We start from the raw sequence: 56,840 nt of genomic DNA, 5'->3' as shown, positions 1-56,840 counted from the left end.
TCGAGCCGATCGGCTGTGCGGCGGGTGACGCCGAGACGCTCGAGGAACAGGTGGCGGCGGCGGTGCCGTTCACGGAGCGGGGGGCGCCTGTGGTGCTCGCCGGCTGGGGTCCGCCGGAACGGTGCCGCACCGCCTCCGTGCTGCGCGTCGCCGCGAAACTGGCCGATCCCGAGCGCGGCGGGGGCGCTTGGCGGCCGGCCCGGCGCGACGACCTGGAGGAGGCCGCGCAGCGCTGCGGGCTCCGGCCGGACGGGTCGGGCCGGGTCGCCTGCCCCTTCGGGTACGCCGACCTGGACAGCGCGCTGCGGGGGATGCTGTCGACGGGCCTGTTCGACGCGGCGATCGACGCGACGGACCAGGAGCAGGTCGGCAAGGAGCTGACGGAGGCGCTGCATCCGCACCGGCGTGCGGACGGCACGGTGTGGATGCCGAACGTCTTCCGCTACCTGATCGCACGCGTCCCCTAGGGCGGGTCGCGAAGGTCCCCGGACGACGCGCCGGGGGCGCCCTTCCTCACAAGGGCGCCCCCGGCGTCGTACGCGTGGGATCCGCGTCAGCCCATGAACTTCTTGAACTCGTCCGGCAGCTCGAACTCCTGACCGCTCTGCTGCGGCAGCCCGAACGCGTTGCCCTGCTGGGCCGCGGCGGCGCGGCGTGCGGCCTCCTCCTGCTCCTGCTGCTTGCGCTTCATCGGGTTGCCGGAGCGCTGCTTGCCCTTGGCCTTCTTCTGCTGCTTCCTGGCACGGCCGGGGCCGCCGCCCATGCCCGGGATCCCCGGCATGCCGGGCATGCCGCCGCCCTGGGCCATGCGGGACATCATCTTGCGCGCCTCGAAGAACCGCTCGACGAGGTTCTTCACCGCGCTGACCTCGACACCGGAACCCTTGGCGATACGGGCGCGGCGCGAGCCGTTGATGATCGTCGGGTCCTGGCGCTCGCCCGGGGTCATCGACTTGATGATCGCGGCGGTGCGGTCGACGTCGCGCTCGTCGATGTTGTTGATCTGGTCCTTGATCTGGCCCATGCCCGGCAGCATCCCGAGCAGCTTGGAGATGGAGCCCATCTTCCTGACCTGCTCCATCTGGGCCAGGAAGTCGTCCAGGGTGAAGTCCTGGCCCTTCTTGGACGCCAGCTTGGAGGCCATCTTCTCGGCCTCTTCCTGGCTGAACGTCTTCTCCGCCTGCTCGATCAGGGTGAGCAGGTCACCCATGTCGAGGATGCGGGAGGCCATCCGGTCCGGGTGGAAGGCGTCGAAGTCGTCGAGCTTCTCGCCGTTCGACGCGAACATGATCGGCTTGCCGGTGATCTGCCGGATCGACAGGGCGGCACCACCGCGGGCGTCACCGTCGAGCTTGGACAGGACGACACCGTCGAAGCCGACACCGTCGCGGAAGGCCTCCGCGGTGTTGACGGCGTCCTGACCGATCATGGCGTCGACGACGAACAGGATCTCGTCCGGCGAGACCGCGTCCCGGATGTCCGCGGCCTGCTGCATCATCTCCTGGTCGATGCCGAGGCGGCCGGCGGTGTCCACGATCACGATGTCGTGGACCTTCTGCCGGGCGAAGTCGATGGAGTCCTTGGCGACCTTGACCGGGTCGCCGACGCCGTTGCCGGGTTCCGGCGCGTAGACGGCGACGCCGGCGCGTTCGGCGACGACGCTGAGCTGGTTGACCGCGTTCGGGCGCTGGAGGTCGGCGGCGACCAGGAGCGGGGAGTGGCCCTGCTCCTTGAGCCACTTGCCGAGCTTGCCCGCGAGGGTGGTCTTACCGGCACCCTGCAGACCCGCGAGCATGATCACGGTCGGGGGCTGCTTGGCGAAGCGCAGACGGCGGGTCTCGCCACCGAGGATGGTGACCAGCTCGTCGTTGACGATCTTGAGGACCTGCTGGGCCGGGTTCAGGGCCCGGGAGACCTCGGCGCCGAGGGCGCGCTCCTTGACGTTCTTGATGAAGGAGCGGACCACGGGCAGGGCCACGTCGGCTTCGAGGAGCGCGATGCGGATTTCGCGCGCCGTGGCGTCGATGTCCGCCTCGGAGAGCCTGCCTTTTCCGCGGAGGCTTTTGAAAGTCGCGCTAAGGCGGTCGGAGAGGGTGTCGAACACGGCGGCGTCGGTCCTCGGGGTCGGGGTCGTCTTGGGCTGCCCTCCAGGGTATCGGGCCCGGCGGGGAAAACATCCCCGCCGGGGTCAGCCCCGCAGCGTCTCCTCCAGTGCCCGTGCCACCGACACCGCCTCCTCCCCCGGCAGCGGCTCGCCCGTGCCCGTCGTCACGTAGAACGCGTCGACGGCGTTCGCGCCCAGCGTGGAGACGTGTGCGCTGCGCACCCGAACCCCCGCCTTCTCCAGGGCCCGCCCGATCCGGAACAGCAGCCCCGGCGCGTCCTGGGCCCGCACCTCGATCACCGTCGCGTGCCGGGATGCGGTGGAGGCGACCGTCACACGCGGCGGGGGCGGCACCACGCCCCGGCGGCGCGGGTAGGCCGCGTCGCGTTCGGCGAGGCGGGCGGCGATGTCCAGGGAGCCGTCCAGGGCCCGGACGAGGTCGGCGCGCAGCCGGGCCGCCTGGGGCAGGGAGCCGTACTCCGCCGCGACCCGCCAGTCGAGCAGCAGGATCGAGCTGTCGTGCATGCCGTCCGGCAGGTCCAGGGCGCGCAGCTCGGCGGTGCGGACGGTGAGGCGGTGCACGGCGAGCACGCCGGACACGGCGGGCAGTACCCCGGGCTGGTCCGGTACGGCGATGAGGAGCTCCACACCGAGGGGTTCCGGTTCGCCGGACGGTTCCTCGGCGGGCGGCTCGGTCTGTGCGCGCAGGGACAGGACCGGGCCGCCGGTGCGGTACGCCTCGACGGCGAGCCGTTCCTGCTCGGCGGTGGGCGTGGCGGCCACGGGGTCGGCGGGGTCGTCGCCCGCCAGCACCGCGGAGACCCGTTTCACCAGGTCGGTCACAAGGGCGCTGCGCCAGGTCGACCAGGCCGCGGGTCCGGTGGCGAGTGCGTCGGCCTCGGTGAGGGCGTGCAGCAGCTCCAGGGTGCTCTGCGAGCCGACGGCCTCGGCGACCGAGCGGACGGTGGCCGGGTCCTCCAGGTCGCGCCGGGTCGCGGTCTCGACGAGGAGCAGGTGATGGCGGACGAGGGTGGCGAGGACGGCGACGTCGTCGCGGTCGAAGCCGATGCGTGCCGCCACGTCGCGCGCGATGATCTCGCCGGCGAGGGAGTGGTCGCCGGGCCAGCCCTTGCCGATGTCGTGCAGGAGCGCCGCGACCAGCAGGAGGTCGGGGCGGCCCACGCGGCGGGTCAGTTCGGAGGCGCGCACGGCCGTCTCGATCAGGTGCCGGTCGACGGTCCACAGGTGCACGGCGTTGCGCTGCGGGCGGCAGCGCACCCGCTCCCAGTCGGGCAGCAGCCGGGTGATCAGTCCCTCGGCCTCCAGAGCCTCCCAGACCTCGACGGTGGGGCGGCCGGAGCCCAGCAGGGTGACGAGCTGCTCGCGGGCCTCGGCGGGCCACGGCGCGGGCAGGGGGCGTACGGAGCCGGCCATGCGCCGTACGGCGTGCAGGGAGAGCGGCAGGCCCGCCTGCGCGGCGGCCGCGGCGGCGCGCAAGGGGAGCACCGGGTCGCGTTCGGGGCGCGCGGCGCGCGCGAGGACGACTTCGCCGTCCTGTTCCACCACGCCCTCGGCCAGGGGGGACCGCTCGGCGAGCGGTTTCCCGCCACCCAGCATGGCGCGCAGCCTCGGCCGCACGGCGCGCGACCGCAGCACGCGGCCCACTTCACGCCAGGTGACGTCGCTGGCGTACGAGATCACGCGCGCCGCCTCGTAGACCTGCCGCAGCAGCGTGTCGGCGTCCAGCAGGCCGAGTTCGGTGGCGACCTGGTCCTGCTCCTGGAGGGCCAGCCGGTCGGTGGCGCGCCCGGTGGTCAGGTGCAGCGCGTCGCGTACGTCCAGGAGCCTGCGCCGGGCGTCGGCGAGTCCTTCGCGCGGGGCGTCCGCGAGCCAGGAGGCGGCGACCGCCCGCAGGGCCGTGGCGTCGCGCAGCCCGCCCCGGGCCTCCTTGAGGTCGGGTTCCAGCAGGTACTGCAGCTCGCCCTGCCGCTCGGCGCGCTCGGCGCACAGTTCCTGCAGTTCGGGGAGACGTTTCGGCGCCTGGTTGCGCCAGTCGGCCAGCACGGCCGTCCTCAGGCCCTGGGTGAGTCCGAGGTCGCCCGCCAGGTGCCGGGCGTCCAGCAGGCCGAGCTGCACCTTGAGGTCCTCGCCCGCGGTCTTGCGGGCCTCCGCCGGGGTGCGCACGGAGTGGTCGAGGGCGAGACCGAGGTCCCACACGGGGTACCAGATGCGGTCGGCGAGGGCGGCGACCGCCTTGCTGTCGCCGCCGTCGTGCAGCAGGAGCAGGTCGAGGTCGCTGCGCGGGGACAGTTCGCCCCTGCCGTACCCGCCGACGGCGACCAGGGACACGCCGCGCAGTCCTTCGGCGCCCGCGGCGAACAGCTCCGCGAGCCAGCCGTCCGTCAGGTCGGACAGGGCGGCACGGCGCGGCGGCCCGGACTGCTCCCCCTCCGTGAGGAGGTGCAGCCGGGCCGCCGCGTAGCCGCTGGGTCCCGATCCCTCTGCTTGCGTACGTGCGTCCGTACTCGTCACCCAGCGACTCCTGTTCCGTGCGTGTCTACAGCGCGTCGGGTCCGCGTTCACCGGTCCGGACCCGGACGGCCGTCTCGACCGGGATGGACCAGACCTTGCCGTCACCGATCTTGCCCGTGCGGGCCGCCTTGACGATGACCTCGATGAGCTGTTCGGCGTCGTCGTCCTCGGCCAGCACCTCGATACGGATCTTGGGTACCAGGTCGACCGTGTACTCGGCGCCGCGGTAGACCTCGGTGTGTCCCCGCTGCCGACCGTAGCCGCTCGCTTCCGTGACCGTCAGTCCGTGGACCCCGAAGGCCTGGAGGGCCTCCTTGATCTCGTCGAGCCGGTGCGGCTTGACGACGGCGGTGATGAGCCTCATGCGTCCACCTTCCTGGTCTCCGTGGCGGCCAGGGCCGAGGCGACGGTCCCGATGACACCGCCGCCCGCGCCGCTGAAGTCGTATGCGGTCTCCGCGTGCTCGGCCTGGTCGATGCCCGAGACCTCCTCGTCCTCGGTGACCCGCATGCCGATGGTCTTGTCGAGGATGAAGGCGAGGATCGCGGCGCAGATGAGGGAGTAGAACAGGACTCCGAAGACACCGGCGCACTGGATCCAGAACTGGTGCAGGCCGCCGCCGTAGAAGAGGCCCTTGACGTCGGACTGGCCCTTGCCGCTGGCGAAGAGGCCGATCAGCAGGGAGCCGAGGATTCCGCCGACCATGTGGACGCCTACGACGTCGAGCGAGTCGTCGTAGCCGAACTTGAACTTCAGGCCCACGGCCGCGGCGCATCCGACACCGGCGATGACGCCGACCGCGATGGCGCCCATCGGGGAGACCGCGCCACCCGACGGGGTGATGGCGACCAGACCGGCGACGGCACCGGAGGCGGCGCCCAGCGTGGTGAACGCGCCGTGGCGGATCTTCTCGTAGGCGAGCCAGCCCAGCATGGCGGCGGCCGTGGCGATCTGCGTGTTGACGAACATCAGCGGGCCGACGCCGTCGTCGTTGCCGAGCCAGGAGCCGGCGTTGAAGCCGAACCAGCCGAACCACAGCAGGCCGGCACCGAGCATGACCAGCGGGAGGCTGTGCGGGCGCATCGGGTCCTTCTTGAAGCCGACGCGCTTGCCGATGACGAGGATCACGCCGAGCGCCGCGGCACCGGCGTTGATGTGCACCGCGGTACCACCGGCGAAGTCGATGACACCGAGCTTGAAGGCCCAGCCGCCGGTGCCCCAGACCCAGTGCGCCACCGGGAAGTACACGACCGTGACCCACAGCGTGAGGAACAGGGCCCAGGCGGAGAACTTGACGCGGTCCGCGACGGCGCCGCTTATCAGGGCGGGTGTGATGATGGCGAACATCATCTGGAAGACGGCGAAGACGAAGACCGGGATGGTGTATCCGGGCCAGAGGTCCATCTTGCCGATGCCGCTGAAGCCGAGGTAGTCCGACGTCCAGCCGATGAGCGAGCCCTTGTCCGTCCCGAAGCTCAGGGAGAAGCCGTAGAGCACCCACAGGACGGTGACGATGCCCATGCTGATGAAGTTCATCATCAGCATGTTGAGGGTGCTCTTGACGCGGACCATGCCTCCGTAGAAGAAGGCCAGGCCCGGGGTCATGATCAGCACCAGGGCGGAAGCGATGAGCATGAAACCTGTGTTGGCGGACGACAGCTTGGGTGCGTCCGCCGCAAGCGTGATGGCGGCTGGTGCCATCGGCGTCTCCTCGTCGGTTGGTACGGCCCCGTGCGGGCGAAGCCGGAGAGCGGTCCGGTCATGAGGGCGTGGGGGTTATGGGCCACGAGATTGACGCAGCGCCGTTTCGGTCGAAGCCCCTCGATGTTTCACCGCAGTGACGAAGGCGCCCGGCGTGTTACGCGTTGATGAACTGCCGGATGCCGGCCGCGCCGATCGTTATCGTGGCGCAACCTTCGATGGTGGGCAGCACGAGGATCGGCCGCATCGCACGGCGACCATCGATTGACCAGCCCCCACGGCGGGCGGCCACGCCCCCGAGAGCGGCGCCGGCCTGGGCGCGAAAAGGGGCCCGGCCGCGGCGGCCATCCGATGACCTGGCATGGGGGGAGCCGAGTCGGGCTGTTCGGGATGGCGGCCGCGGCCGGGGATTCCGGGACCCCTGGGCCCTGGGGCCCGGGAGGGGTCAGCCCGCTTCGGCGGTCTCGGGCAGATGGGTGGCGAGGTGGTCGGTCAGGTCGACGATCTCGGAGAGATCACCGAAATCGCGTACAGCCGTGTCGACCGTTTTTCGAATACGAGTGTTGACGCGCTCCGAGCGCACCTTTTTGGCGACCTCCAGGGCGCGTTTGGTGAGCACCGCGCTCTGCTCGGGTTCACGCTGGAGGAGGTGCACGGTGGCCATGCCGATCAGGTTGAGCGCGTACGACCGCTGGTGCTCGGGGTCATCGGCGAACTGGGTGACGGCCTTCCGCATCAGCGGCTCGGCGAGGGAGGCGTAGGTGGGGCTGCGGCCTGCGACATAGGCGAGGTCGCGGAAGGAGTGGGAGTTCTCCGCGTGCAGCTCGGCCTCGGAGAAGAAGCGGATCCAGTCGGGCTCGGGCTCGTCGAACTCGACGGCGTCGGCGAAGGTGTCCTCGGCCATCCGGACGGCGCGCTTGCACCTGCCGGGCTGCCCCATGTTGGCGTAGGCGCGGGCCTCCATCGCATACAGCATCGCCTGGGTGCGCGGGGTCGCGCAGTCGCGGCTGCCGTACTGGGCGAGGTGGATGAGCTCCAGGGCGTCCTCGGGTCGGCCCAGGTGGATCATCTGGCGGCTCATGCTGGAGAGGATGTACGAGCCGAGCGGCTTGTCGCCCGCCTCCTTGGCGGCGTGCAGGGCGAGGACGAAGTACTTCTGCGCGGTGGGCTGCAGTCCCACGTCGTAGCTCATCCAGCCGGCCAGTTCGGCGAGCTCGGCGGCGACCTTGAAGAGGCGTTTGGCGGTGGCCTCGGGCTGTGGTTCCTGCAGGAGGTCGGTCACCTCGTGGAGCTGGCCGACGACCGCCTTGCGGCGCAGTCCGCCGCCGCACTGGGCGTCCCACTTGCGGAACATCACCGTGGTGGTCTCGAGGAGGTCCAGCTCGGGCTGGGAGAGCCGGCCGCGGGTGCGTGCGGACGCCGCGGCGGGCTGGGCCTCCCCGCGCGGGGACGCGGGGCTCGGCACCAGCCAGCGCTGCACGGGCTCGATGAGGGACGGGCCCGCGGACAGGGCCAGCGAGGTCCCGAGGAAGCCGCGCCGCGCCAGCATCAGGTCGCTGCGCGAGAACTCGCTGATCATGGCCACGGTCTGCGGACCCGTCCACGGCAGGTCGATCCCGGACACCGAGGGTGACTGGTGGGCGGGGCGCAGTCCGAGGTCCTCCACGGCGACGACACAGCCGAAACGCTCGGAGAACAGCTCCGACAGGATCCGCGGGATCGGCTCGCGCGGGTTCTCCCCGTCGAGCCAGCGGCGCACCCGCGAGGTGTCGGTGGAGATGTGGTTCGCCCCCAACTGGCGTGCCCTGCGGTTCACTTGACGCGCCAGCTCGCCCTTCGACCAGCCGCTGCGCACGAACCACGAGGTGAGCAGCTCATTGGGGCGCTTGTCAGCGTTCGTCGCGCTTCCGTCGTTGCCGCCCACTGGAACGCCCCCATCCCTCAGACCACTTGTCGCTGTGCGCGCCAAGCACTACCAGAATGCCGGTGGATACGGTCCCGCGTCCGGCGGTTCTCACCCGCCGGGCGGTAACCGACTTGCCTCCGGCATACCCACGAGCGCATGCGTCCCCAGGAACCGTGCACTCACAGTAGTCCTACGATCACCCGCCCAGCCATGGCGTACACAGAAACGCCACCATTCGCCACCCCTTCGAATGAACTGAGGAGAGGCCCCGCACGATTCACTTGACACATGACAGCCGGAACCGGATGGAGGAGTGCACTCAGCGGCGCGTACCGACCGCGCACCACCCCTGGATGCAACCGGGCGCTGCCCGGAGCCGCGGGGAGACGGGCGACGGACGGGAACGCACAGTCACAGTGCGCTTCCATTGCGTAACCATCGGCGCGCTGGACCCGTTGGAGGGGGCATGGGCTTCACGATCGGCGGCACGCGAGGCATCCGCGACATCCGCCACGGTGCGCGGCGCCGCGGCCGCTCGTCGGAGTGCACGGCCGTGGCCGAGTACACCGGGCTGTGGGGCTGGGACGTGGTGCCCGGCGCGCGGGCGGTCGCCGGGCAGTGCTCCTGCGGGAAGGCGGACTGCGGCGCGCCGGGCGCGCACCCGCTGGGCTTCGCGCCCGTCGTGCACGCCGGCGCGACCCTCGACGAGGTGACCGGGGCCTGGGCCGAGGTGCCGGGGGCCGCGGTGATGCTGCCGGTCGGCCGCGCGTTCGACGTGATCGAGGTCGCCGAGGGCGCGGGGCGGCGCGCGCTGATGCGGCTGGAACGCCTGGGCGTCCCGCTCGGTCCGGTGACGGCGACCCCGGAGGGCCGTGCACACTTCTTCGTCGCCCCCGGGTCCGCCGCCGAGCTGCCCGCGCTGCTGTACCGCATGGCGTGGGACGACACCGCCCTCGACCTGCACGCCCTGGGCCCCGGCGCGTACATCACGGCCCCGCCCTCGGACCGCGGCGGTCTGGGCCCGGTGCGCTGGCTCCGCTCCCCCGCCCTGGACTCGGCGACGAGACCGCCGGCGGCGCGCCTGCTGATCGGCACGCTGGCGTACGTGGCGCATCGCTCAGGCGTGTAGGTCGACGGCGTCCAGGTCGACGGCGTCGAGGACAGACCACGCGTCCGGATGCACTGACCGTGCCTCCCGATCAACAGACCACCCGTCCGTAGTCACGGCTGTCGCGGCCAGGTCCGCAGATCAGTCCAAGTCCGCAGATCAACCGTCCAGATCCACGGCTGGCGTGGCCACGTCCGCAGAGCAAGCGTCCAGATCCACGGCTGACGCCTCCGATCCACCGACGCGGAAGGGCCCCGTTCCAGCCTCACCATGGAACGGGGCCCTTCCTCCGTACGGTGACGCACGCACCGCGTGCATCGGCGCGCTCAGTCCCCGATAAGCGCATCCACGAACGCTTCCGGCTCGAACGGCGCCAGGTCGTCGGCACCCTCGCCGAGGCCGACCAGCTTCACCGGTACGCCCAGCTCCCGCTGGACCGCCACCACGATGCCGCCCTTGGCCGTGCCGTCGAGCTTGGTGAGCACGATGCCGGTGATGTCCACGACCTCCGCGAAGACACGGGCCTGGACGAGGCCGTTCTGCCCGGTCGTGGCGTCCAGGACGAGCAGCACCTCGTCGAGCGGGGCGTGCTTCTCGACGACGCGCTTGACCTTGCCGAGCTCGTCCATGAGGCCGGTCTTGGTGTGCAGGCGGCCGGCGGTGTCGATGAGCACGACGTCGTAGCCCATCTCCTTGCCTTCCTTCACCGCGTCGAAGGCGACGGAGGCAGGGTCGCCGCCCTCGGGGCCGCGCACGGTGTAGGCGCCGACCCGCTCGCCCCAGGTCTGAAGCTGGTCGGCGGCGGCGGCGCGGAAGGTGTCGGCGGCGCCGAGGACGACGGTGCGGCCGTCGGCCACCAGGACCCGGGCCAGCTTGCCGGTGGTGGTGGTCTTGCCGGTGCCGTTGACGCCGACGACCATCACGATGCCGGGCTTGCTGGCCTCGGGCTCGGTGCGGACGGTGCGGTCCATGTCGGTGCCGACGAGCGTGAGCAGCTCCTCGCGCAGCAGGCCGCGCAGCTCCTGCGGCGTGCGGGTGCCGAGCACCTTCACGCGCTCACGCAGCCGCTCGACCAGCTCCTGGGTGGGCTGTACGCCGACGTCGGCGGTGAGCAGCGTGTCCTCGATCTCCTCCCAGGTCTCGTCGTCGAGGTGCTCGCGGGACAGGAGGGTGAGGAGCCCCTTGCCGAGCGCGTTCTGCGAGCGGGACAGGCGGGCGCGCAGGCGGACCAGGCGGCCGGCGGTGGGCTCGGGGATCTCGATCGGGGGCGCTTCGACGACGGGCGGCTCCTCGACGGCGACGGGAGCACCGCCCGGGAGATCCACCTCCTCTATCGTCCGGCGCTCCTCGTCGCGCGGCGTCTCGGCCTCGTCGCCGACGTGCGGCTCGGCCGGAGGGGCGGTGATGTCGGGCGCGGCGGGCGGCGGCGGGGGCAGCGGCTTCCGGCGCCGGCTGCCGACGATGAGCCCGCCGAGCGCGACGAGCGCGACCACGGCGATGACTACAGCAAGGATGACGGTTTCCATAACGCGTCCAGTATGCGCGACCGGGCACCGCCCCGTTCGGCGGCGGCTCCGGGGCCGCACACCCCTGGTTGTCTGACGTCATGTCAGCTAACGTCGCCGCGCACACGCGTCCGGCGAAGGTGAAGGGGGCCTTGTCATGGCCGTCACGGTCGTACGGTTCAACCTCGTCGAGCCCGGTGCGACCCCGGCCTCGCTGGGCGCCCGCTACCGGGCCGCGCTGGAGATGGCCGCGTACGCGGACGACCGGGGGATCACCACCGTGCAGACGGAGGAGCACCATGGCGCGGCGAACAACTGGCTGCCCTCGCCGTTCGTCTTCGCCGGTGCCGTGCTCGGCGCGACCCGGCGGCTGACGGTCACCGTCTCGGCGATCATCGGGCCGTTGCACGATCCGCTGCGGCTGGCCGAGGACATCGCCGTCCTGGACCTCGTCGGCGGGGGCCGGCTGGTGACCGTCGCCGGGATCGGGTACCGGCCCGAGGAGTACGCCTGCTTCGGCGTGGATTACGAGCGGCGCGGGAGGCTCCAGGACGAACTGCTGGAGACGGTGCTGAGGGCGTGGACCGGCGAGGAGTTCCGGTTCCGGGGCCGTACCGTACGGGTCACCCCGCGCCCGTACACCCAGCCGCACCCCCTGCTGCTGGTCGGCGGCTCCTCGAAGGCGGCCGCCCGCCGCGCCGCCCGGCTGGGCCTGCCGTTCTTCCCGAGCGCGCACCTGCCGGAGCTGGAGGCCTACTACAAGGAGCGGCTGGCGGAGTACGGCCGGGAGGGCTGGACGGTGATGCCCGCGGAGAGGACGCCGCTGCTGCACCTCGTGCAGGACCCGGACCGGGCGTGGGCCGAGTACGGGAAGCACTTTCTGCACGAGGCACGGACGTACGCGTCCTGGCAGTCCGGCGGCGTCCGCTCGGCGGTCGCTTCGGCGGCCACGACGGTGGGGGAGCTGCGGGCCGAGGGCGTGTACCGGATGGTGACGCCCGAGGAGTGCCTGGCCCTGGGCCTGGACAGTCACGTTCTGCACCCGCTGGCCGGCGGGATGCCGGTGGACGAGGGATGGCGCAGTCTGCAGCTCTTCTGCGAGAGGGTGCTCCCCCGGCTGGGGAGCTGAGCCTCACCGCGGGGCTCGCCCGCGGCACGGAGCCGCCCGGCTCGGGCAGTGGCCGAGCCGGGCGGCGACGGGGTCCGAGGAGAGGGGCAGCGGGGACTTGGCCCTTCTCCTCGAGTTCGAGGAGCCTTTGGCAGGCTCAGCCCATCTCCTCCAGCGCCTTGCCCTTCGTCTCCTTCACGAACTTCAGGACGAACGGGATGGAGAGCGCGGCGAAGACCGTGTAGATCACGTAGGTGCCGGACAGGTTCCAGTCGGCCAGCGACGGGAAGCTCGCGGTGATGGCCCAGTTGGCGATCCACTGCGCGGCGGCGGCCACGCCCAGGGCGGCCGCGCGGATCCGGTTCGGGAACATCTCGCCGAGCATGACCCAGACGACCACGCCCCAGGACAGGGCGAAGAAGAGGACGAACACATGGGCGGCGATCAGGGCGACCCAGCCCTGGGTGCTCGGCAGCTTGCCGTCGACCAGGTGGTACGAGAACGCCCAGGCCTCCAGTGCGAGACCGACGGCCATGCCGACCGAACCGATCAGGGCGAGCGGCTTGCGGCCGATGCGGTCCACGAAGATCATCGCGATCACGGTGCCGACGATGTTGATGATCGAGGTGGTGAAGGAGTAGAAGAACGAGTCGGCCGGGTCGATGCCGACCGACTGCCACAGCGTCGAGGAGTAGTAGAAGGCGACGTTGATGCCGACGAACTGCTGGAAGACGGACAGGCCGATGCCGATCCAGACGATCGGCTTGAAGAAGAAGCCGCCGCCGAGCAGGTCGCGGAAGCTGGACTTCTCCTCGCGCCGCATCGCGTGCTCGATCTCGGCGATGCGGCCGTCCAGGTCGGCGTTCCCGCCCTCGACCTCGGCGAGGATCTCCCGGGCGCGCTCACGCTTGCCGACGGAGAGCAGGAAGCGGGGGGACTCGGGGATGGCGAAGGAGAGCAGGCCGTACAGGACGGCCGGGATGACCATGACGCCGAGCATGACCTGCCAGGCCTCCAGGCCCATCAGCTTGCCGCGCTGGTTGCCGTCGGCGGCGTTGAGCAGCCCCCAGTTGACGAGCTGCGAGATGGCGATGCCGACGACGATCGCGGCCTGCTGGAAGGAGCCGAGCCGGCCGCGGTAGGCGGGCGGGGCGACCTCGGCGATGTAGGCGGGGCCGATCACGGAGGCCATGCCGATGGCGAAGCCGCCGATGATGCGCCACAGGGCGAGGTCCCACAGGGCGAAGGGGAGCGCGGAGCCGACCGCGCTGACGGTGAAGAGGACCGCCGCGATCTGCATGCAGCGGATGCGGCCGATGCGGTCCGCTATGCGGCCGGCGGTGGCGGCGCCGACGGCGCAGCCGATCAGGGCGACGGCGATGACCTGGGCCAGCGCTGCGGAGCCGATGTCGTAGCGGTCCCGGATGGCCTCGACGGCGCCGTTGATCACGGAGCTGTCGTAGCCGAAGAGGAAGCCGCCCATCGCGGCGGCCGCCGCGATGAAGATGACGTGCCCGAGATGATCGGGGTGAGCCGTCCCGGCTCCTGTCCTGGATGCCTGCGCTGTGCTGGTCACGTGTACTCCTCGGGCCACCGGCAACGCTGCCGGGGGTGTGGTGAGCCCTTGCGGGTATGGCTGGCGTCCCAAGTACCCGGGAAGCACTCGTTGACGACGCCACTCATATCTGAAGGTAAAAGCAACGTTGCAGAGACTATGCCTTCAAGTTTCGAAGTCAATAGGGCGTCTCTGTGAGCTTCCAGGCATGTGACCGAAGCGTTGTATTCAAGTGTTGAAGACGTGAAAAGGTGCAGGTGGCAACTGGTGTACGCGGCCGTCGTCTAGCGGAGCCGCTGCGAGATGACTTTCGACACACCGTCGCCCTGCATGGACACGCCGTACAGCGCGTCGGCGACCTCCATCGTCCGCTTCTGGTGCGTGATCACGATGAGCTGCGAGGTCTCCTGCAGCTCCTGCATGATGCGGATCAGCCGCTGCAGGTTGGTGTCGTCCAGCGCCGCCTCGACCTCGTCCATCACGTAGAACGGGCTGGGCCGGGCCTTGAAGATCGACACCAGCATCGCGACGGCGGTCAGCGACCGCTCGCCGCCGGAGAGCAGGGAGAGCCGCTTGACCTTCTTGCCCGGGGGCCGCGCCTCGACGTCCACGCCGGTGGTCAGCATGTTGTCCGGGTCGGTGAGGACCAGCCGGCCCTCGCCGCCGGGGAACAGCCGGCTGAAGACGCCCTCGAACTCGCGGGCGGTGTCGCGGTAGGCCTCCGTGAACACCTGCTCGACGCGCTCGTCGACCTCCTTCACCACCTGAAGAAGGTCGGCGCGGGTCTTCTTCAGGTCGTCGAGCTGCTCGCTGAGGAACTTGTGGCGCTCCTCCAGCGCGGCGAACTCCTCCAGGGCGAGCGGATTGACCTTGCCGAGCTGCTGGTAGGCACGTTCGGCGGCCTTGAGCCGCTTCTCCTGCTCGGCGCGCACGAACGGGCGGGGCTGGTTGCGCGGGTGCTCCGGATCTTCGGGCAGCTCCTCGCCCTCGGCCGGCGGGGAAGGCGGCACGAGCTGGTCGGGGCCGTACTCGGCGACCAGGACCGCCGGATCCACACCCAGCTCCTCCAGCGCCCTGGTCTCGAGCTGCTCTATGCGCAGTCGCTTCTCAGCGCCGAGCACCTCGCCACGGTGGACGGAGTCGGTGAGCTTGTCGAGCTCGGCCTTGAGGTCGCGGCCGTGCGTGCGGGCCGCCGCCAGCTCCTCCTCGCGCCGTGCCTTGACCGCCTCGGCGGCGGCGCGCTCGGCCTCCGCCCGGCGCAGGGAGACCTCGACATGGGCGAGGAGCTGCCGGGCGCCACCGGCGACGGCCTCGGCGACGGCCGCCTCGTGGCGCAGCCGGGCCCGCCGCTGCTCGGCACGCGCGCGTGCCTCCCGTTCGGCGCGGGCGGCACGGTCCAGCGAGTCGGCGCGTCCGGCCAGGCCCTTGACGCGTTCCTCGTGGGTGCGTACCTGGAGACGGGCCTCCATCTCGGTCTGCCGCGCGTTGGCGCCGTCGGCGGCGAGCCGGTCGCGCACGGAGGTGTCGGGCTCCTCCTCGACCGGCATCTCCTCGGCGACGGCGAGCCGCTCGGCGAGTTCCTCGACCTCCTGCAGCGCCTTGTCGAGCGCCTCCTGTGCCCGCGCCGCGGCCGCGACACTGCGCTCGGCCTCGCCGGCGGCCCCCCGCGCCTGCCCGGCCAGCCGGCCGAGCTGCTGGGCGACCTGGGACTTCTCGCGCTCGGCCGCCCGCCGCCGCTCCCCCAGCTCCTCGACGAGCGCCGCGCATTCCTTGCGCCGCTCCCCCGCGAGCCGCTGCGCCTCGGCCAGCTCCTCGCACCGCACGGCGAGTTCCTCCAGCTCGGCGGCGGCTTCGTCGACGGAAGCCTGCACCTCGAGCAGGCTCGGCGCCCCGGCGGACCCTCCGTGGGCGAAGTGCGCCCCGAGGAGATCGCCCTCGGCGGTCACGGCGGTCAGCTCGGGCCGCGCCGCGACCAGCTCCTCCGCGTCCTCGAGGGTGCCCACGACGACGATGCCGCGCAGCAGCCGGCGTACGGCGGGCATGAGGTCGGCGGGGCCGCTGACCAGCTCGGCGGCGAAGGGGTGCCGCTCGGCGCCACCGCTGCCCTGTTCGCCCTCCGATTCCTCGGGAGCCCCCGCCACCAGCAGCGCCGCCCGTCCCCCGTCCTGCTTGCGCAGCAGGCGAAGGGCGTCGGCCGCCGACGCCGGGTCGGTGACCGCGAGGGCGTCGGCCGCCGCGCCGAAGGCCGCCGCGAGGGCGGCCTCGTGGCCCGGGGTCACCGTCAGCAGTTCCGCGGCCGGGCCGAGCAGGCCCGCCAGGCTGTCCTTCGCGTTCAGCAGGGCGCCGGTGCCGTCCTTGCGGCGCAGGCCCATGGCCAGGGCCTCGTGCCGGGCCTGGGTGGCGGCGCGCCCTCGTTCGGCCGCCGTGGCCGCCTCGCGTGCGGCGGTCAGGGCGGCCTCCGCCTCGGCCAGCGCGGCCTTGGCCCTCTCGTGCCGCTCCGCGAGGTCGGCGTCGCCCGCGTCCAGGCCGTCGACCTCGGCCTTCAGGGACTCGTACTCCTCCTGGGCGGCGACGGCGCGCTGCTGTGCCTCGTCGCGCGCGGCGGCCAGCCGGTCGATCTCGGCCTGGGCTGCGGCCGCGCGGGAACGTGCGGCGCCCACCTGCCCGTTCAGTCGGGCCAGCCCTTCACGCCGGTCCGCGATGGCGCGCGCCACGTCCTTCAGGCGCCGTTCCTCGAGCGCCAGTTCGCGCTCCAGCTCGGCCCGGTGCGCGACCGTGTCCTCCAGCGCGCGCTCGGCGGCCTCCAGGGCCGCCTCCAGCTCGGCCTCCTGCTCGCGGATGCGGGCGGCCTCGCGCTCCATGTCCTCGGGGTCGCGTCCGCGCCGCTCCTCCGGGGGCTGGGAGGTGGCGCTCTTGACCCGGGCGTCGGCCAGCGAGACGGTGCCGCGCACCCGCTCCGCGAGCTGCGACAGCTCGTACCAGGTCTGCTGGGCCCGCTGCAGACGCGGCGTCAGCTGCCGTACCTCGTCCTCCAGGAGCGCCTCACGCTGCAGTGCCCGCTTCAGTTCGGCCTCGGCGGCCTCCTTGCGTTCCTTCAGCGCCGCCTCGTCGGCGATCTCGGCCTTGAGGGCCTCCCGGAACCGTACGAGGTCGTCGGCCAGCAGGCGCAGGCGGGCGTCGCGCAGGTCCGCCTGGATCACGGCCGCCCGGCGGGCCACCGCCGCCTGCCGGCCCAGCGGTTTGAGCTGGCGGCGCAGCTCGTCGGTGAGGTCCTGGACACGGGCGAGGTTCGCCTGCATGGCGTCCAGCTTCCTGAGCGCCTTCTCCTTGCGCTTGCGGTGCTTGAGGACGCCCGCGGCCTCCTCGATGAAGGCGCGGCGGCCCATGGGGTCGGCGTGCAGCACGGAGTCGAGCTGGCCCTGCCCGACGATCACGTGCATCTCACGGCCGATGCCGGAGTCGGACAGGAGTTCCTGGATGTCCAGCAGGCGGCAGGTGTCGCCGTTGATCTGGTACTCGCTGCCGCCGTTGCGGAACATGATCCGCGTGATGGTGACCTCGGAGTACTCGATCGGGAGGGCACCGTCGGAGTTGTCGATGGTGAGCGACACCTCGGCGCGGCCGAGCGGCGGGCGGCCGGTGGTGCCGGCGAAGATGACGTCCTCCATCTTGCCGCCGCGCAGCGACTTGGCGCCCTGCTCGCCCATCACCCAGCTCAGCGCGTCCACGACGTTGGACTTGCCCGAGCCGTTCGGGCCGACGACGCACGTGATGCCGGGTTCGAACCGGAGCGTGGTCGCCGAGGCGAACGACTTGAAGCCGCGGAGGGTCAGGGCCTTGAGGTGCACGCCGGTGGACTCTACCGCCCGGCCCTGTCTCACTCCATGAACCCGCGGTTTCACCGCTGAACGCGCAGGGCACACCATCCGTTAAAGACAGCGAAGGGGTGCGCGGGGGCGACAAGGTCGCGGGGGCAAGAAAGAAGGGACGCCGAGGCGTCCCTTGCAACTCTGACAACTTCAGCGGTGGGTACGGGCAGCCCGACCACTGCTGGTGCCGTGGCGTGATGCAGTGATCAGGTGAGCGCAGGCTCCGCCTGGTGTGCGTCGACGCTCTCCATGAGCCTTTCGTGTGCGGCAGCCGTCGACAGCGCGTCGTTCTCCGCCTGGATCCGTACGAGCTCGGCTTCGAGTTCCTGGACGCGCTGCTGAAGCCGTCGCATCTCGGCGAGGAGTCGCGGGTCGGAGCCGCCGACGTAACCGAGAAGCGCCTTTGCCATGATGGATGGTCCTCCACACTGAGTGACCGACCGATGCGGTGTGGGTCGTGAGGGATTCGCACCCGCGGTGCTTGGCATGGTGAGTTCTACGCCGTTCTTCCATGCCAAACAGCTAAGGTGCGCGGGGCTTTCAGCGTCTCACCAAAAAGTTTGACGGTCAACACGATCACGCCCTGCGGTGGCGGGCAACCCCGGGGCGCGCGGCCCGGAACGGGCGGCGCTGCGGCTCCTGCGGGGCCCTGCGGGCGTGGCGATCATCCTTCCCCGCGGAGCCTGCCACGGCAAGCGGTTCTTGGCAACCACCAGCACCTTTCCACCCGGGGCAGATGCCGTCGGCACATCCCGCCGCTTCCGGCGGGGGTGCTTCGGTCCCCGGCTCAGCGGATCGCGAAGCCGTCGTAGCCTCCGCGGGGCGTGTCCCAAATCTCAGTGACTCCGTCCACACGCCCGGGTGTGTCGTCACCCCGGAGCCACTCCAGCAGGCGCTCGCAGCCCTTACGGGGTCCCTCGGCGACCACCTGGACCCGTCCGTCGTCCAGATTGAGAGCAAAGCCACTCAGGTCGCCGATCTCCAGCGCCTTGGCCCGGGTGAACCAGCGGAAACCCACCCCCTGGACCCGCCCGCGCACCCACGCGACCAGCCGTGCGTCGTCGTTCATGGGTGCACGCTAACCGGCCAATGTCTCTCCCGGCACATCCTCCTCCGGCGCCATGCGGTACCGTCCCCACCCATAACTCTCACGTTAAACTCACACGATCGTGTGAGTTGCGCCGACCGCAAGACCAGGAAGGCCAGCAATGGGACGCCACCGACGCTCCGCCGCCGGACGCGCCGCCACGGGGGAACGCGACACGAGGGTCACACAGAAGTACGAGACGACCCCGGAGCGCTACGGTCCGGAGAACCTCTACGGCTTCGCCGCGGTTCTGGAGGCCGAGCGGCGCGCGACCCGCTCGCACCGCAGGAAGAAGGCCCCGACGCCGGTGCGCACGGGCCTGCTGGGCGTCTCCGCCGCCGTCGCGCTGGGCACCGTGGCGGTCGCCGCCGGGGTGCTGCCGGGCGGCAACCACTTCTCGGTGAGCGGTGACTCCGGCGATGTGCAGGCCGGCGGCACCACCCCGTCGGGCTTCGCCACCCAGCAGGGCGGCACGAGCGGCACCGCGGACGACCGGGGGTCCACCTCCACCAGCCGTGACGCCGACCGCTCGCCCACGCCGGCCGCGCCCGCGGCCCACTCCACTCCCCCGGCGTCCTCCTCGGCGCCGACGACCCAGCCTCCGCGGTCGCCGTCCCCCACGGCGACGGCGACGACGCCGCCCGCCGCGCCGCCGTCGCAGCAGCCCGCGACGCCGCCCGTGACGATCCCGTCACAGAAGGTGACCTCGGAGGGCGCCGCCGAGGCCGAGGTGATCAAGCTGGTCAACCAGGAGCGGGCCAAGGTGGGCTGCTCCCCGGTGACCCCGAACGGCCCCCTGCGCAAGCTGGCGGAGGCGTTCAGCGAGGACATGGCCGCGCGGAACTTCTTCGACCACACCGACCCGGACGGCAAGGACCCGTGGCAGCGGGCGGCCGTGCTCGGCATAACGGACCTGGGCGGCGAGAACATAGCCCGCGGCCAGGCGACCCCGCAGGACGTGATGGACGCCTGGATGAACAGCCCCGGCCACCGGGCGAACATACTGAACTGCGACTTCACGACGCTGGGCGTCGGAGTGCACTTCGGGTCCGGCGGCCCCTGGTGGACTCAGGACTTCGGCTATTGAGATAGCCGCAGGTCAGAGACCTAAGCACCCTCCTGGGCCGTGTCCGGGCCGTCAGCGGTTGGTTCCTCGTCCGCGAACACGCGATCCACGGCGGGCCTGGGTCCGGGTCCCGCTCGACGGCATCAGGTGCGTGTACGTGCGCAGCGTGAAGCCGGGGTCGTGATAGCCCAGGTACTCACTCAGAGCTTTGATGCTCTCGCCCGCATCCAGCAGCACCGAGGCGTAGAAGTGCCGCAGCGCGTGCATGCCGTTGTCCCGCTCGGTCTCGACGTGCGCGGCCCGAAGTGCCGGCCGCCATACACGGTCGTTGAAGCGGGTCCGATCCAGCGGTCGGCAGCCCACGGCTTGACCTTGCGAGGCTCCAGGCGCGGCGCCCGCACGGACCGAGCGCTGCACGGGTTGGAACGGATGATCCGGTCCTCGACAGCAGCGGTGAAGACCGTGGAGACGTGGGCGAAGATGCCACGCCGGTACCCGGCGGAAAGCCCACGATCCTCCAGCGTCCGCAGCCAGAGCCGAAGGCGCGACGGGGTGAACGACGCCAACGGCCGCGTGCCCAGATACGGGATCGCGTGCAGCCGCAGACGGACTCGCGACCCTCTTGCTGTAGCGAAGCTGACCGACCAACCACCGCGCCCCCTGCGTGCCCGATACCGAGGGACGCAGGGGGGATCACGGGGAGTCGCAGCAAGCACCCCGAGAACGAGCAGGTCGGCGTTTCACCAGGTCAGGCAGCGTCCGCATACGCGATCTTCCAAACTAGGGCTGAGTGCGATACTGCCCAGGCCAGAGGAACCTTCAGCTGAGCCTAGCCCTCTCCATCAGATCGATCACGTAGTGAACTACCTCGTCTGGAACCTCGGTGACTGCAAAGGCTCGGCGCGGGGTGCCGGTTGTGTCGTCGAACCAAGCCGTGTAGAGCACTGCCGGGGTATCGATGCCAAGTTGATCCAACTCGTCCAGGAGGGTGATCCCGGCCTGGGGATCTCCGGCGCGCCCGATGTCACTCAAGATGATGTCGTACGAGTGCCGGCGTAGATCCATGAGGGCCTCGTCCGTCGACAGGGCGGTATCTACTTCCATGCCGGTGGTGCGGAAAAGTTCGATCAGCGCAGTGTTCTGCTCCGGGTGATCATCGACCCAAAGGATCTTCCCGCCCTCCAGAACCTCAGCTGCATGCTCCAAGCGCCGCAGCGCGCCACGCCGTGTACTAGCCCGGACGGTCACGTTGGCTGCGGCTGTAGCTTGATCCAACAAGGCTCGGGCCTCGGTGAACTCGACACTTCCCGCAGGCGTCGAGAGGCTCTTTATACGTGGGATCAAGGCACCGATGTGACTCTGATACCGCCACACGACAAACAGCGCGACAGCCGGCCAGACTAAGGCCTTGATGTAGTTCAAGATTAGATTGGCGGTCTCCACGCTGACATCATTGCCTCCGGAGACATTGCAGTACAGCACAGAGGTACAGCAACCATGGCCGTCAAAGCTAACCGCCTGGAGCCGCCAACATCCCGTAAACCAGGGGGGAAAGCCTCAGGGGCCTACCTGCCCGTAGTGCGCATCGAGGTCACGCGCAACACCCCCCGCTCGGGCCGTCCCTGGGCGGTGCGGGGGCGCTCAACGACGACCAACGCTGACAACCACCGACGCTAAGTCGCAGGTCGCAGCGTTGATCGTTCGCACGGCCGCAGGTCAGAGACCCGGCCCTTCACTTCTTCGGCTACTGACGCACTCCTGCGCCGAAGCCGTCGTACGTGCGTGCCCCCGCCCGGGATGCCCGGGGCGGGGGCACGGTCGTGTGCGGCGGGTGGCTCAGGCGGCAGCGCGGCCGAGCGTGAAGACGCGGGCCGTCTCCGCGACGCGGCGGCCGAGGTGCCGGGCCGTGGCGATGTCGGCCTTGTGGACGGCCTCGGGGCCCTCGTCGTTGTTGGTCTGGGCGGCGGCGCCGGCGAAGACGCCGAGGCGGTTGAGGTCGTTCTCGGAGCCGGTGCTGACGTTCCAGCCGGGGTGCAGGCCGAGGTTGACCCAGTTCATGCCGTGCTGCGCGGCCAGGATCTGGAAGAACTGCAGGGTGTGCAGCTTGTCGCCGCTCTTGGACCCGGAGTTGGTGAACCCGGCGGCCAGCTTGTCCTTCCAGTCCTGCCCGAACCAGCGCTTGGAGGAGGCCTCGGCGAAGACGTGGAAGGCGCCGGACGCGGTGCCCATGTAGGTGGGCGAGCCGAAGACGATCGCGTCCGAGGCGTCGAGGGTCGCCCACTGCTCGTCGGTGATCCCGTCGACGTTGATCAGATGCACCTGGGCGCCGCCGTCCACGGCGCCGTCCCGGACGGCCTCGGCGAGGACGGCGGTGTGGCCGTAGCCGGAGTGGTAGGCGATGGAGACAACAGGGGTGGTCACGGTTCGCTCTCCTCAGAGGTCAATGAAACGGCAGCTACGGAAGGAGACGCAGCTCACCGACGGCGACAAAAGGAAAGCACTAACTTCTGGAAAGTGCAACCTGGTGGTTAGCGCTGCACTCGCGTACGCTTGGACCATGAACGGCATTCAGGAGCGCGCGGAGGACCAGGACCTCGCGTACAACGTGTTCGCCAAGGCATGCCCCTCGCGCGGGACGCTGGAGCACGTCACGGGCCGCTGGGGCGGGCTCACGCTCGGCGCGCTGTACGAGGGCTCGATGCGCTTCAACGAGCTGCGCCGCCGGGTCGACGGCGTGAGCGAGAAGATGCTGTCCCAGACCCTGCACGCGCTGGAGCGCGACGGCCTGGTGCACCGTGAGGCCCAGCCGACCAATCCGCCCCGGGTGGACTACGAGCTGACCCCTCTCGGCCGCGAGGTCGCCGAGCGCCTGCTGGCCCTCATCCACTGCGTGGAGGGCCGCATGGACGACGTACTGGCGGCCCGCGAGCGTTACGACGAGACGCGCGGCGCGCGCTGACACCTCGGGCAGAAGTAGCTGGAGCGGTTCATCCAGGCGCGGCGGTGCAGGGGTGTCGTGCAGCGCCGGCAGGGCTCGCCCTCGCGGCCGTACGCGTCCAGCGACCGGTCGAAGTAGCCCGACTCGCCGTTGACGTTGACGTAGAGGCTGTCGAAGCTGGTGCCTCCGACGGCGAGCGCCGCGTTCATCACGTCCCTGATGTGACCGAGGAGTTCCGCGGTACGGGGGCGCGTGAAACCGGCCGTCGGGCGCTCGTAGTGGATGCGGGAGCGCCACAGCGCCTCGTCCGCGTAGATGTTGCCGACTCCGCTGATCAGCGACTGGTCGAGCAGGGCCCGTTTGATGGTGGTGCGCTTGCGCCGCAGGGCCTGGTGGAAGGCCTCGTCGTCGAAGAGCGGGTCGAGCGGGTCGCGGGCGATGTGGGCGATGACGTCGGGCAGTCCGTCGGGGCCTGTGTCGTGCAGCGAGAGGCCGCCGAAGGTGCGCTGGTCGACGAAGCGCAGCTCGGTGCCGAGGGCGTCGTCGAAGCGGACCCGGATCCTGAGGTGCTTCTCGTCCGGCTCCTGGCGCGGCTGGACGAGGAGCTGACCGCTCATGCCCAGGTGGGCGAGGATCGCGGTGCCGGTCGTCTCCACGGGGATCCAGAGGTATTTCCCGCGACGGCTGGGGGTGCCGATGCGCTGCCCCTTCAGGCGGTGCGCGAAGTCGTCCCCGCCCGCCGGGTGGCGGCGGACGGCCCGCGGGTGCAGCACCTCGGCGTCGGCGACCGTCCGGTGGGCCACCCAACGCTCCAGCCCGCGCCGCACGACTTCGACCTCGGGCAACTCGGGCACGGACTCCTCCGGAGGGGTGAACAGGGGGCGACGTCCGCAGCGTACCTCTTGGCCGGGAACGGGTGAGGCCCCGTCCGGAGCGGCGGAACGACGTGCGTCGGCGGCCGGTGCCGACCGGGAACGCGGGGGCCTGCGCTGCACGGCGCGCGATGCGGGCGACGCGGTCCGCACCGCCCGCCCGGCGGAGCATCGCCGCGGCGCGGGGGATCGGACGTCTCGGGGCGTCTTCCGGCGTTCCAGGACCCTCCCGCACGGTCGTGCCATGAAACGGACCCGCCCCGGCACAGGTGCCGGGGCGGGTCCGTGGTGAAGGAATCAGGCCGTGGCCGTGTCGCTGGCCGGGGCCGTGGCTGCGGTTTCCGTGCTCCCGTCGGGAGCACCCGCCTCGGCCGCCGCCTTCGCACGTTCGTCCGCGGCGGCGCGGATGGAGCGCCAGGCCGACTCCGCGGCCTGCTGCTCCGCCTCCTTCTTGCTGCGGCCGGTGCCGGTGCCGTACGAGACGCCTCCGACGCGGGCGGCAGCAGTAAAGGTCTTCTCGTGGTCCGGGCCGGTCTCCGTGACCAGGTACTCGGGCACACCGAGCCCCTCGGTCGCGGTCAGCTCCTGGAGGCTGGTCTTCCAGTCCAGGCCGGCACCGAGATTCGAGGACTTCTCGATCAGCGGGTCGAACAGGCGGTGCACCAGCTCCGCCGCCGATTCCAGCCCCTGGTCGAGATAGACCGCGCCGATCACCGCTTCGAGGGTGTCGGCGAGGATGGACGCCTTGTCCCGGCCACCCGTGCCCTCCTCGCCCCGGCCGAGCCGGATGAAGGAGCCGAGGTCGAGCCCGCGGCCCACCTCCGCCAGCGCACGCGAGTTGACCACCGCGGCCCGCAGCTTGGCCAGCTGGCCTTCGGGCAGGTCGGGGTGGGTGCGGTACAGCGTGTCGGTGACGACGAGGCCGAGCACGGAGTCCCCGAGGAACTCCAGGCGCTCGTTCGTCGGCAGACCGCCGTTCTCGTACGCGTAGGAGCGGTGGGTCAGCGCACGCACCAGAAGGGCGGACTCGACCTTGTAGCCGAGCCGCCCTTCCAGAAGCGTGTGGGACGAGGCCGTGTTGTCCGCCTTCTTCCTGGCGTGTGGGTCCGCCTTGGCGTCAGACATCAATCAGACCTCTCACCAGCCGCTCAGACCTCGAGGACCTGGCGCTTGTTGTAGGTGCCGCACGACGGGCACGCGATGTGCTGCTGCTTGGGCTCGTGGCAGCGCTCGCACGCGACCAGGGTGGGGACCGCAGCCTTCCACTGCGACCGGCGGTGGCGCGTGTTGCTGCGCGACATCTTCCGCTTCGGAACAGCCACGGCTACTTCTCCTGCTTCTCGTCGACGCCCGCTTCGGCGCCGCTCGTCTCGTCCTTGTCGCCGCTCGTGAGTGAGTCGGCGAGTCCCTGCAGTGCCGCCCAACGGATGTCGACGGCGTCGTGGTGGTGGTCCGGGTCGTCCGCGAGCCGCGCACCGCACTCGGCGCACAGGCCCGGACAGTCTTCCTGGCACACCGGCTGCATCGGCAGTGCGAGCACCACCGCATCGCGCAGCAGAGGTTCGAGGTCGAACAGGCCGTCCTCGAGGAAGAACCGGTCCTCGTCGTCCTCGGCGTCGTCGCCCGGTTCCGCGATCACACGGCCCCGGTCGTCGGCGTCAGGGTACGAGAACAGTTCCTGGAAGTCCGCTTCGAGCTCCAGCTCGACCGGCTCCAGACACCTTACGCACTCCCCCTCGGCCCGGGCACGGGCGGTGCCCGTGACGAGCACCCCTTCCATGACCGACTCCAGGCGGAGTTCGAGCTCCACCGGGGCGCCTTCCGGCACTCCGATGACCCCGCGGATACCGAAGTCCTTGGGGGCGTCGACCGTGCGGGTCAGGCGCTGCAGCGCACCAGGCCGCCGACCCAGCTCGTGCGTGTCGAACACGAGGGGGTTGCGGTGGTCGAGGCGGGCGTTCAGGGCCATTCCTGCTTTCGGTCTTCGAAGCTCGGGGGACGCTGCCCTCCGGTGTTCCCGGGCAGCGCTGATCGCGGACGTCTACGAAACAGCGGGAGCGTACGCGCGACCGAACAGCCAGGATACTGGACCTTCCGCTCTCGGCCCAATCCGGTCCGCCCGAGGGCGCCCCGGGGCGCGTGCGCCCTGCGCTCAGTGACCGCCGCGTCCCTGTTCGTAGGCGCGGAGCTGCTCCGCGCTGATCATGCTGGTGTCGAAGAGGCTGGTCTCGTCCAGGGCGCCCGGCTGCGCGTATCCCTGCCCGCTCTGCCCTTGGTCGTAGGCGGCCTGCTGGTCGTAGCCCTGCGCCTGCGGGTAGGCGGCGTACGGGTCGGCCTGCTGGTAGCCGTACGCGTCCTGCTGGGCGTACGTCTGCTGGTAGCCGTACTGGTCGGGCTGCTGGTAGCCGTACGGGTCCTGCGCTTGCGCGTAGGCCGGCTCGGACTGCTGCTGGGCCGGGATCGCGGGCGCCGGGGCCGGGGTGTCGGCGAGGGCTGCGAGGTCGGCCAGGTAGTCCGCGTCGCTGGTGTGCTGGACGGTGGTGGTGTCGTCGGCGAGGGCGCCGAGGTCGTCGGTGGCGATCCGGCCGTGCAGTTTCTGGCGGCCCTTGCCGACGGCCTCCAGGGTCTTGGCGAGCACGGCCTCGAAGGCGCCCAGCTTGGCGTCCACGTACGCGTCGGCGTCGCGGCGCAGGGTCTGCGGGTCGTGGCTGCGCTCGGGGGCGTCCTCGTCCTCGTAGCCGTTCTCGTCGAGGCCGGGGCCGGTGCCGAGCAGCTTCTCGCGGCCGCGGCCGACCGAGCCGAGCGTCTTGGTGAGGACGACCTCGAAGTTGGCGAGCTTGGAGTCGACGTAGTCGTCGGCCTCGGCGCGGATCTCCTCGGCCTCCTGGCGGGCCTCGGCGAGGATCCGGTCGGCCTCGGCCTGGGAGCGGCGGGCGACCTCGGTGTCGGAGATCAGCGAGCCGCGCTGGGCGTGCGCGCTCTCGATGATCCGCTCGGCCTCCTGGCGGGCCCGCTCGACCATCTGCTCCCGGTCGCCGATCAGCTCCTGGGCCTCGGCCAGGGAGTCGGGCAGCGCCCGGCGCACCCCTTCGAGCATCGAGAGCAGTTCGGCGCGGTTGACCACGCACGACGCCGACATGGGCATGGACCGGGCGCTGGAGACCACCGCGACGATCTCGTCGAGCTTCTTCTGCACGTCCACCGTGTGCTCGCCACTCTCTACGGATGTGTTGGAGACGGACGGATCGACTGTACGGCCCCTGCCGCCCCGGCCGACACCGGGTGACGGGCTGTCAACCCCTGGGAGGCCCGCCGGGGACCGCTCAGTCCCTCTTCAGGCGCCGGCCGAGGGCCTCCAGGACGACCGGGGGCACCAGGTGGGAGACGTCCCCGCCCCAGGCCGCGACCTCCTTGACGAGGGAGGAGGACAGGAAGCTGTAGGTGGGGTTGGTGGGAACGAAGAGGGTCTCGACGCCGGAGAGGCCGTTGTTCATCTGGGCCATCTGCAGCTCGTAGTCGAAGTCGCTGACGGCGCGCAGGCCCTTGACGATGGCGGGGATGTCGCGCTGCTTGCAGAAGTCGACGAGGAGGCCGTGGAAGGACTCCACCGTGACGTTCCCGAACTCGCCGGTGACCTGGCGGATCAGGTCGATCCGCTCGTCGATCTCGAACAGGCCCTTCTTGGACTGGTTGATCATCACGGCGACGTACACCTCGTCGTACAGCCTGGAGGCGCGGGCGATGATGTCGAGGTGTCCGTTGGTGATCGGGTCGAACGACCCGGGACAGACGGCGCGGCGCACTTGTGATCCCTCGCTCTCCGGTCCGGTCATCGTGCGTCTTCGCACGTAGAGGCGGCGCGACCGTACCAAAAGGTGCCCTCGCCGTAGCGACGGGCCCGGATCGCGTCGAAGCCGTCCGGCCACCTGAATTCCCCGCCTCTGGTGCTGCGCTCCACGGTGACGAGGGCGTCGGGCGCGAGCCAGCCCTCCGAGCGGAGTGTGAGCAGAATCTCGCGAAGATCGTCGTCGGACACGGCGTACGGGGGGTCGAGGAAGACGATGTCGTACGGGTCCGCCGGCGGCGGTGTCCGGATGATCTGTTCCGCTTTGCCCGCCCTGACTTCGGCGCCGGGCAGGCCGAGCGCCCTGACGTTCTCGCGGACCGTGCGGGCGGCTCGGGCGTCGGCCTCCACCAGGAGGGTGTGGCCGGCGCCGCGGGAGAGGGCCTCCAGGCCGACGGCGCCGGAGCCGGCGTACAGGTCGAGGACTCGTTCGCCGTCCAGGGGGCCGCCGAGGAGGGCCTGCCAGGTGGAGAAGAGGCCCTCGCGCGCGCGGTCGGAGGTGGGGCGGGTCCGGTGCCCGGGCGGTACGGCGAGCCGGCGCCCGCCGGCGCGACCGGCGATCACGCGGGTCATCTCTTCGGTCCTTGTCGGTCTGCGTGTGGTGGGTCTTCAGTCTCTCAGCCGCGCCCGGCCCCGGGCACGTCCGCCTTCACGTCCGCCTTCACGGCCGCCGGGGCCCGGCGGTGGTCAGCCCTTCTCCAGGTACTGCTCCCTCTCCTCGTCCAGCAGGGCCTCCAAGGCGGTGCGCAGGCCCGGCAGACGGTCCAGCTCCGGGTCGGCCGCGACCACCGCGGCGGCCTCCTCGCGGGCCTCGGCGATGATCTCCTCGTCGTCGATCACGGCGAGCATGCGCAGCGAGGTGCGGGCGCCGGACTGGGCCTGGCCGAGGACGTCGCCCTCGCGGCGCTGTTCGAGGTCGAGCCGGGAGAGTTGGAAGCCGTCCAGCGTGGAGGCGACCGCGTTCAGCCGCTGGCGGGCCGCGCTCGCCTCCGGCATCTCGGTGACCAGGAGGCACAGCCCGGGCGCCGCGCCCCGGCCGACCCGGCCGCGTAGCTGGTGGAGCTGCGAGACGCCGAAGCGGTCGGCGTCCATGATCACCATCACGGTGGCGTTCGGGACGTTGACGCCGACCTCGATGACCGTCGTCGCGACCAGGACGTCGGCCTCGCCGGCGGCGAACCTGCGCATCACTGCGTCCTTGTCGTCGGGCTGCATCCTGCCGTGCAGCACCTCGACCCGCAGGCCGCTCAGCGGGCCCTTGGCGAGCTGGTCGGCCACGTCCAGCACCGCGAGCGGCGGGCGCCGCTCGGCCTCGTCCTCGGGCGACTTCCGCGCCTTCTTCGGGTCTTCCTCCTCGTCGCCGATCCGCGGGCAGACCACGTACGCCTGATGGCCGCCCGCGACCTCCTCCCTCACCCGCTCCCAGGCACGCGCCAGGAAGTGCGGCTTGTCGGCGGCCGGCACGACATGGCTGGCGATCGGCGACCGCCCGGCCGGGAGCTGGTCGAGGACGGAGGTCTCCAGGTCGCCGAAGACGGTCATGGCGACGGTGCGGGGAATCGGCGTGGCGGTCATCACCAGCAGGTGCGGCGGCTGCTTGCCCTTGCCGCGCAGCGCGTCGCGCTGCTCCACCCCGAACCGGTGCTGCTCGTCCACCACCACCAGCCCGAGGTCGTGGAACTGCACCTTGTCCTCGATCAGGGCATGGGTGCCGATCACGATCCCGGCCTCGCCGGTGGCGAGATCGAGCAGCGCCTGCCGTCGCGCGGCGGCTCCCATGGACCCGGTGAGCAGCACCACCTTGGTGGCCTGCTCGGCCCCGCCGAGCATCCCTCCCTCGGCCAGCTCGCCCATCATCTCGACGACGGACCGGTGGTGCTGCTGGGCGAGCACCTCCGTGGGCGCGAGCATGGCGGCCTGACCGCCGGCGTCGACCACGGCGAGCATGGCCCGCAGGGCGACCAGGGTCTTGCCGCTGCCGACCTCGCCCTGGAGCAGCCGGTGCATCGGGTGTTCCGTCGCCAGGTCGGCGAAGATTTCTTTCGAGACCTTCTGCTGGCCCTCGGTGAGGGTGAAGGGCAGGCGGTCGTCGAAGGCCGCCAGGAGGCCGTCCGGCTTCGGTTTCCTGGCCACCGCCGGGAGTTGGGTGTCCGCGTGGCGGCGGCGGGCCAGGGCGACCTGGAGGACGAAGGCCTCGTCCCACTTCAGGCGGGAGCGGGCGTCGGCGATGTCCGCCTTGGTGTGCGGGCGGTGGATCTTGAGGAGGGCTTCGGGCAGGGGGATCAGGCCCCGGCCGGCGCGGAGCGGGTCCGGCAGCGGGTCGATCGCCTCCTGGGCACTGGGCAGGACCGTCTGCACCGCCTTGGCGATCTTCCAGGACTCCAGTTTGGCCGTGGCCGGGTAGAGCGGGATGAGGGCGCCCGCCCAGCTGTCCACCGCCTCGGCCACGTCCTCGCCGCGCAGCAGTTCGTAGGCGGGATGGGCGAGTTGGAGTCTGCGGTTGAAGACCGAGACCTTGCCCGCGAACAGTGCGCGGGTGCCCGGCAGGAGTTCCTTGTGGGGCTTGTGCACGCCGTTGCCGAAGAAGACCAGTTGGAGGCGGCCGCTGCCGTCGGTGATGGTCACCTCGAGGCGCTGGCCCTTGCCGCGGGGTGCCTTCGCCGAGGCGAACGTGTGCAGGCGGGCGTCGGCGACCTGGGCGACCACCGTGACGTGCTCGTCCATGGGGAGGTCGGCGAGGTGGGTGAGCTGTCCGCGCTCCTCGTATCTGCGCGGGTAGTGGTGGAGCAGGTCGCCGACGGTGTGCAGGCCGAGGTGCTCGGCCATCACCTTCGCGGTGGCGGGGCCGAGCACCTTCTTCAGTGGTTCTTCCAGTGCGGGCACGAGATCCATTGCACACCACGGCACCGACAACCCCGTACACGTCTTGTAAAGGCGCTGGTCAGCGGGGTGGGTCCGGGCCTACGATGACCCACCCCCGGCTCGCCCCGCGGTCACCGCCCCACCGGGACCGCCCGACCCAGCGCCGTCGAACGTCCCCCACCCGCGGCGCAGTGACGATGGATTCCCAGACCTCACAGTCCTCACAGGCCCCACAGTCACCTACCTCAGCCCATACCTTCCAGGTCGACCTGCGCGGTCTGGTGGACCTCCTCTCCCATCACCTCTACTCGAGCCCCAAGGTCTATCTGCGCGAGCTGCTGCAGAACGCGGTGGACGCGATCACCGCCCGCCGCGCCGAGCAGCCCGACGCGCCCGCCACGGTCCGGCTGTACGCGGACGGCGGCGCGCTGCGCGTGGAGGACTCGGGCATCGGGCTCACCGAGTCCGATGTGCACGACCTCCTCGCCACCATCGGGCGCAGCTCCAAGCGGGCCGACTCGGCCGCCGGGCTCCAGGAGGCGCGCTCCGACTTCCTCGGGCAGTTCGGCATCGGTCTGCTGGCGTGTTTCGTGGTGGCCGAGCGCATCCGGGTCGTCAGCCGCAGCTCCCGTACTCCGGACGCGCCGCCCGTGGAGTGGACGGCCACCGACGACGGTTCGTACGTCGTGCGCACCCTGCCGCCGGACGCCCGGCCCGAACCCGGCACCACCGTGCACCTGGTGGCGCGTCCGGGCGCCGGTGACTGGCTCTCCGCGGACCGGGTGCGGTCCCTGGCACGGGACTTCGGATCGCTGCTGCCCTATGACGTCCGGGTCGGCGACGAACCGGTCACGGACCTGCCGGCGCCCTGGGACCGCGCCCACCCCTCCCCCGCGGCCCGCCGGGTGGCTTTGGCGCGCCACTGCCACGACCTGTTCGGTTTCACCCCGCTGGACTCCATCGACCTGGACGTGCCGCTCGCGGGCATCCGGGGTGTGGCGTACGTGCTGCCGACCGCGGTGAGCCCGGCGCAGCGGGCCGGTCACCGGGTGCATCTGAAGGGCATGCTGCTGACGGAGCGGGCCGAAGGGCTGCTGCCGGACTGGGCGTTCTTCGTCCGCTGTGTGCTGGACACGGACAGTCTGCGGCCCACGGCGTCCCGCGAGTCGCTGTACGAGGACGAGACCCTCGCGGCCGTACGGGACGCCCTCGGGGAGCGCATCCGGTCCTGGCTGACCTCTCTGGCCGCCGGTGACCCCGAGCGGCTCGCCGCCTTCCTGTCGGTGCACCACCTGGGGGTCAAGTCGCTGGCGCGGCACGACAAGGAGATGCTGCGCACGATGCTGCCGTGGCTGCCCTTCGAGACCACGGACGGGCGGCTGTCCCTGGAGGAGTTCGCGCAGCGGCACCCGGTCGTGCACTTCACCCGGACGGTGGAGGAGTACCGCCAGGTGGCGCCGATCGCGTCCGCGCAGGGCGTCGGGGTGGTCAACGGCGGCTACACGTACGACAGCGAGCTGGTCGAGGCGCTGCCGTCGGTGCGCCCGGGCACGGTGGTCGCCGAACTGGACGCGGACACCGTGACCGCGCACCTGGACGCGGTCGACCCGGCCGTGGAGCTGGCGCTGTCCGCCTTCCTGGCGGCGGCGCGCGCCAGGCTCGACGCGCTGGGCTGCGACGTGGTGCTGCGCGCGTTCCATCCGCTGTCCGTGCCGGCGCTGCACCTGGACGACCGCCAGGCGCGCCACGAGCAGGCGCGCGCGGAGGCCGAGGAGCAGGCCGACGAGCTGTGGGCGGGCATCCTGGGCTCGCTGCGGGGCAGTGCGCCACGCGCGCGTCTGGTGCTCAACCACCTCAACCCGCTGGTCCGCAGGATCAGTTCCCTCAAGGACCCGGAGCTGATCGGCACGGCCACCGAGTCGCTGTACGGGCAGGCCCTGCTGATGGCCCAGCGGCCGCTCAGGCCCGCGGACTCCGCGCTGCTGAACCGTGCCTTCATCGGCCTTCTCGAATGGGCCACCCACAGCGACTCCCCGGAGGACGGCCGCCGATGAGCCACGTCATGGACTTCGACTCGCTGCGCCGGGCGATGGCGGACAACTACGAGCAGCCGGAGGGCCCGGCGCGCAACGCGCGCGCGGAGCAGCTTCTGGCGGAGACGGAGAAGCTGGGCGTCCCGCTCGCCGTGATCGAGGCGCTCGGACACCAGCTGCAGGTCTACAACTACAGCTCCGAGAAGGACAAGATGTTCGTCCCGTTCGCGCGGCTGCTGCGCATGTGGGACGAGCGCCCGGAGGACTTCGACGAGTACGAGGCCCATTCGCTGCACTGGGTCTTCAAGTGGATGTCGGCGGGCATGCTGGGCCAGCCGCACATCCCGCTCGCCTCCATCGAGAAGTGGCTCGGCGAGATGGAGCACCGCTACCGGCTGGCCGGGTACTCGGAACGGGCCGTGCGCAGCGCCGAGTTCAACATCGCCGCGCACGTCGGGGACCTGGAGCGGGCCGAGCGGGCGTACACGGCGTGGCTGGCCGCCGACCGGGACGCGATGGCCGACTGCCACGCGTGCGAGCTGCACGACCAGGGCTGGTGGCAGGTCCGCAGGGGCGAGGACGAGCGGGCGCTTCAGTTGTGGCGGCCGGTCCTGGAGGGCGAGCACGTCTGCGCGCACGAGCCGCACGCCGCGCTGGCCTCCTCCCTGCTGCCGCTGCTGCGGCTGGGCCGCCTGGACGAGGCCCGGGCGCACCACCTGCGCGGGCTGCGGCTGGTGCGGGCCATGGAGAGCATGCGGTCCTCGTACGCGGACCACGTGGAGTTCTGCGCGCTGACCGGCAACGAGGCGCGCGGCCTTGAACTGCTGGCGGAGCGGCCGGCGTACTTCACGGACTCCGGGGAGCCGCGCAGCAAGCTGAACTTCCTCGCCGTGGTGGCGCTGCTGATGGACCGGCTGGTCGAGCGCGGGCTCGGCGACCAGGTGGTGCCCGGCCCGGCGGGCCGGGAGTGGACCGCCCGGGAACTCGCGGTCCACGCGCGCGGGGAGGCGCTGGCGCTGGCCGCCCGCTTCGACGCGCGCAACGGCACGCCGTACGTCGGTGAGCGCACCCGGGAGCGCATGGACCGCCGTCCGCTGGTGGACCGGCTGCCGCTGGGCGTGCGCGCGACGCGCCCGGCACCGGTGGCGCCGCCCCCACCGCCCGCCCCGCGGGCCGAGGAGCGGGACCTCGCGGACCTGCTCGCCGAGGCGCGGCGGCTCGCGGACGCCCTGGACCCGGCCGCCATGGACGCCTGGGCGGCGGTGGCGCGCGCCGCGCAGGGCGGGGAGCTGGAACCCCGGGACCAGGCGGACCTCGTCGACCACGAGGCGATGAGCCGGGGCCCGGAAGGTGTCGAACTGTTCGAGCGGGCGGCCGAGTTGTACCTGGCCGCGGGCGACCCCGGTGAGGCGCTGGCGGCACGCGCGCGTGCGGCCTTCGTCCGCTCCCTGACGGGCCGGCCGGAGGAGGCGCTGGAGACGGTCACCGCGCTGCGCGAGGAGGCGCTCGCGCTGTTCGAGGCGGGCGGGACGGGGGTGCGGCAGACGGCGTCCGTGCTCGTCGGGCGGGCTCGCGTGCTGATGAACCGGCTGCATGAGGACGGCGGTGACGCCGGGGCCGCCGAGGAGGCCGCCCGGGAGCTGCTGGCGTTCGCCGGGCCGCACACCGCCGACGTGCGCCTGGCGTCGCGGGCCGCCGAGGCGAAGGCCATGCTCGGCGAACTGGCACTGCACGCCGGGGATCCGACGGCCGGGGCCGAGCTGCTGGCGCGGGCGGCCGAGGAGTACGTGGCGGCGGGCCTGCCGTGGTTCGCGGTGGAGTACGAGGCACGGCTGGCCGGGGTCGCCCGGCAGCTCGGCGACGCGGAGACGGCCGAGCGGGCGGCCCGTGCGGCGCTCGAGCACGGCCAGGGGCACCTGGAGCCGGCCGGGCAGGCACGGCTCCACCTCCAGGTGGCGGAGGTGCTGGCGGCGTCGGGGCGGTTCCCCGAGGCCGCCGGGCACGCCCTGGAGGCGGCGCACTGGGCCGACGAGGCGGGTGAGGGCCCGACGCTGGGCGCCTGGGCGCGGCACCAGCTCGGTGGGTTCCTGCTGCGGCAGGGGCGGTTCGCGGAGGCGGCGGAGGTGCTGGAGTCGGCGCTGCCCGATCTGACCGCGAAGACGCACGGCGACGGGGCGATCGTGCAGACCCAGTGGTGGCTCGGCGACTGCCACACGCAACTGGGCGAGCACCGGGAGGCGGCGGAGCGCTGGCTGCGGGCCGCGGAGATCGCCCGGCACTGGCCCGACCAGCGGGACCACGCCATGCTGGCGCACCTGGCCGGCCAGGCGCTGGGCCGCGCGGAGATGCCTGCGGAGGCGGACAAGGCGTACGCGCGCGCCGGTGACCTGTGGCGGGAGCTGGGCAACACCCCGGACCTGGTACGCGCGCTGCGGGCCCGTGCGTGGCTCGCGGCGGGCGGCGAGGAGGGTCTGGACGCGGGTCGGGAGCTGATGGCCGAGGCGGCCCGGGAGTGCGCCGCGGCGGCCCGGGACGCGGCGGACGACGACGCGCGCGTCCGGTTGCTCACCGAACTCGGCGACACGCACCGCCAGCTCGGCGAGCTGGTCGCCCGGTCGGCCGGTGACGGCGCGGACGAGGCGACGACGCACGCGGCGTTCGAGGAGGCGCTGGCGCACCTCACGGAGGCCATCGCCGTCTTCGCGTCCCTCGGCGCGGGTGCGCTCGGTCCGCGGACCGGCGCCGAGCTGGCCGCCGGCTGGCTGGAGGCCGACCTCGGGCGCCCGCAGGAGGCGTCGGCACGCGCGCGTGCGGTGCTGGCGGCCTACGAGGACGCGGACGCCGACACGGAGACGGCCGAGGCCCGGCGCTCGGAGGCGGAACGCCTGCTCGACCTCGCGGCCTCCGGGCAGGACGGGTGACGGCCGCCGCCGGGCGCCCGCCTCCTTGCGGAGGGGCGTCCGGCGGCGTTCCTGATCACTCCACGCCGATCAGCAGCAGCGGCCCCTGGCGGCCGCCCCGGTACACCACCGTGTCGACCGCCAGGTACGACTCGCGCACCCGCGCCTGAAGGCGCTCCGCGACGGCGTCCGGGGCCTCGTCGCCCAGGACCAGGGTGACCATCTCGCCGCCCGCCGCGAGCATGCGGGTCAGGACCGTCTCCGCCGTCGCCGTGACGTCGGAGCCGATGACCGCGACATCGCCGTCGATCAGTCCGAGGACGTCTCCCGCCTGGCAGATGCCGGCCATCGTCCAGGACCGCTCCGCCGCGACGGTCACTTCGGCGTACCGGGTCGCTCCGGCCGCCGACGTCATCGCCACGACGTCCTCGTCGAAGCGCCGCTCCGGCTCGTGCACGGCCAGCGCGGCGATGCCCTGCACCGCGGACCGGGTCGGGATCAGCGCCACGCGGACGCCCTCGGTGCGTGCCTGTTCCGCCGCGGCGGCCGCGGTGTGGCGCAGGTCGGCGTCGTTGGGCAGCAGCACCACCTCGCGCGCGTGCGCCCGCCGTACCGCCTCCACCAGTTCGCCGCTCGCCGGGGGTTCCCCGGGGCGGGCGAGCACGGTCGTCGCCCCGGCCTCCTGGTAGAGCCCGGCCAGGCCCTCCCCCGGCACCACGGCCACCACCGCCCGCTGCGCCCGCTCGCGCGGCGGCCGGCCGGGGCCGGCGGTGTGCGCGTCACCGGCGCCGAAGTGGGTGATCCGGATCCGGTACGGCCGCCCGGCCTCGATGCCCGCCTCCACGGCGGCGCCCGCGTCGTCGGCGTGCACGTGGACGTTCCACAGCCCGTCCCCGCCGACCACGACGAGGGAGTCCCCGAGCGCGTCGAGCCGCTCCCGCAGCCGCGCCACGGCCGTGTCGTCGGCCTCCAGCAGGTAGATCACCTCGTACGCGGGCCCGCTGCCGTCGCCGGAGCACTCCCCGGAGCCCTGGCGGGGCACGGCGGCCCTGGCCTCCGGCACGCGCGCGTGGCCGCCGGGAGCGGCGGCCGGCGCCTCCACGGCCACCCGGGGCGCCTCGCCGGTCAGCGTCTCCACCAGGGCCGCGAGCACCGCCACGAGCCCGCGGCCGCCCGCGTCGACGACTCCGGCGCGTTCCAGGACGGCGAGCTGCCCGGGCGTCGCCGCGAGGGCCGCCCGGGCCCCCTCGTACGCGGCGCGCGCCACGCTGCCGCAGTCGCCCTCGGCGCCGGTGACCGCGTCCGCGGCGGCCGAGGCGACGCTCAGGACGGTGCCCTCCACCGGATGCGCGACGGCCTGGCGCGCGGAGTCGGCGGCCCGCCTGAGGGCGAGCCGCAGGCCCTGTGCGTCGGCGTGGGCCGTCTCGCCGTCGGCGGCGAGCACCTGCGCCATGCCGCGCAGGAGCTGCGCCAGGATCGTCCCGGAGTTGCCGCGGGCCCCGATGAGCGCGCCGTGCGCCATGGCCCGCACGGCGTCGGCGAGCGCCGGCCGCCCGTCGCTCCCGGCGGCGCCCGTCTCGTAGCCGGCGAAGACGGCCTCGACGGCCGCCGCGGCCGACTCCACGGTCAGATACAGGTTCGTGCCGGTGTCCCCGTCGGCCACGGGATAGACGTTGATCGCGTCGATCTCCTCGCGCGCCCGCCCCAGCGCCTGGAGGGCGAGACCGCACCAGGTGCGCACCGCGAGAGCATCCAAGGGCTGCGGCACCTGCGCCACCTGCGCCTCCTTCACCTGGACGTGGGAGGCAGCGTAGACCCAGAAGGGGGCCGGGCCGGAAGAGGGCCGCCGGTGCGCGGGCCGTCCCGAGGGTGGCGGCGGGGCCGGCCGCAACCGTGGTAGTTTCGTGTCACGGGTGCAGCCGAGGTATGCTGCTCCGGTTGCCCGATCCAGGTCGGGCGTTTCCCCTGGCAGCGCCACTCAGATCCTACGATCTCGATCCCGGCATGCCGGGAACACAAACCGTAAGTGCATCTGAAGTCTTTGGAGTGACCCGTGGCTGCCAACTGCGACGTCTGCGGCAAGGGGCCGGGCTTCGGCAACAACATCTCGTTTTCGCACCGCCGTACGTCCCGTCGCTGGAACCCGAACATCCAGCGTGTGCGTACCGTGGTGGGCGGGACGCCGAAGCGCGTGAACGCTTGCACCTCGTGCATCAAGGCCGGCAAGGTCTCGCGCTGACGTCCAGTTAAGCGCGCGGCCACGCTGGTTCGCTGCACTGGCCGGTCCACCTCGGTGGGCCGGCTTTTCGCTGCACTGGCCGGTCCACCTCGGTGGGCCGGCTTTTCAGTGTGCCCGCGCGGGCGCGGCCTGCCAGAATCCGGCGCATGCGCTTCGGCATCCTCGGCCCCCTCGACGTCCGCACCGAGGACGGCACCCCCCTCGACTCCGGAGGCCCCCGCCCCCGCGCGCTCCTCACCCTGCTCCTCCTCGACGCCGGGCGGACCGTGTCCACCGAGCGCCTCACCGACGGGCTGTACGGCGACGAGCCGCCCGCGGGAGCCGCGAACGCCCTCCAGTCGCAGATCTCCCGCCTGCGCAGGCGGCTTGGCCCGCACGCGCACATCGAGGCGGCGCCCACCGGCTACCGCCTGGCCGTCTCCCCGGACACGGTCGACGCGCACCGCTTCGAACGGCTCGCCCGTGAAGGCTCCGCGGCTCTCGCGGGCGGCGACCACCGCGCGGCGGCCGCCGTGCTGCGAGAGGCGCTCGCCCTGTGGCGCGGCCCGGCGCTCGCCGACCTTCCGGGCGAGCAGGCCCGGCGCGCCCGTCTCGAGGAGCTGCGCCTGGGCGCCCTGCAGGACCGCGCCGAGGCGGACCTTGGTCTCGGCGCCGGCCCGGACCTCGTACCCGAACTGCGCGCCCTGCTCGCCGCACATCCACTGAGCGAACGGCTGTACGAGCTGCTGATGCGGGCCCTGCACGCGGCCGGGCGCCCCGCCGAGGCGCTCACGGTCTACGAGAAGGCGCGCCGCACGCTCGCCGACGAACTCGGTGCCGACCCCTCGTCCGGGCTGTCCGCCCTCCACCAGGAGCTGCTGCGCGGCACGGGCCCGTCACGGGCCGCCCGGGTGCCGATCCCGCTGACGCGCTTCGTCGGCCGCGCCCCGGAACTGGCCCGCATCCAGGATCTCCTCACCGCGCCCGGCACCCGCCTGGTCACGCTGACCGGCCCGGGCGGCGCCGGCAAGACCCGGCTGGCCGCGGAGGCGGCCCGCAGCCACCCCGACGTCCACTTCGTCGAGCTCGCCCCGCTCACCGACGGCTCCGCCGTCCCGTACGCCGTCCTCACCGCGCTCGGTGTGCGCGACGGCCTGCGCGGGCCGGCCGTGGACGCCACGGAACGGCTGCTGGCCGCCCTGGAGGACCGTGAGCTGCTGCTGGTGCTGGACAACTGCGAGCACGTCGTGGAGGACGTCGCACGGCTCGCCGCACTCCTCCTCGGTGCCTGCCCCGGCGTCCGCGTCCTGGCGACCGGGCGCGAGGCGCTGGGCATCACCGGGGAGGTGCTGTGCCCGGTGCCGCCGCTGCCGCCGGAGCACGCCGAGCGGCTGTTCCTGGACCGGGCCCGGGCGGTGCGGCCCGGTTTCGAGGGGCACGCGCGCGTGGCGGAGATCTGTGCCGCGCTGGACGGGCTGCCGCTCGCCATCGAGCTGGCCGCGGCCCGGCTGCGCACACTGACCCCGGACGAGCTGGCCGACCGTCTGGACGACCGGTTCCGGCTGCTGTCCCGGGGCGACCGCACCAAGGCGCCCCGGCACCGGACCCTGCGCGCGGTCGTCGAGTGGAGCTGGGACCTGCTGGACGACGAGGAGCGGGAGCTGGCCCGGCGGCTGTCCGTGTTCTCCGGCGGCGCGACCCTCGAGGCGGTGGAGGCGGTGTGCGGGGTGCCGTTCCCGGAGGACCTCGTGGCGTCGCTCGCCGAGAAGTCGTTCCTGGAGGTGACCGGGGGGCGTTACCGGATGCTGGAGACCATCCGCGCGTTCACCGGCGAGCACCTCGACCGGGCGGGCGAGCGGGAGCGGCTCGGGGACGCGCACGCCGCGTACTACCTGCGGCTGGCGAAGCGGGCGGAGCCGTACGTCCGCAGCGGGGAACAACTGCCCTGGCTGGCCCGTCTCACCGCCGAGCACGGCAACCTGGAGGCGGCACTGCGCCACCTCGTGTCCACGGCTCCGGGGGACGCCCTGCGCCTGATGGCCGACCTGTCCTGGTTCCGGCGGCTGCGCGGTCCGCACGGCGAGCAGGTTCCCCTCGCCCGGGCACTGCTGGCGGCGGTCGGCGACGAACCGCCCGAGGGACTGGCCGAGGAGTACGCCCTGTGCGTGATGAACACGATCACCGGACGCGGCGACGACCCGGCCGAACCCGACCGCATCGCGCGCGTGGCCGCGGTCATGCGCGCTCTCGGCGAACCGCTGCGGCGGCCTTCCGCGATGGTCCTGTGGGCGCTGGCGGGTGGCCCGCTGCTGTCCGCCGACACGGAAGTCCGGGCCGTCCAGGTCGGTGACGACCCCTGGGGCCGCGCGGTGCTGGACCTCGGCCTCGCCTACCAGGCGCTGTTCTCGGGTGGTGCCGCCGCCTCGGAGGCCGCCTTCACCCGCGCCCTGGCCGGTTTCCGTGCCACCGGCGACCGCTGGGGCATGGCCAACTGCCTCGATCCCCTGGGCTCCTTCGCCGACTGGCGCGGCGAGTACGAGCGGGCCCTTGAGCTGCTCGACGAGGGCCTGACGCACGCCCGGGAGCTTCAGGCGCCGGAGGAGACCGCGGACCTGCTGCGCTCCCGGGCCACCGTGCTGCTGCACCGCGGCGACTTCGAGGAGGCGGCCGCCCAGTTCGAGCAGTCGGCCGCCCTCGCGCACTCCGCCGGCGCCCCCGACAAGGTGGCCGGCGCCCGGCGCGGGCTCGGCGACCTGGCCCGGCGGTCCGGTGACACGGCGCACGCGCGCGTGCGCTACGAGAAAGCCCTTCAGGCTTGCGCCGCCAACTGGTTCAGCGCCGGTGAAACCGTCCGCATCCTCATCGGGCTCGGCCGCACGGCCGCCGCCGAGGGGAGCCTGGAGGAGGCCCACGACTGGCTGGCGCAGGCCGCCGGTCTCGCCGCCGAGCAGCCGGGTCTGCTGGAACTCGCCGAGACCGCCGAGGCGTTGGCGTCGGTCGCCGAAGCACCCGAGCGTGCGGCCGTCCTCCTCGGCGCGGCCACGGCCCTGCGGGGCGCACCGCTGCTGGGCGACCCCGAAGTCGAGGGGGTCCGCCGGGCAGCCCGCGCACGGCTGTCCCCGGAAGCGTACGAGAAGGCCTTCGCGGAGGGCGGGCGGCTGCGGTCAGCGGCGGTCAGCGATCGGTAGGGGCACGGTCAGCGGCCCCGGCGACGCTCCTTGCCATGACGAACACACACCGCCTCGGCCACCTGAACGTCCTCGTCTGCGGCGCCAGCGTCGCCGGACCCGCGATCGCGCTGAACCTCGCCCGGTACGGCGCCCGCGTCACCGTCGTCGAGAAGGCGCCCGCCCTGCGCGGCGGCGGCTTCGCGGTCGACTTCCGCGGCCACGTGCACCGCAGGGTGCTGACCGAGATGGGCATCTGGGACGACGTCCACGCCCACCAGACCCACATGGGCCGGCAGACGGTCGTCGGCCCCGACGGCAGCCCGCGCGTCGATCTGCCGGCCGAGATGATGAGCGGCGACGTGGAGATCTTCCGCGGCGACCTCGCCCGGATCATGTACGAACGCACCAAGGACCGTGTGGAGTACGTGTTCGGCGACTCCATCGCCACGCTCACCGACACCCCCGACGGCGTCGATGTCACCTTCGAGCGCGGCGCGCCCCGCCGTTTCGACCTCGTCGTCGCCGCCGACGGCCTGCACTCGCACACCCGTCGCCTCGTCTTCGGCGACGAGTCCCGCTACCTGCGCTTCTTCGACCACTACGTGGCGGGCTTCGACATCCCCAACCACCTGGGCCTGGACCGCACCGGCCGCATGTACAGCGAGCCGGGCCGCGCGGTCGTCATCGGCAACTACGACGGCGACCCGGACCGCGCGGGCGCCCTGCTGGTCTTCCGCTCCGAGCGGCTCGCCTACGACCGCCGGGACACCGCCGCGCAGAAGCGGATCCTCACGGAGCGGTTCGCGGGTATGGGCTGGGAGGCCCCGGCGGTGCTCAAGGCCCTTGAGGACGCCGACGACCTGTACTTCGACGCGATCGCCCAGATCCATGTGGACCGCCTCACCAAGGGACGTGTGGTGCTGCTCGGGGACGCGGGGTACGGGGCCACGATGGGCGGCATGGGCACGGGCGTGGCGGTCGTCGGCGCCTACGTCCTGGCCGGTGAACTCGCCCTCGCGGGCGGCGACCACCGCAGCGCCCTGGCGGCGTACGAGGCGCGCATCCGGGACTTCGCCAAGGGCTGCCAGAAGATCTCCGGCAACGCGGGCCCGTTCTTCGCCCCGGCCACCGAGCGGCGGATCCGCAGCCGGGACCGGATGTACCGGCTGCTGAGCTCCCGGCTTCTCGCGGGCTTCTTCAAGCGGCTGACGGAGAAGGCGGCGACGGCCGTCGAGCTGCCGGAGTACCCGGTGTGAGCCCCCGGGCCGCTCCGGCGAGTGAGCCCGGCGCACGAGGCGGACGTCACGCCTCGATGTCGGAGAAGTGGTCCCAGCCTCCCTTGCTGGTCCACGGCGCCCCGTCGACGGTCACCTGGGGCAGCGCCGACGGGTTGAGGACCTCGCCGATCACCTTCCAGCGGGCCGGCAGCTTCACGTCCGGCGGGAACGTGGCGACGATCGCGTGGTCCTCGCCCCCGGTGAGCACCCACTGCAGCGGGTCCACGCCCACGGCCTGCCCGATGTCGTTCATCTGGGACGGGATGTCGATGGCGCCGGAGCGGATGTCGATCCGCACCTTGCTCGCCTCCGCGATGTGCCCGAGATCGGCGATGAGCCCGTCGCTGACGTCGCACATCGCGGTGGCGCCGAGCCCGGCGGCGGCCGGACCCGCGTGGTACGGGGGCTCCGGGCGCCGGTGCGCCTCGACGAACGCGCGCGGCGAGCGGAAGCCGCGGGAGAGCACCGCGTACCCGGCAGCGGACCAGCCGAGCCAGCCGGTGACGGCGACCACGTCGCCGGGCTGGGCGCCGGCCCGGGTGACCGGTTCCTGGTTGCGCAGGTCGCCGAGCGCGGTGATCGAGATCATGATGGTGTCGCCGCGGACGACGTCGCCGCCGACCACCGCCGCGCCCGCGACCTGGCACTCGTCGCGCAGGCCGTCCATCAGCTCGGTGGGCCAGGTGGCGGGCAGTTCGGCGGGGACGACGAGACCGAGCAGCAGCGCGGTCGGCACGGCGCCCATGGCGGCGATGTCCGCGAGGTTCTGCGCGGCCGCCTTGCGGCCGACGTCGTACGCCGTCGACCAGTCTCGGCGGAAGTGCCGGCCCTCCAGCAGGATGTCGGTGCTCGCCACCACCCTGCGGTCGGGCGCGGCGACCACCGCGGCGTCGTCGCCGGGGCCGACCCGGACCGCCGGGGTGGTGGTGAGCCGGGAGGTCAGCTCTCTGATGAGCCCGAACTCGCCCAGCTCGCCCACGGTGCCCTTCATCGTCGTACGTCCCCTTCTCTTGCCTTCCGCATCCGGTCGCGAGCCGTCATCGTCCTCGGTACGGTCGAGTCGACCGTCATCTTGTGTCGCCGGTGGTGCCCGGCGCTCACGCCACAGCCCCCGCGGGTCTCCCCGCAGTGTGCGGCGACGCGATACCGTGGCGTCCCTTCTCTCCACATGATCCTCGTGGCCGCCCTGGAGGTTCCGTGGTACAGGCGTACATCCTGATCCAGACGGAGGTCGGCAAGGCGTCGACCGTCGCCGAGACGATCAGCAAGATCCCGGGGGTGATCCAGGCCGAGGACGTGACGGGTCCGTACGACGTCATCGTGCGCGCCCAGGCCGACACCGTCGACGAACTCGGCCGCATGGTGGTCGCGAAGGTCCAGCAAGTGGACGGCATCACCCGCACCCTGACCTGCCCGGTGGTGCACCTGTAGCCCCCGTCTACGCTTGCCCGGTGAACATCCTGCGTCACCGGCTGCTCGGTCTGCCCGCCCTCGCCCTGCTGATCGCCGCCGTGGGCTGCTCCTCGAGCGACGCGCATCCCTCGGCCGCGGTTCCCAGCCCGGACGCGAAGGTCACGAAGCTGTGCCGGAACCTGGACAAGGTGCTGCCGCGGAAGGTGGGCGGCCAGGGCCGGAACGACCCCGAGCCCCGGTCCGCGCTGACGGCGGGCTGGGGAAGCCCGGCGATCATACTGCGCTGCGGGGTGCCGCGGCCCGCGGAGATGTCCGACCCGGACGCCGACGGTGCGGAGGTGAACGGGGTGGGCTGGCTGTTGCAGAAGGAGGACGACGGGTCGTTCCGCTTCACCACGACACTGCGGCAGGCGTATGTCGAGGTGACCATTCCCAAGGCGCGCACGGGTGAGGGTGCGGGGCCGCTCGTCGATGTGGCCCCTGCCGTCAAGAAGGCGATCCCCGAGGGGATCGCCTCCTGAGAGCCCGAGCGGTGCGGGTCCTCAGCGCAGCCCGGTCGAACGGTCCAGCGCCGCCTGGATCAGCCGGTCCACCAGCTCGCCGTAGGAGATCCCGCTCGCCTGCCACATCTGCGGGTACATCGAGATCGGCGTGAAGCCGGGCATCGTGTTGATCTCGTTGATCACGAATTCGCCCTCCTCCGTGAGGAAGAAGTCCGCGCGGACCAGCCCTTCGCAGGACGCGGCCTCGAACGCGGCCACCGCGAGGCGCTGCACCTCGGCGGTCTCCTCGTCGGTCAGCGGGGCGGGCACGACACCGGGCGTGGAGTCGATGTACTTGGCCTCGAAGTCGTAGTAGGCGTGCGCGTCCGGCGGCGGGATCTCGGCCGGTACGGAGGCGCGGGGGCCGTCCTCGAACTCCAGGACGCCGCACTCGATCTCGCGTCCCCGCACCGCCGCCTCGATCAGGATCTTCGGGTCGTGGCGCTGGGCCTCGGCGATCGCCTCGTCGAGCCCGGAGAGGTCCTCGACCTTGGTGATGCCGATCGACGAACCGGCGCGCGCGGGCTTCACGAACAGCGGCCAGCCGTGCTCACCGGCGAAGTCGACGATCTTCTTGCGGGCGGCGGACTGGTCGCGCTGCCACTCGCGCGGCCGGATCACCGTATACGGGCCGACCCGGAGCCCGAACGAGGCGAACACCCGCTTCATGTACTCCTTGTCCTGGCCTACGGCCGAGGCGAGCACGCCCGACCCCACGTAGGGGACGCCGGACAGCTCCAGGAGCCCCTGGAGGGTGCCGTCCTCGCCGTAGGGGCCGTGCAGCACGGGGAAGACGACGTCGACCTCGCCCAGGGCCTTGGGCACCGAACCGGGCTCGCTGTAGACGACTTCACGGCTCGCCGGGTCGACGGGCAGGACGACACCGCCCTCCTGCGACTCCGCGAGTTCCTCGACGCTGGGCGTGCGGCGGTCGGTGATCGCCATGCGCTCCGGCTCGTCCGCGGTGAGCGCCCAACGGCCGTCCTGAGTGATGCCGATCGGCAGGACGTCGTACTTCGTCCGGTCGATGGCGCGCAGCACCGCTCCGGCGGTGACCACGGAGATCCCGTGTTCGGAGCTGCGTCCGCCGAAGACGACGGCGACGCGCGGCTTGCGGGGCGGCTGCCCAGGGCTCTGGGGGAGGTTCTCGGTGCTCATATCGCGATGAGAGTACCCGTAGGCGGGGCCCTGGGTCAGCGTGCGCCCCGCAGGCGAACGATCAAAAATGGAGCGGGATCGCTCAGCGTCGCTCGGGCTTCGCGCTGCGCGACATCAGTTCCTTCAACGCGACGACCGGGGGCTTGCCCTCGTGGACGATGCCGACGACCGTCTCCGTGATCGGCATGTCGACGCCGTGCCGGCGGGCCAGATCCAGCACGGACTCACAGGACTTGACCCCCTCGGCGGTCTGCCGGGTGACCGCGATGGTCTCCTCGAGCGTCATGCCCTTGCCGAGGTTGGTGCCGAAGGTGTGGTTGCGCGACAGCGGCGAGGAGCAGGTGGCGACCAGGTCGCCCAGCCCGGCCAGTCCCGAGAACGTCAGCGGGTCGGCGCCCATCGCGAGCCCGAGCCGGGTCGTCTCGGCGAGGCCGCGGGTGATGAGCGAGCCCTTGGCGTTGTCGCCCAGCCCCATCCCGTCCGCGATGCCCACAGCCAGGCCGATGACGTTCTTGACCGCGCCGCCCAGTTCGCAGCCGACGACGTCCGTGTTGGTGTACGGGCGGAAGTACGGCGTGTGGCAGACGGTCTGCAGCCGCTGTGCGACGGCTTCGTCGGTGCAGGCGACCACCGCGGCGGCGGGCATGCGCGCGGCGATCTCCCGGGCCAGGTTCGGCCCGGTGACGACGGCGACGCGTTCCGGGACGACCTTGGCGACGTCCTCGATGACCTCGCTCATCCGCATGGCGGAGCCAAGTTCGACGCCCTTCATCAGGGAGACGAGGATCGTGTGGGGCGCGAGCAGCGGCGCCCACTCGGCGAGGTTGCCGCGCAGGGTCTGGGAGGGGATCGCGAGTATCGCGAAGTCGGCGTCGCGCGCGGCCTCGGCGGGATCCGTGGTGGCGCGCAGGTTACGGGGAAGTTCGACGCCCGGCAGGTAGTCGGGGTTCGTACGGGTGGAGTTGACCGCCTCGACGAGTTCGGCGCGGCGCGCCCAGAGGGTGACCTCGCACCCGGCGTCGGCGAGCACCATGCCGAAGGCCGTCCCCCACGATCCGGTTCCGAACACGGCCGCCTTGACCGGATTGCTCACTTGCCCTGCCCCTCCTTCTGCCGGGCCTCCTGCTGTGCGGCGGACCGGCGGCGCTGCGCGATGCGCACCTCGCGCGGGTCGTACGGCTTCTCGGGCGCCTTCTCGCCGCGGATCTCCTCGAGCTGGCGGGTGATGGCGGCCATGATGACCTCCGTCGCCTCCTTCAGGAGGTCGGGGGTCATCTCCTTGTCGTAGAAGCGCGTGAGGTCCACGGGCGGGCCGGCGAGCACGTGGTGCGTCTTGCGCGGCAGGAGGTCGGGCTTCTTGGCGTACGGCGGCAGCAGCTCGTTGGCACCCCACTGGGCGATGGGGATGACCGGGCACTTGGTCTGCAGGGCGACCCGGGCGGCGCCGGTCTTGCCGGTCATGGGCCAGCCGTCCGGGTCGCGGGTGAGGGTGCCCTCGGGGTAGAAGGCGACGCACTCGCCGCGCTCCACGGCGTCGATGGCGGCCCGGAAGGCGCTGAGCGCGTCCGTGGACTCGCGGTAGACGGGGATCTGGCCGGTGCCGCGCATCGCCGCGCCGACGAATCCCTTCTTGAAAAGGCCGCTCTTCGCGAGGAATCGGGGAACGCGCCCGGTGTTGTACTGGTAGTGGGCGTAGGCGAAGGGGTCCACGTGTGAATTGTGGTTCACCACGGTGATAAATCCGCCCTCGGCCGGAATGTTCTCCATTCCGCGCCAGTCCCGCTTGAGCAGAACCACCAGCGGCGGTTTGCAGAGGACCGCTGCGAAGCGGTACCAGAAGCCGATTCTGCGGCGGGGCACGCGGACACCTTCCTCTAGGGACCCGGCACGGGGGGCCTGGCGCTTGGCTGTGGGCCGCACAAGTGTCGCCTCAGGCCGCCCGTCTGTCGAGAACACCGTACGCCCGCCTGTCTCCGACGACCGCGCTGCATGCGGCTTCGCACACGTTGTCCATCGAGCCGGGTGACAATGGACGCGACAAGGACAGGGACGGAGCGCTCGTGCAGTGGACTGTGGTCGTACCCGTCAAGGCCCTGGCGCGGGCCAAGAGCAGACTCTCGGACACCGCGGCGGACGCGCTGCGGCCGGGACTCGCGCTCGCCTTCGCGCAGGACACGGTGGCCGCGGCGCTGGCCTGTGCCGCGGTGCGTGATGTGGCGGTCGTCACGGACGACCCGGTGGCCGGGCGGGAGCTGGCGGCCCTGGGCGCCCGGATCGTGCCGGACGAGCCGGCGGGCGGTCTGAACGCCGCGCTGGCGCACGGTGCGGCGGTCGTACGGGGGCTGCGCCCGCGCGGTGCCGTGGCGGCGCTCAACGCGGACCTTCCGGCGCTGCGACCCGTGGAATTGGCCCGGGTCCTGGACGCCGCCGCGGAATTCCCGCGCGCTTTTCTGCCGGACGCCGCCGGAATCGGCACGACGCTGCTGGCCGCGATGCCCGGCGGGGAATTGCGGCCGGCCTTCGGTCCGGATTCCCGGGCGCGGCATCGCGCGTCGGGAGCGGCGGAACTCGCGCTCGACGAGGTGCCTTCGGTACGCCAGGACGTGGACACGGGCGACGACCTGCGGGCGGCCCTGTCCCTGGGCGTGGGCCCGCACACGTCGGCGGCGGCGGCCCGGCTGCTGATCCCGGGGCAGCCGGGGGGCTGACGGGCGCCCGCGGCGGCTTCGCGGTACGGCGGTCCGCGCCCGGTCGCGGCTCTCGGGCAGGCCGCCGGAGCCGGACCGTCACCCGCGGCTGACGCTCGGCCACGCACCGGAACGGACGGCGGGCCGGGGAGGTGCCGACGGCCGTCCGCCGCCGCACTCGCCGCCCAGCGGCGCCGATAGGCTGCGGTCATGCAGGCGACCGCGTACACCTACGACCCCGACACCCGCACCGGACAGGTGCTGCTCGACGACGGCACCCCCGTTCCCTTCGACGCGGCGGCGTTCGACGCGGGCGGGCTGCGGCTGCTGCGGCCGGGGCAGCGGGTGCGGGTCGAGATGGCGGGCGAGGGCGAGGGCCGGCGGATCACGCTGGTGACGCTGCACACCTTCTGAACACACCGCGGGCCGGGCTCCTGCTGGGAGCCCGGCCCGGCGCGTGAGTGTCCGTGCGCCCCGGTTACCTGCGGGCGGTGCTCTTCTTGGCGGTGGTCTTCCGTGCCGTCGACTTCTTGGCCGGGGCCTTCTTCGCCGGGGCCTTCTTGGCCGCCGCCTTCTTCGTGGTGGTCTTCTTGGCCGTGGTCTTCTTGGCCGCCGCCGTGGTCTTCTTGGCGGGCGCCTTCTTCGCCGTGGTCTTCTTGGCCGCCGCCGTGGTCTTCTTGGCGGGCGCCTTCTTCGCCGCGGCCTTCTTCGTGGCCGCCGCCGTGGTCTTCTTCGCCGCGGCCTTCTTGCCGGCGGCCTTGGCGATGGTGGGCGGCGCACCGGACAGGCTGCCCTTGGGCGCCTTCTTCACGGCGACCTCGCCACCGCGCGGGAGCTTCTTCGTACCGCTCACCAGGTCCTTGAAGCCCTGGCCCGCGCGGAAGCGCGGCACGGAGGTCTTCCTGACCCGAACCCTCTCGCCGGTCTGGGGGTTGCGGGCGTACCGAGCCGGACGCTCGACCTTCTCGAACGAACCGAAGCCGGTGACCGAGACCCGGTCGCCTGCCACGACCGCGCGGACGATGGCGTCCAGGACCGCGTCGACAGCATCGGCGGCCTGCTGGCGGCCGCCCATCTTGTCGGCAATCGCTTCTACGAGCTGCGCCTTGTTCACGTCTTCCCCTTCGGAGACATCGCCGGAACGAAAGTGTTCAAGCTTTTTCGCACGTTAGGCAGATATATACCGCAAATCAAACACGAAACGGGCTTATCACCCTTGTGCCGCAACAGACTCGGCCGCCTCAGACTTCCTCTTCGGGGATGCGCTCCTCGTCGAGGTCGCCCATGAACCGCTCCAGGCGCCGGGCCGCTTCGGTGGGATCGTGCTTGGCCGCGGCCGTAATGACCAGCAGCTTCCGGGTCAGCGCCATCCGTACGCCCTCCGGGACTTGCAGTGTGCGCACCCTTGCGTGCGCTTCCTTGAGTTGGCCCGCGACCGCCGTATAGAGCTCGAGTTGGCCGTCGTTGTCCATGCACAGATTGTGCCATCTGGGGCGAGTTGTCGCCCCCGCTGGGGGCAACTACCGTGCCCCGACGGCCGTCCGGGCACTTCGGCACATCGTGGCGTCGAGGTTCGGGTACCCAGGCAATGACCTTTGTAACTGCGGTAGTTGATGACCATCACGGCGGCGCGCGGGAGCCCTGCGGGGGCAGAAACGGCTGTACCCCCAACCGTCCACGATTGGGGGTACAGAGGGATGCCGGGGTGGCCGAAACCAGCCCTTGCGCCAGGGCCGGGTGTCAGACCTGGAGGGTGCGCGGCTTGTAGGAGGGGCGGCGCGCCTCGTACGCGGCGATGTCGGCCTCGTTCTGGAGCGTGATGGAGATGTCGTCGAGGCCGTTCAGCAGCCGCCAGCGGGAGTTCTCGTCCAGCTCGAAGGCGGCGGTGATGCCCTCGGCGCGAACCTCACGAGCCTCAAGGTCCACAGTGACCTCAGCGGTGGGGTCCTTCTCCGTGAGCTCCCACAGCGCGTCCACGATCTTCTGCTCGAGGACCACCGTGAGCAGTCCGTTCTTGAGCGAGTTGCCGCGGAAGATGTCGGCGAAGCGGGAGGAGATGACCGCCTTGAAGCCGTAGTTCTGCAGCGCCCAGACGGCGTGCTCGCGGGAGGAGCCGGTGCCGAAGTCCGGTCCGGCGACCAGCACCGTGGCGCCCTGCCGCTCGGGGCGGTTCAGCACGAACTCGGGGTCCTTGCGCCAGGCCTCGAACAGCCCGTCCTCGAACCCGTCGCGCGTGACCTTCTTGAGCCAGTGGGCGGGGATGATCTGGTCGGTGTCGACGTTGCTGCGGCGCAGCGGGACGGCCCGGCCGGTGTGCGTGGTGAATGCTTCCATGACTCTCAGACTCCAGCGGGCGTACGAGTGTCGGCGTCGGACAGGTCGGCGGGGGACGCCAGGTGACCGAGGACGGCCGTGGCGGCCGCGACCTGCGGCGAGACCAGGTGCGTACGGCCGCCCTTGCCCTGCCTGCCCTCGAAGTTGCGGTTGGAGGTGGACGCGGAGCGCTCGCCCGGGGCGAGCTGGTCGGGGTTCATGCCGAGGCACATCGAGCAGCCCGCGTGCCGCCATTCGGCGCCGGCCTCCTTGAAGACCACGTCCAGGCCCTCGGAGACGGCCTGCAGGCCCACCCGCGCGGAGCCCGGCACGACGAGCATCCGCACGCCGTCGGCGACTTTGCGGTCCTTGAGGATCGCGGCGGCGGCGCGCAGGTCCTCGATGCGGCCGTTGGTGCAGGAACCTACGAAGACGGTGTCCACCTTGATGGACCGCAGCGGCTGCCCGGCCTCCAAGCCCATGTACTCCAGGGCCTTTTCGGCGGCGAGGCGCTCCGAAGCGTCCTCGTACGAAGCCGGGTCGGGGACCGACGCCGAAAGCGGCGCACCCTGGCCGGGGTTGGTGCCCCAGGTGACGAACGGCGAGAGCGCGGAGGCGTCGATGTGGACCTCGGCGTCGAATTCGGCGTCGTCGTCGGTCCGCAGCGTCTTCCAGTACTCGACGGCGGCGTCCCAGTCGGCGCCCTCGGGGGCGTGCGGGCGGCCCTTGAGGTACGCGAAGGTGGTCTCGTCCGGGGCGATCATGCCCGCCCGGGCGCCGGCCTCGATCGACATGTTGCAGATGGTCATCCGGGCCTCCATCGAGAGCTTCTCGATGGCCGAGCCGCGGTACTCCAGGACGTAGCCCTGGCCGCCGCCGGTGCCGATCTTCGCGATGATCGCCAGGATCAGGTCCTTGGCGGTGACGCCCTCGGGCAGCTCGCCGTCGACCGTGATCGCCATGGTCTTGGGGCGGGCCAGCGGCAGCGTCTGGGTGGCCAGCACGTGCTCGACCTGCGAGGTGCCGATGCCGAACGCCAGCGCGCCGAAGGCGCCGTGCGTGGAGGTGTGGGAGTCGCCGCAGACCACCGTCGTGCCGGGCTGGGTCAGGCCGAGCTGGGGGCCCACGACGTGCACGACGCCCTGCTCGACGTCGCCCAGCGGGTGCAGGCGGACACCGAACTCCGCGCAGTTCTTGCGCAGCGTCTCGAGCTGGGCGCGGGAGACGGGGTCCGCGATCGGCTTGTCGATGTCGAGCGTCGGGGTGTTGTGGTCCTCGGTCGCGATGGTGAGGTCGAGCCTGCGCACCTGGCGGCCGCTCTTGCGCAGCCCGTCGAAGGCCTGCGGGCTGGTCACCTCGTGCAGCAGGTGCAGATCGATGTAGAGGAGGTCGGGCTCGCCCTCGGCGCGCCGGACGACATGGTCGTCCCAGACCTTCTCCGCGAGTGTCCTACCCATCGCTTTCCCTCCGGCCGGTCAACAGTGCACCGACCCAACTAGAGATCTTGGGGTTGGCGGCGCCCGTACCCCTGGATTCCGGGCGTGTGCCGCCTGGGCCCGATGTTCCGCGGGCCGCCGTGACATCCAGGGTGGCGCGTTCCACGAAAAATTGAACTTGCGTTTCACAGAGTGAGACGTGAGTATCGTTGCATGGACAACAGTAGCGGCGTCGGCGTTCTGGACAAGGCGGCCCTCGTCCTGAGCGCTCTGGAGTCCGGTCCGGCCACCCTCGCGGGCTTGGTCGGCGCCACCGGACTGGCACGACCCACGGCGCACCGCCTCGCCGTGGCGCTTGAGCACCACCGCATGGTGGCGCGTGACATGCAGGGCCGTTTCATTCTCGGCCCCCGGCTCGCCGAGCTGGCCGCGGCGGCGGGCGAGGACCGCCTGCTGGCGACGGCGGGCCCGGTGCTGACCCACCTTCGCGACGTCACCGGCGAGAGCGCTCAGCTCTACCGGCGCCAGGGTGACATGCGCATCTGTGTGGCGGCCGCGGAGCGCCTGTCCGGTCTTCGGGACACGGTGCCGGTCGGCTCCACGCTCACGATGAAGGCCGGCTCCTCCGCGCAGATCCTGCTGGCCTGGGAGGAGCCCGAGCGGCTGCACCGCGGCCTGCAGGGCGCCCGCTTCACGGCGACGGCCCTGTCGGGTGTGCGGCGCCGCGGCTGGGCCCAGTCCATCGGCGAGCGCGAGCCGGGCGTGGCGTCCGTCTCGGCGCCCGTACGCGGCCCCTCGAACCGCGTCGTGGCCGCGGTGTCCGTCTCGGGTCCGATCGAGCGCCTGACCCGCCACCCGGGCCGCATGCACGCCCAGGCGGTCATCGACGCCGCCGCCCGCCTCTCGGAGGCCCTGCGCCGCTCGGGCTGACCTTCCCGGACGTCACCGGGGGCACGGGGCCGGCCTCAACGCCGCGGCAGGCCCCTCGCTCCCCCTCGACGTACGGACGGCACCTCAGGAGATCCGCAGCCGGTCGGCGGCCCGGTCGCCCCGCCGGCCGACCGGCACGACACCCGCGGCCCAGCCCGGGCCGGACTCGGGCATGTTCATGTAGCTCGTTTCACGGGACCCGGCCGGCACGACGTACGTCTCGTGCCAGAAGCCGACCTTCCCCTTCCCTTCACGCAGCCGCCGGTTGAACGCAAGAGGGAAGACAGGGGGAACCGAGTGCGACTGGCGGAGTCGAGCGCACGCGGCGGGGTGTCCACGGCGACGATTCCGGCCCGCCCGGTGAGCCTGCCGCGCCCGCGTACGGGATGCCGGTGAGCGCGATGGCCATGCTGCCCCGGCCCGGTTACCCCTGTGCCGTCGAGGACTTGGTGCCGTGCGCCCGGGCGATGGAGGGGATCGCGGTCACCGGCCTCGATCTGGTGGAGCGCTAGGAGACGCCGGGCGAACAGGCGGAGGCCGCCGCGGCGCCGACCGTGCTGTACGGGCCGGTGGTGCTCGGCCTGCGCCGGCCGGCGGAGGCGGAGGAGTCACGGCGCCGGTTCGGAGGGAAGTGCCCCACGTAAAAGGGGCCCTCCCGGAGGAGGACCCCTTCGACTGCGTACCCCCGACCGGATTCGAACCGGCGCTACCGCCTTGAGAGGGCGGCGTGCTAGGCCGCTACACAACGGGGGCGCGGATCATGCGTTTCCGCAGATCAGCTGGTCTACCTGGACTCGAACCAAGACTAACTGAACCAGAATCAGTCGTGCTGCCAATTACACCATAGACCAAAGGTGGTTTAGACCTTTCAGTACCCCCGACCGGATTCGAACCGGCGCTACCGCCTTGAGAGGGCGGCGTGCTAGGCCGCTACACAACGGGGGCCCTGGCGATCCCCACCCGGCGGAGCCGGGTGTTGTCCTCGTGAGACCAGTGGGAGCTACCCGAACTGTCCTCACGGGATGGATCTGTACCCCCGACCGGATTCGAACCGGCGCTACCGCCTTGAGAGGGCGGCGTGCTAGGCCGCTACACAACGGGGGCTTGCGGATGGGATCCGCGGGTGCAGATGAGCTCTGCGAGCTGGCCTACCTGGACTCGAACCAAGACTAACTGAACCAGAATCAGTCGTGCTGCCAATTACACCATAGGCCACTGGAACGCAAGCCCCTGAGGGGATCTTGTTCTAGTTCTGCGCTTGGGGGTTCCGGCCTTCCGGCCCGCTCCCCGCGGCGCAGGAAGAACATTACCTGAAGGTGGACGGCGCTCCAAAACGGGTATCGGCGCGGAGGATCGCGGGGAGTTCGGCGAGGGAGGAGATCCGGTGGGGGCCCTCGGTGGCGTCGCCGCTGATGAGCGCGGTGTCACGGCAGATCCACACCGAGAGCAGACCCGCCTGGGCGGCGCCCCGCCCGTCGATCTCCGGGTGGTCGCCGACGTACGCCACCTGGTGCGGAGCGAGCTCCAGGGCGTCGCAGGCGGCGCGGAAGGCCCGGGCGTCCGGCTTGGAGACGCCCAGTTCGGCGGCGCACAGCACGGCCTCGAAGCGGTCACGGACGCCGAGGGTGCGGAGCTTGTGCTCCTGGACGTGGACGCTGGAGTTGGACAGCACGGCGTGCCGGTGGCTGGCGGCGAGGGCGTCGAGGACGGGCAGGACGTCGGGGAAGAGGGCCCAGGCGGCCTCGTAGTGCTCCCGGTACCGCCGGAACCAGGCGTCGGCCTCGTCGTCGGTCAGCTCCCGCCCCAGGAAGACCCGCACCCGGTCGCGCCGCTGCCCCTCGAAGGAGATCTCCCCCGCCGCGTACCGCGCCCACTGCACGTCGGTGATCTCCCGCCAGCGGGCGAGAGCCTGCTCCACGGCCCCGAAGCCGTCGAGCAGCCCCTCGGCCGCCAGATGGGCACGCATCCCGGCACGGTCGGCGGTGGTGTAGTCGAAAAGGGTGTCGTCCACGTCCCACACGACAGCTCTGATGGCCATGCCACCGACGGTACCGGCCGACCGGGCCCCCAGAGGGGTCGCGGCGGTGGCGCCGAAGCCCCCCGGGACACACGGAGGGGCGGCACCCGGACCCGGTGCCGCCCCTCGCGTACCCACGACCGTCAGGCCGCCAGCCGCGCCAGTGCCGCGTCGATGCGTGCGATCGTCCTCTCCCTGCCCAGGACCTCCAGGGACTCGAAGAGCGGCAGGCCGACCGTGCGGCCGGTGACCGCGACGCGGACCGGGGCCTGGGCCTTGCCGAGCTTGAGGCCGTGCTCCTCGCCGGCCGCCAGGACGGCCTCCTTCAGGGACTCCGCGCTGCTCCAGTCGGCCTCGAAGAGCTTGGCGCGGGCCGTGCTCAGCAGCTCGGCCGAGCCCTCCTTCATCGCCTTGGTCCAGCTCGCCTCGTCGAACACCGGCTCCGGGAGGAACAGGAAGTCGACGTTGTCGGTGATCTCGGACAGGACCTTGACGCGGGTCTGCGCGTGCGGGGCGATCGCCTGCCACTTCGCCTCGTCGAAGTCCTCCGGCGCCCACGGGGCGAACGGGGCCTTCAGCCACGGCCGGCAGCGCTCGGTGAAGTCCTTCACGTCGAGCAGCCGGATGTGGTCGGCGTTGATCGACTCGGCCTTCTTCAGGTCGAAGCGGGCCGGGTTCGGGTTCACGTCCGCGATGTCGAAGGCGGCGACCATCTCCTCGACCGAGAAGATGTCGCGGTCGGGTGCGAGCGACCAGCCCAGCAGGGAGAGGTAGTTGAGCAGGCCCTCGGGGAGGAAACCCTGCTCGCGGTAGAGGTTCAGCGACGACTGCGGGTCGCGCTTCGACAACTTCTTGTTGCCCTCGCCCATCACGTACGGCAGGTGGCCGAACTCGGGTACGGCCTTGGCGATGCCGAGCTCGATCAGCGCCTTGTACAGGGCGATCTGCCGCGGGGTGGAGGAGAGCAGGTCCTCGCCGCGCAGAACGTGGGTGATCTCCATCAGGGCGTCGTCGACCGGGTTGACGAGCGTGTAGAGGGGGGCGCCGTTGGCGCGGACGATGCCGTAGTCCGGCACGTTCTCCGGCGTGAAGGTCAGCTCGCCGCGGACCAGGTCCGTGAAGGTGATCGGCTCGTCGGGCATGCGGAAGCGGACGATGGGCGTGCGGCCCTCGGCCTCGTACGCCGCCACCTGCTCGGCGGTCAGGTCGCGGCAGTGCCCGTCGTACCCGGACGGCTTCCCGGCGGCGCGGGCGGCGTCGCGGCGGGCGTCCAGCTCCTCCGTGGTGCAGTAGCAGTGGTAGGCGTACCCGCCGTCCAGAAGCTTCTTCGCGACGTCCTTGTAGAGGTCCATCCGCTGCGACTGGCGGTACGGCGCGTGCGGGCCGCCGACCTCGGGGCCCTCGTCCCAGTCGAAGCCCAGCCAGCGCAGCGAGTCCAGAAGCTGGACGTAGGACTCCTCGGAGTCGCGGGCCGCGTCCGTGTCCTCGATGCGGAAGACGAACGTGCCGCCGGTGTGGCGGGCGAACGCCCAGTTGAACAGGGCGGTGCGGACCAGGCCCACGTGGGGGTTGCCGGTCGGGGACGGACAGAAACGTACGCGGACGGATCCGTTAGCCACGCTTGATCACCTTGTTGGTGAGAGTGCCGATGCCTTCGATGGTGACGGCGACCTCGTCGCCGACGTTGAGGGGGCCGACCCCCGCGGGGGTGCCCGTGAGGATCACGTCGCCGGGGAGCAGCGTCATGGCCTCGGAGATGTTGACGATCAGATCCTCGATCGGGTGGATCATCTCGCTCGTGCGGCCGAGCTGGCGCTGCTCGCCGTTGACCGTGAGCTGGATGGTGAGGTCGCTCGGGTCGACGTCGGTCTCCACCCAGGGGCCGAGCGGGCAGGAGGTGTCGAAGCCCTTGGCCCGGGCCCACTGCTTCTCGCGGCGCTGGACGTCGCGCGCGGTGACGTCGTTGGCGCAGGTGTAGCCGAGGATCACGTCCTTGACGCGCTCGCGCGGGACCTCCCGGCACATGCGGCCGATCACCACGGCCAGCTCGGCCTCGTGGTGCAGCTCCTGAGAGAAGGAGGGGTAGGCGATCTCGTCGCCGGGGCCGATCACCGAGGTGGACGGCTTGAAGAAGGCGAACGGGGCCTCGGGGACCTCGTTGCCCAGCTCGCGCGCGTGCTCCGCGTAGTTGCGGCCGAAGGCCACGACCTTGTTGGGGAGCACCGGCGGCAGCAGCCTGACCTTGCTCAGGGGCACCTTGGTGCCGGAGAGCTCGAAGTCCGCGAACGGGATGCCCTTGATGATGTCGAGGACGAGCTCGTCCGGCTTGTCACCCTCGACCACGCCGAAGGCGACGTTCCCGTCGATGGAGAATCTGGCGATGCGCACGGGATCCTTGCGCCCCTTAACTGAGCTGGCTGGAGTCTGACGCTCCAGGCTAACGCGGCAGGGGACGCGCACCTCGCGCTTTACGGCGCCACCGGGCCCTGGAGGTGGTCGGCGGGGCGCACCGGAAGACGCTTGCCCGCCCGCCTGCCCGGCGAGCGGCCGTCCGCCCCGCCACCGAAACGGCGCGGGGGGGGGGGGGGGGGGGGGGGGGGGGGTGGAGGGGGGGGGGGGGGGGGGGTGGGGGGGGGGGGGGGTGGTGGGTGCCCCCCCGCTTTGGCGGTTTTTTCCAAGGAGGTGGGGG

47 protein-coding genes, 5 tRNA genes and 2 pseudogenes (1 of these 54 running past the window's edge) are annotated in these 56,840 nt (G+C 71.9%); 15 read left to right on the top strand and 39 right to left on the bottom strand.

From position 1 onward, the window contains the following. A protein-coding gene (locus ACZ4SW_RS20350; RefSeq protein ID WP_468245204.1) for an SAM-dependent methyltransferase crosses the window boundary here: on the top strand, positions 1–467 show its 3' portion. Its footprint begins 394 nt before the window's first position; the window shows 467 of its 861 coding nt (coding positions 395–861); its start codon lies beyond the left edge, outside the window; the stop codon is at positions 465–467. Positions 468–553: 86 nt separating this feature from the next. On the opposite strand, the gene ffh is transcribed toward ACZ4SW_RS20350, so the two are convergent. The 5 genes from ffh to nsdA all read right to left on the bottom strand — a co-directional run bounded on the left by ffh (position 554) and on the right by nsdA (position 8,261). After that, positions 554–2,104 (bottom strand): signal recognition particle protein, encoded by a 1,551-nt coding sequence (gene ffh / locus ACZ4SW_RS20345; protein ID WP_468245199.1) that lies wholly within the window; start codon positions 2,102–2,104, stop codon positions 554–556. 84 nt (positions 2,105–2,188) lie between these two features. Beyond that, positions 2,189–4,636, bottom strand: coding sequence for a [protein-PII] uridylyltransferase (locus ACZ4SW_RS20340; protein WP_468245192.1), 2,448 nt, complete (start codon positions 4,634–4,636; stop codon positions 2,189–2,191). Positions 4,637–4,661: 25 nt separating this feature from the next. After that, on the bottom strand, positions 4,662–5,000 hold the full coding sequence (locus ACZ4SW_RS20335) for a P-II family nitrogen regulator (protein ID WP_103839971.1): 339 nt from the start codon (positions 4,998–5,000) through the stop codon (positions 4,662–4,664). Next, the gene (locus ACZ4SW_RS20330) at positions 4,997–6,337 is read right to left on the bottom strand and encodes an ammonium transporter (protein ID WP_468245184.1); all 1,341 of its coding nucleotides are present in this window, start codon (positions 6,335–6,337) and stop codon (positions 4,997–4,999) included. The genes ACZ4SW_RS20335 and ACZ4SW_RS20330 overlap by 4 nt, the downstream gene beginning before the upstream one ends. A gap of 445 nt (positions 6,338–6,782) precedes the next feature. Further along, positions 6,783–8,261, bottom strand: a complete 1,479-nt coding sequence (gene nsdA, locus ACZ4SW_RS20325) for a transcriptional repressor NsdA (RefSeq protein ID WP_468245179.1) — start codon at positions 8,259–8,261, stop codon at positions 6,783–6,785. A gap of 448 nt (positions 8,262–8,709) precedes the next feature. Between nsdA and ACZ4SW_RS20320 the strand changes: the two genes are divergently transcribed. Further along, positions 8,710–9,372 carry a bifunctional DNA primase/polymerase gene (locus ACZ4SW_RS20320; RefSeq protein WP_468245175.1) on the top strand — a complete coding sequence of 221 codons (663 nt, stop codon included), beginning with the start codon at positions 8,710–8,712 and terminating at the stop codon, positions 9,370–9,372. A gap of 305 nt (positions 9,373–9,677) precedes the next feature. On the opposite strand, the gene ftsY is transcribed toward ACZ4SW_RS20320, so the two are convergent. Next, a complete protein-coding gene (ftsY, locus tag ACZ4SW_RS20315; RefSeq protein ID WP_468245172.1) occupies positions 9,678–10,877 on the bottom strand; it encodes a signal recognition particle-docking protein FtsY in 1,200 nt (399 codons plus the stop codon). A gap of 136 nt (positions 10,878–11,013) precedes the next feature. Here ftsY and ACZ4SW_RS20310 point away from each other — a divergent pair, with 136 nt between their 5' ends. Then, entirely contained in the window at positions 11,014–11,985 is a 972-nt protein-coding gene (locus ACZ4SW_RS20310) for an LLM class flavin-dependent oxidoreductase (RefSeq protein WP_468245167.1), read from the top strand. Positions 11,986–12,121: 136 nt separating this feature from the next. On the opposite strand, the gene ACZ4SW_RS20305 is transcribed toward ACZ4SW_RS20310, so the two are convergent. The 4 genes from ACZ4SW_RS20305 to ACZ4SW_RS20290 form a co-directional block, all read right to left on the bottom strand. Next, on the bottom strand, positions 12,122–13,540 hold the full coding sequence (locus tag ACZ4SW_RS20305) for a sugar porter family MFS transporter (RefSeq protein ID WP_468245161.1): 1,419 nt from the start codon (positions 13,538–13,540) through the stop codon (positions 12,122–12,124). A gap of 263 nt (positions 13,541–13,803) precedes the next feature. Continuing rightward, positions 13,804–17,367 carry a chromosome segregation protein SMC gene (smc, locus tag ACZ4SW_RS20300; RefSeq protein ID WP_468245157.1) on the bottom strand — a complete coding sequence of 1,188 codons (3,564 nt, stop codon included), beginning with the start codon at positions 17,365–17,367 and terminating at the stop codon, positions 13,804–13,806. Positions 17,368–17,594: 227 nt separating this feature from the next. Next, entirely contained in the window at positions 17,595–17,798 is a 204-nt protein-coding gene (locus tag ACZ4SW_RS20295; protein WP_388998250.1) for a hypothetical protein, read from the bottom strand. Between the two features lie 377 nt (positions 17,799–18,175). After that, positions 18,176–18,457 carry an acylphosphatase gene (locus ACZ4SW_RS20290; RefSeq protein ID WP_263232273.1) on the bottom strand — a complete coding sequence of 94 codons (282 nt, stop codon included), beginning with the start codon at positions 18,455–18,457 and terminating at the stop codon, positions 18,176–18,178. Positions 18,458–18,596: 139 nt separating this feature from the next. Here ACZ4SW_RS20290 and ACZ4SW_RS20285 point away from each other — a divergent pair, with 139 nt between their 5' ends. Then, positions 18,597–19,562, top strand: coding sequence for a CAP domain-containing protein (locus tag ACZ4SW_RS20285; RefSeq protein ID WP_468245150.1), 966 nt, complete (start codon positions 18,597–18,599; stop codon positions 19,560–19,562). 20 nt (positions 19,563–19,582) lie between these two features. Here ACZ4SW_RS20285 and ACZ4SW_RS20280 read toward each other — a convergent pair. The 3 genes and pseudogenes from ACZ4SW_RS20280 to ACZ4SW_RS20270 all read right to left on the bottom strand — a co-directional run. Next, positions 19,583–19,883: pseudogene (locus tag ACZ4SW_RS20280) on the bottom strand (tyrosine-type recombinase/integrase); the annotation flags it as partial. 477 nt (positions 19,884–20,360) lie between these two features. Continuing rightward, complete coding sequence (locus tag ACZ4SW_RS20275; RefSeq protein WP_468245145.1) at positions 20,361–20,984, bottom strand: response regulator; 624 nt, start codon at positions 20,982–20,984, stop codon at positions 20,361–20,363. A gap of 393 nt (positions 20,985–21,377) precedes the next feature. Beyond that, positions 21,378–21,962 (bottom strand): flavodoxin family protein, encoded by a 585-nt coding sequence (locus ACZ4SW_RS20270; protein WP_468245139.1) that lies wholly within the window; start codon positions 21,960–21,962, stop codon positions 21,378–21,380. Between the two features lie 136 nt (positions 21,963–22,098). On the opposite strand from ACZ4SW_RS20270, the gene ACZ4SW_RS20265 reads away from it, so the two are divergent. Then, the gene (locus ACZ4SW_RS20265; RefSeq protein WP_468245134.1) at positions 22,099–22,500 is read left to right on the top strand and encodes a winged helix-turn-helix transcriptional regulator; all 402 of its coding nucleotides are present in this window, start codon (positions 22,099–22,101) and stop codon (positions 22,498–22,500) included. On the opposite strand, the gene mutM is transcribed toward ACZ4SW_RS20265, so the two are convergent. The 8 genes from mutM to recG form a co-directional block, all read right to left on the bottom strand. Then, on the bottom strand, positions 22,473–23,333 hold the full coding sequence (gene mutM / locus ACZ4SW_RS20260; RefSeq protein WP_468245130.1) for a bifunctional DNA-formamidopyrimidine glycosylase/DNA-(apurinic or apyrimidinic site) lyase: 861 nt from the start codon (positions 23,331–23,333) through the stop codon (positions 22,473–22,475). The two genes, ACZ4SW_RS20265 and mutM, sit on opposite strands and share 28 nt — an antisense overlap. A gap of 315 nt (positions 23,334–23,648) precedes the next feature. Then, positions 23,649–24,476: a ribonuclease III gene (gene rnc, locus ACZ4SW_RS20255; protein WP_468245127.1), complete on the bottom strand. Its 828-nt coding sequence runs from the start codon at positions 24,474–24,476 to the stop codon at positions 23,649–23,651. A gap of 23 nt (positions 24,477–24,499) precedes the next feature. Further along, entirely contained in the window at positions 24,500–24,673 is a 174-nt protein-coding gene (gene rpmF / locus ACZ4SW_RS20250) for a 50S ribosomal protein L32 (protein WP_003951102.1), read from the bottom strand. A 2-nt stretch (positions 24,674–24,675) separates the two neighbouring features. After that, on the bottom strand, positions 24,676–25,320 hold the full coding sequence (locus ACZ4SW_RS20245) for a YceD family protein (RefSeq protein WP_468245122.1): 645 nt from the start codon (positions 25,318–25,320) through the stop codon (positions 24,676–24,678). A 183-nt stretch (positions 25,321–25,503) separates the two neighbouring features. Further along, positions 25,504–26,553 carry an ATP synthase F0 subunit B gene (locus tag ACZ4SW_RS20240; RefSeq protein WP_468245117.1) on the bottom strand — a complete coding sequence of 350 codons (1,050 nt, stop codon included), beginning with the start codon at positions 26,551–26,553 and terminating at the stop codon, positions 25,504–25,506. A 121-nt stretch (positions 26,554–26,674) separates the two neighbouring features. Next, complete coding sequence (gene coaD / locus ACZ4SW_RS20235) at positions 26,675–27,154, bottom strand: pantetheine-phosphate adenylyltransferase (protein ID WP_468245836.1); 480 nt, start codon at positions 27,152–27,154, stop codon at positions 26,675–26,677. A 26-nt stretch (positions 27,155–27,180) separates the two neighbouring features. Continuing rightward, the gene (gene rsmD, locus ACZ4SW_RS20230; RefSeq protein WP_468245112.1) at positions 27,181–27,768 is read right to left on the bottom strand and encodes a 16S rRNA (guanine(966)-N(2))-methyltransferase RsmD; all 588 of its coding nucleotides are present in this window, start codon (positions 27,766–27,768) and stop codon (positions 27,181–27,183) included. 114 nt (positions 27,769–27,882) lie between these two features. After that, positions 27,883–30,087, bottom strand: coding sequence for an ATP-dependent DNA helicase RecG (gene recG / locus ACZ4SW_RS20225; RefSeq protein ID WP_468245109.1), 2,205 nt, complete (start codon positions 30,085–30,087; stop codon positions 27,883–27,885). 167 nt (positions 30,088–30,254) lie between these two features. Between recG and ACZ4SW_RS20220 the strand changes: the two genes are divergently transcribed. Both ACZ4SW_RS20220 and ACZ4SW_RS20215 read left to right on the top strand, forming a co-directional pair. Beyond that, the gene (locus ACZ4SW_RS20220; RefSeq protein WP_468245104.1) at positions 30,255–32,111 is read left to right on the top strand and encodes an HSP90 family protein; all 1,857 of its coding nucleotides are present in this window, start codon (positions 30,255–30,257) and stop codon (positions 32,109–32,111) included. Next, positions 32,108–35,011, top strand: a complete 2,904-nt coding sequence (locus ACZ4SW_RS20215; protein ID WP_468245100.1) for a tetratricopeptide repeat protein — start codon at positions 32,108–32,110, stop codon at positions 35,009–35,011. Before ACZ4SW_RS20220 ends, ACZ4SW_RS20215 begins: the two co-directional genes overlap by 4 nt. A 55-nt stretch (positions 35,012–35,066) precedes the next feature. Here ACZ4SW_RS20215 and ACZ4SW_RS20210 read toward each other — a convergent pair whose 3' ends face one another. Next, positions 35,067–36,767, bottom strand: coding sequence for a DAK2 domain-containing protein (locus ACZ4SW_RS20210; RefSeq protein WP_468245096.1), 1,701 nt, complete (start codon positions 36,765–36,767; stop codon positions 35,067–35,069). A 276-nt stretch (positions 36,768–37,043) separates the two neighbouring features. Here ACZ4SW_RS20210 and rpmB point away from each other — a divergent pair, with 276 nt between their 5' ends. From rpmB to ACZ4SW_RS20195, 3 genes are all read left to right on the top strand, one after another. After that, complete coding sequence (gene rpmB, locus ACZ4SW_RS20205) at positions 37,044–37,229, top strand: 50S ribosomal protein L28 (protein WP_009190838.1); 186 nt, start codon at positions 37,044–37,046, stop codon at positions 37,227–37,229. 146 nt (positions 37,230–37,375) lie between these two features. Further along, on the top strand, positions 37,376–40,396 hold the full coding sequence (locus ACZ4SW_RS20200; protein WP_468245092.1) for an AfsR/SARP family transcriptional regulator: 3,021 nt from the start codon (positions 37,376–37,378) through the stop codon (positions 40,394–40,396). A gap of 35 nt (positions 40,397–40,431) precedes the next feature. Further along, positions 40,432–41,634 carry an FAD-dependent monooxygenase gene (locus ACZ4SW_RS20195; protein WP_468245086.1) on the top strand — a complete coding sequence of 401 codons (1,203 nt, stop codon included), beginning with the start codon at positions 40,432–40,434 and terminating at the stop codon, positions 41,632–41,634. A gap of 46 nt (positions 41,635–41,680) precedes the next feature. Here ACZ4SW_RS20195 and ACZ4SW_RS20190 read toward each other — a convergent pair whose 3' ends face one another. Continuing rightward, positions 41,681–42,646: a thiamine-phosphate kinase gene (locus ACZ4SW_RS20190; protein ID WP_468245082.1), complete on the bottom strand. Its 966-nt coding sequence runs from the start codon at positions 42,644–42,646 to the stop codon at positions 41,681–41,683. A 206-nt stretch (positions 42,647–42,852) separates the two neighbouring features. Between ACZ4SW_RS20190 and ACZ4SW_RS20185 the strand changes: the two genes are divergently transcribed. Further along, entirely contained in the window at positions 42,853–43,086 is a 234-nt protein-coding gene (locus tag ACZ4SW_RS20185; protein ID WP_028802415.1) for an Lrp/AsnC family transcriptional regulator, read from the top strand. Positions 43,087–43,106: 20 nt separating this feature from the next. Then, a complete protein-coding gene (locus ACZ4SW_RS20180) occupies positions 43,107–43,589 on the top strand; it encodes a DUF3515 domain-containing protein (protein WP_468245078.1) in 483 nt (160 codons plus the stop codon). 21 nt (positions 43,590–43,610) lie between these two features. Here ACZ4SW_RS20180 and ACZ4SW_RS20175 read toward each other — a convergent pair whose 3' ends face one another. The 3 genes from ACZ4SW_RS20175 to ACZ4SW_RS20165 form a co-directional block, all read right to left on the bottom strand. After that, complete coding sequence (locus tag ACZ4SW_RS20175; protein ID WP_468245075.1) at positions 43,611–44,768, bottom strand: D-alanine--D-alanine ligase family protein; 1,158 nt, start codon at positions 44,766–44,768, stop codon at positions 43,611–43,613. 82 nt (positions 44,769–44,850) lie between these two features. Further along, positions 44,851–45,861, bottom strand: coding sequence for an NAD(P)H-dependent glycerol-3-phosphate dehydrogenase (locus ACZ4SW_RS20170; RefSeq protein ID WP_468245071.1), 1,011 nt, complete (start codon positions 45,859–45,861; stop codon positions 44,851–44,853). Continuing rightward, positions 45,858–46,628 carry a lysophospholipid acyltransferase family protein gene (locus ACZ4SW_RS20165; RefSeq protein WP_468245066.1) on the bottom strand — a complete coding sequence of 257 codons (771 nt, stop codon included), beginning with the start codon at positions 46,626–46,628 and terminating at the stop codon, positions 45,858–45,860. Before ACZ4SW_RS20165 ends, ACZ4SW_RS20170 begins: the two co-directional genes overlap by 4 nt. 200 nt (positions 46,629–46,828) lie before the next feature. Here ACZ4SW_RS20165 and cofC point away from each other — a divergent pair, with 200 nt between their 5' ends. Both cofC and ACZ4SW_RS20155 read left to right on the top strand, forming a co-directional pair. Next, complete coding sequence (cofC, locus tag ACZ4SW_RS20160; RefSeq protein ID WP_468245062.1) at positions 46,829–47,476, top strand: 2-phospho-L-lactate guanylyltransferase; 648 nt, start codon at positions 46,829–46,831, stop codon at positions 47,474–47,476. Positions 47,477–47,665: 189 nt separating this feature from the next. Then, complete coding sequence (locus tag ACZ4SW_RS20155; RefSeq protein WP_468245056.1) at positions 47,666–47,869, top strand: hypothetical protein; 204 nt, start codon at positions 47,666–47,668, stop codon at positions 47,867–47,869. A gap of 64 nt (positions 47,870–47,933) precedes the next feature. On the opposite strand, the gene ACZ4SW_RS20150 is transcribed toward ACZ4SW_RS20155, so the two are convergent. From ACZ4SW_RS20150 to leuC, 4 genes are all read right to left on the bottom strand, one after another. Beyond that, positions 47,934–48,569, bottom strand: coding sequence for an HU family DNA-binding protein (locus ACZ4SW_RS20150; protein ID WP_468245051.1), 636 nt, complete (start codon positions 48,567–48,569; stop codon positions 47,934–47,936). A gap of 127 nt (positions 48,570–48,696) precedes the next feature. Then, entirely contained in the window at positions 48,697–48,927 is a 231-nt protein-coding gene (locus tag ACZ4SW_RS20145; protein ID WP_468245047.1) for an SCO5555 family protein, read from the bottom strand. A gap of 268 nt (positions 48,928–49,195) precedes the next feature. Further along, the gene (gene leuD / locus ACZ4SW_RS20140) at positions 49,196–49,789 is read right to left on the bottom strand and encodes a 3-isopropylmalate dehydratase small subunit (protein ID WP_263232254.1); all 594 of its coding nucleotides are present in this window, start codon (positions 49,787–49,789) and stop codon (positions 49,196–49,198) included. A gap of 5 nt (positions 49,790–49,794) precedes the next feature. Beyond that, complete coding sequence (gene leuC, locus ACZ4SW_RS20135; protein WP_468245040.1) at positions 49,795–51,225, bottom strand: 3-isopropylmalate dehydratase large subunit; 1,431 nt, start codon at positions 51,223–51,225, stop codon at positions 49,795–49,797. 192 nt (positions 51,226–51,417) lie between these two features. On the opposite strand from leuC, the gene ndgR reads away from it, so the two are divergent. Then, complete coding sequence (ndgR, locus tag ACZ4SW_RS20130) at positions 51,418–52,134, top strand: IclR family transcriptional regulator NdgR (RefSeq protein WP_023546516.1); 717 nt, start codon at positions 51,418–51,420, stop codon at positions 52,132–52,134. Between the two features lie 84 nt (positions 52,135–52,218). On the opposite strand, the pseudogene ACZ4SW_RS20125 reads toward ndgR, so the two are convergent. The 9 genes and pseudogenes from ACZ4SW_RS20125 to ACZ4SW_RS20085 all read right to left on the bottom strand — a co-directional run. After that, positions 52,219–52,407, bottom strand: a pseudogene (locus ACZ4SW_RS20125) (monooxygenase family protein); the annotation flags it as partial. A 407-nt stretch (positions 52,408–52,814) separates the two neighbouring features. After that, positions 52,815–52,887 (bottom strand) — tRNA-Glu (locus ACZ4SW_RS20120). Positions 52,888–52,913: 26 nt separating this feature from the next. Further along, positions 52,914–52,985, bottom strand: a tRNA-Gln gene (locus ACZ4SW_RS20115). A 21-nt stretch (positions 52,986–53,006) separates the two neighbouring features. Further along, a tRNA-Glu gene (locus ACZ4SW_RS20110) sits at positions 53,007–53,079 on the bottom strand. A gap of 86 nt (positions 53,080–53,165) precedes the next feature. Continuing rightward, positions 53,166–53,238 (bottom strand) — tRNA-Glu (locus tag ACZ4SW_RS20105). A 39-nt stretch (positions 53,239–53,277) separates the two neighbouring features. Further along, positions 53,278–53,349, bottom strand: a tRNA-Gln gene (locus ACZ4SW_RS20100). Positions 53,350–53,440: 91 nt separating this feature from the next. After that, the gene (locus tag ACZ4SW_RS20095; protein WP_468245036.1) at positions 53,441–54,172 is read right to left on the bottom strand and encodes an HAD family hydrolase; all 732 of its coding nucleotides are present in this window, start codon (positions 54,170–54,172) and stop codon (positions 53,441–53,443) included. A 122-nt stretch (positions 54,173–54,294) separates the two neighbouring features. Beyond that, positions 54,295–55,770 carry a glutamate--tRNA ligase gene (gltX, locus tag ACZ4SW_RS20090; protein ID WP_468245030.1) on the bottom strand — a complete coding sequence of 492 codons (1,476 nt, stop codon included), beginning with the start codon at positions 55,768–55,770 and terminating at the stop codon, positions 54,295–54,297. Continuing rightward, complete coding sequence (locus tag ACZ4SW_RS20085) at positions 55,763–56,539, bottom strand: fumarylacetoacetate hydrolase family protein (RefSeq protein ID WP_468245025.1); 777 nt, start codon at positions 56,537–56,539, stop codon at positions 55,763–55,765. The genes gltX and ACZ4SW_RS20085 overlap by 8 nt, the downstream gene beginning before the upstream one ends. Positions 56,540–56,840 lie beyond the last annotated feature (301 nt).

This window comes from Streptomyces sp. NPDC028331, from assembly GCF_055565775.1.
This window is presented reverse-complemented; position numbering and strand designations above follow the sequence as displayed.

Bases quoted from the DNA above. Each gene is read 5' to 3' on its own strand.
- ACZ4SW_RS20200 (WP_468245092.1), top strand. From the start codon at position 37,376: ATGCGCTTCGGCATCCTCGGCCCCCTCGACGTCCGCACCGAGGACGGC.
- recG (WP_468245109.1), bottom strand. From the start codon at position 30,087: ATGGATCTCGTGCCCGCACTGGAAGAACCACTGAAGAAGGTGCTCGGC.
- ACZ4SW_RS20175 (WP_468245075.1), bottom strand. From the start codon at position 44,768: ATGAGCACCGAGAACCTCCCCCAGAGCCCTGGGCAGCCGCCCCGCAAG.
- ACZ4SW_RS20330 (WP_468245184.1), bottom strand. From the start codon at position 6,337: ATGGCACCAGCCGCCATCACGCTTGCGGCGGACGCACCCAAGCTGTCG.
- ACZ4SW_RS20145 (WP_468245047.1), bottom strand. From the start codon at position 48,927: ATGGACAACGACGGCCAACTCGAGCTCTATACGGCGGTCGCGGGCCAA.
- ACZ4SW_RS20155 (WP_468245056.1), top strand. From the start codon at position 47,666: ATGCAGGCGACCGCGTACACCTACGACCCCGACACCCGCACCGGACAG.
- ACZ4SW_RS20195 (WP_468245086.1), top strand. From the start codon at position 40,432: ATGACGAACACACACCGCCTCGGCCACCTGAACGTCCTCGTCTGCGGC.
- ACZ4SW_RS20285 (WP_468245150.1), top strand. From the start codon at position 18,597: ATGGGACGCCACCGACGCTCCGCCGCCGGACGCGCCGCCACGGGGGAA.
- ACZ4SW_RS20220 (WP_468245104.1), top strand. From the start codon at position 30,255: ATGGATTCCCAGACCTCACAGTCCTCACAGGCCCCACAGTCACCTACC.
- ACZ4SW_RS20290 (WP_263232273.1), bottom strand. From the start codon at position 18,457: ATGAACGACGACGCACGGCTGGTCGCGTGGGTGCGCGGGCGGGTCCAG.
- ACZ4SW_RS20095 (WP_468245036.1), bottom strand. From the start codon at position 54,172: ATGGCCATCAGAGCTGTCGTGTGGGACGTGGACGACACCCTTTTCGAC.
- leuC (WP_468245040.1), bottom strand. From the start codon at position 51,225: ATGGGTAGGACACTCGCGGAGAAGGTCTGGGACGACCATGTCGTCCGG.
- ACZ4SW_RS20335 (WP_103839971.1), bottom strand. From the start codon at position 5,000: ATGAGGCTCATCACCGCCGTCGTCAAGCCGCACCGGCTCGACGAGATC.
- leuD (WP_263232254.1), bottom strand. From the start codon at position 49,789: ATGGAAGCATTCACCACGCACACCGGCCGGGCCGTCCCGCTGCGCCGC.
- ACZ4SW_RS20310 (WP_468245167.1), top strand. From the start codon at position 11,014: ATGGCCGTCACGGTCGTACGGTTCAACCTCGTCGAGCCCGGTGCGACC.
- ndgR (WP_023546516.1), top strand. From the start codon at position 51,418: ATGGACAACAGTAGCGGCGTCGGCGTTCTGGACAAGGCGGCCCTCGTC.
- ACZ4SW_RS20295 (WP_388998250.1), bottom strand. From the start codon at position 17,798: ATGGCAAAGGCGCTTCTCGGTTACGTCGGCGGCTCCGACCCGCGACTC.
- ACZ4SW_RS20265 (WP_468245134.1), top strand. From the start codon at position 22,099: ATGAACGGCATTCAGGAGCGCGCGGAGGACCAGGACCTCGCGTACAAC.
- ftsY (WP_468245172.1), bottom strand. From the start codon at position 10,877: ATGGAAACCGTCATCCTTGCTGTAGTCATCGCCGTGGTCGCGCTCGTC.
- ACZ4SW_RS20245 (WP_468245122.1), bottom strand. From the start codon at position 25,320: ATGGCCCTGAACGCCCGCCTCGACCACCGCAACCCCCTCGTGTTCGAC.
- rsmD (WP_468245112.1), bottom strand. From the start codon at position 27,768: ATGACCCGCGTGATCGCCGGTCGCGCCGGCGGGCGCCGGCTCGCCGTA.
- rnc (WP_468245127.1), bottom strand. From the start codon at position 24,476: ATGTCTGACGCCAAGGCGGACCCACACGCCAGGAAGAAGGCGGACAAC.
- ACZ4SW_RS20215 (WP_468245100.1), top strand. From the start codon at position 32,108: ATGAGCCACGTCATGGACTTCGACTCGCTGCGCCGGGCGATGGCGGAC.
- ACZ4SW_RS20190 (WP_468245082.1), bottom strand. From the start codon at position 42,646: ATGAAGGGCACCGTGGGCGAGCTGGGCGAGTTCGGGCTCATCAGAGAG.
- ACZ4SW_RS20320 (WP_468245175.1), top strand. From the start codon at position 8,710: ATGGGCTTCACGATCGGCGGCACGCGAGGCATCCGCGACATCCGCCAC.